The following is a 57,671-nucleotide window of genomic DNA, read 5'->3' on the forward strand; positions in this document are numbered from 1 at the left end:
TCGCTGGACTGCCTTCCCAAAGAATCTCTTCTCAGACCAATTTCAACTCCCAAAACGCCATATGCGATTCCCCTGCCCTCCGGGGGGAGATCGGCAGTTTCTATCCGAACTTGCCAGTCCTCGGGAAACCCTTCGGCACCATACGCCCTGCCGATGCCCTCGCGCCGATCCACTCGGCCAGTTCTTCGCGCGACCGCGTGAAGGTGCGGTCGGCCGAATCCTGCCAGGAAAGACCGGTCGCCAGCGTGAACGGCTTGAGGTCGAGAAGGCCGCCGTCCTTGTATTTCTGCAGCCGCACGCCTTTACCGCGATTCATCTCCGGAATTTCCGAGAGCGCGAACACCAGCATCTTGCGGTTCTCGCCGACGATGGCCAGATGATCGCCGGTGACCGGCTCGCAGCGCTTGGCTTCGTCCGGGGCCTTGACGTTCATCACCTGCTTACCCTTGCGGGTGTTGGCGACCACCTCTTCCTCCGCAACGATGAAGCCGTTGGCGTCGAAAGAGGCGAGCAGCAGCTTGCGCTTGGGATCGTGGACGAAGGCGGTGACGATGTCCTGGTCATTGTCCATGTCGACGATGATGCGGATCGGCTCGCCATGGCCGCGGCCGCCGGGCAGCCGGTCGGCGCCGATCGTGTAGAATTTGCCGCCGGTGGTGAAGACCAGCACCTTGTCTGTCGTCTGGGCATGGAAGGCGAGCTTGAGACTGTCGCCCTCCTTGAAGGTCAGCGTCGAAAGATCGGCCAGATGGCCCTTCATTGCCCGCAGCCAGCCTTTTTCCGAAACCACGACGGTGACCGGCTCGCGCTCGATCATGGCATGCGCGATGTCGGTCAGGTCGTGCTCGGGCGCATCGGCGAACTGGGTACGGCGCTTGCCGATCTCGGTCTCCGGGTCGAACTTGTCGCGAACCTGAGTGACTTCCCACTTGATCGTCGACCACTGCTTTGCATCGGACGCCAGCAGCGCCTCGATCTGCTTCTTCTCTGCGGTCAGGCCATCGAATTCCTTGCGTATCTCGAATTCCTCCAGCTTACGCAACGCGCGCAGCCGCATGTTGAGGATCGCTTCGGCTTGGGTGTCGGTGAGCGACCAGCGGGCCATCATGACCTGCTTTGGCTCATCCTCCTCGCGGATGATCTTGATCACCTCGTCAATGTTGAGATAGGCGATCAGGTAGCCGGCAAGGATTTCCAGCCGCCTCTCGATCTCACCGAGGCGATGTTTCGAGCGACGGATGAGGACGTCGCGGCGGTGATCCAGCCATTCCTGCAGCACGCCTTTCAACGACAGCACGTTGGGCACCTTGCCGCGCGACAGCACATTCATGTTGAGCGGAAAACGGCTCTCGAGCTCGGTGAGCTTGAACAGTGATTCCATCAGGATGCCGGGGTCGACGGAACGGCTCTTGGGCACCAGAACGACGCGGATGTCCTCGGCACTTTCGTCCCTGATATCCTCGAGCAGCGGCAGCTTGCGGGCCATCAACAGCTCGGCGATCTTCTCGATCAGCCGCGCCTTCTGCACGCCATAGGGGATTTCGGTGACGACGATGCTCCAGGTGCCCCTGCCCTGGTCCTCCTGGTTCCATTTCGATCGTACGCGAAAGCCGCCGCGGCCGGTCTCATAGGCTTCGAGGATGGAGGCGCGGCTGTCGACGATGATGCCGCCGGTCGGGAAATCCGGGCCCTGGACGAAATCCATCAGCTTCGCCACCGGCGCGTCGCGATACTCGATCAGGTGCAGTGCGGCGTCGCAAAGCTCGGCCGCGTTGTGCGGCGGGATCGATGTCGCCATGCCGACCGCGATGCCGGACGAGCCGTTGGCCAGCAGATTCGGGAAGGCGCCGGGGAGCACGACCGGCTCCTCGTCCTCTTCATTGTAGGTCGGCCGATAGTCGACGGCATCCTCGGTGATGCCGGCAAGCAATTCGGTCGCCACGTCGGTCATGCGCGCTTCGGTGTAGCGCATGGCGGCGGCGTTATCGCCGTCGATGTTGCCGAAATTGCCCTGGCCGTCGACCAGGGGGTAGCGCATCGAAAAATCCTGCGCCAGCCGTACCAGCGCATCATAGATCGACTGGTCGCCATGCGGGTGGAACTTGCCCATCACCTCGCCGACGATACGGGCGCATTTGGCAAAACCCTGGTCGGGATTGAGGCGCAGCAGGCGCATGGCGTGCATGATACGGCGATGGACCGGCTTCAGTCCGTCGCGAACGTCGGGCAGCGCCCGGTGCATGATGGTCGACAGCGCATAGGCGAGATAACGCTCTTCCAGCGCCTTCTTCAGATCGACCGGTTCAATATGATCGCCGCCGCCATTGTCAGGCGGTAAAAGCCTTTTTCCCATGGGCTGGGACTAGCCGAGCGGGTGATTCGCGGCAAGAGGCGCGCACCGGACCGGTCGATTTGCGCACGTTTCTGCAACAGGAGACCGCAAGGTCGAGCTTGCCGGCCAACATCAATCTGTTACATGCCGCATCTATTGCGAAGCACGCTGGCGGCCCGACCTTCATGCCAAATTCACTGCATTGTCCAATAGCGTTCGGATCGGGTTTGCCTTTCAACGCGATTTTCGACCATTGTGCCGGGACACGCCTTTTTCCCGTCCAGTTCGTCACGGAATGGTGATGGCGCAAAGAATTGAAAAATAATTTCAGGATACTCTCAGGGACCTTGCGATGACAATCAACCGCTCAACTCTCCGGAAATTCGCTCTTTCGACCTTTTTGCTCACACTGCCGCTGAATGCTGCCCTTGCCCAGGACGCCGCGGTCGCGGACCGGCTGAAGGCTGCGCTCTCCGCACAGGGCGTCGACATCTCTTGGACCGGCGTGACCGGCGACAACACCAGCATGGTGCTGCAGGGCGTGTCGGTGAAACCGGCCGCGGAAAAGGAAGCGCTGACGATCGGCGACGTCAAGCTCGAGAACATCACCGAAGCCAATGGCGGCTATGATATCGGCACCGTGTCGACCTCGGCCTTCGAACACAGCAAGGACGGCGTCACCCTCGATCTCAGCCCCTTCATCATCCACGACATGACGGTGCCGGCCGACGGCTCCACCAGCCCGCTTGGCTCGCTGATGATGTATAAATCCGCTGAACTGTCGAACATGACGGTCAAGGTCGCCGACAAAACCGCATTCTCGATGGACGGCCTTGCCATCGAGATCACGCCGCCCGCCGACGGCAAGGCGATGGAGTTCACCGCCAATACGGAGAAGTTCACGGCCGATCTCTCGCTCGTCGACGATCCCAAATCCAAGGAGGTCATCAGCGCGCTCGGCTACCAGAACATCTCGGGCAATCTCGAAATGGCCGGCACCTGGCAACCATCTGACGGCAAGATGGAACTCTCGAAATACGACATCTCCGTCGAGAATGCCGGCACGCTCGGCATGACCTTCGACCTCGGCGGCTACACGGTCGACTTCATCAAGTCGTTGCAGGAAATGCAGAAGAAGATGGCCGCACAGCCGGAAGGCGCCGACAATTCGGCGCAAGGCATGGCCATGCTCGGCCTGTTGCAGCAGCTTTCGTTCAACAGCGCCTCGATCCGCTTCGACGACGATTCGCTGACCGGCAAGGTGCTGGACTATGTCGGCAAGCAGCAGGGCATGTCGGCCAAGGACATCGCCAACCAGGCCAAGGCGATCGTACCGTTCGGCATGGCGCAGCTCAACAATCCGGAACTCACGGCTCAGGTGACCGCCGCGGTCAGCAAATATCTCGACGATCCGAAGAGCCTCGAAATCTCGGCCGAGCCGCCGGCATCGGTGCCGTTCGCTCTGATCATGGCGGGCGCCATGTCGAACCCGCTGGACCTGCCGAAGACGCTCGGCGTCAGCGTCAAGGCGAACGAGGACTGATCGAAGCGGCCTCAGGACACGAAAAAACCGGCAGCGATGCCGGTTTTTTTGTTGCCGAATCGGAAGAACCGGTTCGAGCAAGTTCCTGAAGTGAAGCCCGAAGCTTCTGGTCAGGCGTCCTTCTTGGTTGGCGCGACGCGCAGCGCCAAATCGCGAAGCTGCTGCGGGCTCGCTTCCGAGGGCGCGTTCATCAACAAATCATAGGCCTGCTGGTTCATCGGGAACATGGTGATTTCGCGCAGGTTCTTGGCGCCGACCAGAAGCATGACGACGCGGTCGACACCGGCGGCCATGCCGCCATGCGGCGGCGCGCCATACTGGAAGGCGCGATAGAGGCCGCCAAAGCGCTCCTCGACCGTGGCGCGGTCCAGCCCGACCGTCTCGAATGCCTTGACCATGGTTTCTGGCAAATGGTTGCGGATGCCGCCGCTGGCGATCTCGAAACCGTTGCAGACCATGTCGTACTGAAAGGCCTTGATGCCGAGCAGGTCCTCGCCGTTCAGCGCATCGATGCCGCCCTGCGGCATCGAGAACGGATTGTGGGCGAAGTCGATCTTCTTCTCCTCCTCGTTCCATTCGAAGAACGGGAAGTCGACGATCCAGCACAGTTCGAAGCGCTCGCGGTCGACAAGGTTCAACTCCTCGCCGGCGCGCGTGCGCGCGGCGCCCGCAAAGGAGACGAACTTCTTCGGGTCGCCGGCGACGAAGAACGCGGCATCACCATCTGCAAGGCCAAGCTGGAGGCGGATCGCCTCGGTGCGCTCCTCGCCGATGTTCTTGGCGAGCGGGCCGGCGCCTTCGAGCTTGTCGCCCTCCTTGCGCCAGAAGATGTAGCCTAGCCCCGGCTGGCCCTCGCCTTGCGCCCAGCTGTTCATGCGATCGCAAAAGGCGCGGCTGCCGCCGGTTTTTGCCGGAATGCCCCACACCTCGGCCTTCGGGTCGTTGGACAGGATGTTGGCGAACACCTTGAAGCCGGACTCGCGAAAATGGTCGGAGACGGCCTGCATCTCGATCGGATTGCGCAGGTCCGGCTTGTCGGAACCGTATTTGCGCATGGCGACATCGTAAGGGATGCGCTGGAATTTCTGCGTCACCGGCTTGCCGTTGGCAAAGGTCTCGAAGACGCCGCGCATCACCGGTTCCATGGTCGACAGCACATCGTCCTGCTCGACGAAACTCATTTCGACGTCGAGCTGGTAGAATTCGCCAGGCAGACGGTCGGCGCGCGGGTCTTCGTCGCGGAAGCACGGCGCGATCTGGAAATAACGGTCGAAGCCGGACACCATGATAAGCTGCTTGTACTGCTGCGGAGCCTGCGGCAGCGCGTAGAAGGTGCCAGGATGGATGCGCGACGGCACCAGGAAGTCGCGCGCGCCTTCCGGCGACGAGGCGGTAAGGATCGGCGTCGAGAATTCGGTGAAGCCGACCTCGCCCATGCGCTTGCGCATCTCGGCGATGATTTTCGTGCGCGCCACGATGTTCCGGTGCAGCGTCTCACGGCGCAGGTCGAGGAAGCGGTATTTCAGCCTGATGTCCTCGGGGTAGTCCGGTTCGCCGAATACCGGCAGCGGCAATTCCTTGGCCGCCGACAGCACCTCGATCTCGCGGGCGAAAATCTCGATCTCACCGGTCGGCAGGTTGGCGTTCGTGGTTTCCGGCAGGCGTGCCTTGACCTCGCCGTCAACGCGGATCACCCATTCGCCGCGCAAGGTCTCGGCGACCTTGAAGGCAGGCGAATCCGGATCGGCGACGATCTGGGTCAGGCCGTAATGGTCGCGCAGATCGATGAACAGCAGGCCGCCATGGTCGCGCACGCGATGCACCCAGCCCGACAGGCGAACGGAATTGCCGACGTCGCTCTTTCGCAACTGGGCACAGGTATGGCTGCGGTAACGGTGCATGGTCATGGATAAAAAGTCCGGGATTGTGGGTTGCGGGCCAAAGCATCGCAGCCCGGCCCAAAATTTGCGCGAAAAGCGCATGAGAGGCATGGTTTGTCAAGGCAAACGGATGGAGCGGCAGTCTCTCAGTCTGGAACTTCGGGTTTCAATCCATAGCCGGTCATGTGGCGGAACCGTAAACCGCCTCTCGCGTTGGCGCATGATGGAGTGAGAGGAGGCAAACATGTTTTCCTGGAAGGGCACTTGGCGCAATCAATACGGTTCGGTTGTAGTTATCGAAGACGATAGCGATGGTTTGATCCGCGGTGTCTTCAAGACAGCATTGCCCGACAGCAGCTTTTCCGGGATGGAAGTGCCTCTCCACGGGGCCGCTCATGGAGATGTGATTGGCTTTACTTCCGCGGCGTCAGGAAAAACGGGCCCGGCGGCGGTCGGCTACACCGGCATTTTTCGGGACGGCAAGATGGAGATGTTGTGGCACACAGTGGCTGGAATGGCACTTTCAGCCGATGCCGAGGGTGAGCCCGCAAAGCTGACCCAGGTTGGAACATGGCGCGCCTTCGGGACCAGCCTAGACACTTTTGAGCGCGTCGATTGAATCCTCTGACCGCCGGCGAGTTCGTGCTGATCAACGCGGCCCTGATGCTGTTCTATTCCTTCGGCGCCATTGGCGGCCCGTTCGCGGCCTCGACAGCGATGCAGTATTTCGGGCAAGCGCGCTGTTTGTCTTCAGCGCCGTGGTCTACGCGGTCTTCACCGCCGTCATCCTCTCCGGCGTGGGTCCGGCGTGCCGGCCGGCAAGCGCAGCCGCTTCACCGCGGTGTTGCGCACCTCGACCATTTTTGCGCGGCTGGCGAGGAGAAATAGTGATCCAGACAGTCCGGAAGGGCCGTGACGGTGGCACCACAGCTTGACGAAAGCCTTCCCGGCTGAAATCTAGGAAGACCCTACTCCTGCCAAAAGCGATTTGATGCACGTCATCACCACCCAGAAAGAACTCGAGACCGTTCTCGCCGCTTTCGAAAAGTCGGATTTTGTCACCGTCGACACCGAATTCATCCGCGAAACGACCTTCTGGCCCATCCTGTGCCTGATCCAGATGGCCGCGCCCGGCGTGACGGCGCTGATCGATCCGCTGTCACCTGATATCGACCTCGCTCCCTTCTTCAGGTTGATGGCCAACGAGGCGGTGGTCAAAGTCTTCCACGCCGCCCGGCAAGACATCGAAATCATCGTCCATCTCGGCGATCTCGTTCCGCACCCGGTGTTCGACACACAGGTGGCGGCGATGGTCTGCGGCTTCGGCGACAGCGTTTCCTACGATCAGCTCGTGCAGCGCATCACCGGCGCACGACTCGACAAGTCGTCGCGCTTCACCGACTGGCGCCACCGCCCGCTGTCCGACAAGCAGCTCGACTACGCGCTGGCCGACGTTACCCATTTGATCGAGGTCTATCAGCACCTCAACGCCGAGCTGGCGCGGGAAAACCGCGCCCACTGGCTGAATGAGGAGATGGATGTCCTGACCTCGCGCGAGACCTACGATCCGCATCCCGAGGACGCCTGGAAGCGGCTGAAGATGCGGCTTCGCAAACCGCAGGAGCTGGCGATCGTCCAGACCGTAGCGGCATGGCGCGAACGCGAGGCGCGCGAGCGCGACGTGCCGCGCGGCCGCGTGCTCAAGGACGATGCGATCTACGAGATCGCGCAGCAAGGGCCGCGCGATGCGGCAGCCCTTGCCAAGCTGCGCACCACGCCCAAGGGCTGGGAACGCTCCTCGACGGCGACGGCACTGCTCGGCGCGGTCAACACCGCGCTTGCCCTCCCCAAGGAGCAGATGCCGAAACTGCCGAAAAGCTTCCAGCCGCCCGAGGGCTCGAATGCGGCCGCGGAGCTCTTGAAAGTGCTGCTCAGGATCATCGCCGAAAAGCAGGGCGTCGCCTCGAAGGTGCTCGCCTCCAGCGACGATATCGATCGCATCGCCGCCGAAGGCGAGGATGCCGATGTGCCGGCCCTGCAAGGCTGGCGGCGCGCCGTGTTCGGCGAACAGGCGCTGAAACTTGTGCGCGGCGAGATCGGCATCAAGTTCGACAATCGAAAAATAGCAGTGTTCGACCTGTAGGTTCAGTCTCTCTTCTTCCGTCGCGGGAGAAGAGGGTTAACGCCAACTCTGCTCAAACCACCTCGAGCAGGTGAAGAGCGAGCCAGATCCAGCCCAACAGGACAATGACCGCTCCAAGGAAGAAAGAGCGGCTGCGCCAGCGCAGATCGTTGCTGGTCAGGTGAACCCAGGCGTGAAAGTAGCGGGTGACCACAAAGCCCCACATCAGCGCCAGTGTCAGATAGTTGACGCCCTTGGTGACGTGCAGCGCCAGGCACAGCACATAGAAAAGCACCGGCAGTTCGAACTGATTGCTGAGATTGCCGGCAACGGTCGCGCAGGAGGCCGGTTCTGTCGAGCGGGCCTTGTACTGGCTCGCCTTCGCCTCGCCCGAGTTGACCGCAACATATCGGCGCCGGCCCAGTACGCAATAGACGATATAGATCAGCAGCACGTGGGCGAGCACCGGCCAGAAGATCGCGGTCTGGTTCATGCAGTCGCCCCTGCCCTGTTCGGCTTCAATTCTGACGTCTTTGGCCCGCCAACCAGAAAGCGGCAATGACGATGACCGGGACGGCGAGAAGCACGAATTTGGTGACGATGAGCGCCGAGGCGAAAGACAGCGAGTCCGGGTTGGCGTAGAGGAAATCGGACAGAAGCCGCGCCACGGCGATATTCTGGGCGTAGTCGGCGAGCGTGTAGGGCAGCACCAGGATCAGCGCGAAGATCGCCTGCATCTGAGCAGGCAACACGCGGAAATTCTTCAGTCGCCGGCCAGTTGCCAGGATCAGGCTGACCAGCGTCAGCGACAGCAGCGCCGGAAACAAAAGATCGAAGGTCAGGTAATGCCAGACCAGGATGATCTCGCTGCCGCGCCGGCCAAGCGCCGTCAGCCAGGCCATGCCTTGGTCGGGCGTGAATCCGAAATAGCGCATGTCGAGCGAGGCCAAGCCCCCGCTCAATTGGCGGAAATAGAAGAACTCCATGCCCGTCATGGCGATGAAAACCGCCGCCGAGAGAAAGCAGAGCGCCCCGACATGGCGCGACAGGCGCAGCACCATGGCGGTCAAGTTGCGCCAAAGCCCGGAAGAATCAGGCTCCGCCGGGATAGTTGGGGCTTTCGCGGGTAATCGTGACGTCATGGGCGTGGCTTTCACGAAGTCCGGCGTTGGATATGCGCACAAAAGTGGCGCGGTCGCGGAAATCGGCAAGGTCGCGGCCACCAACATAACCCATAGCGGCTTTCAGCCCGCCTGCAAGCTGGTGCAGCACGCCAGACACAGGTCCTTTGTAGGGAACCTGCCCTTCAATGCCTTCCGGCACCAATTTCAGCGTGTCGCGCACCTCGGCCTGGAAGTAACGATCGGCGGAGCCCCGCGCCATGGCGCCGACCGAGCCCATGCCGCGATAGGCCTTGAAGGAGCGGCCCTGGTGCAGATAGACCTCGCCCGGGCTTTCGTCGGTCCCGGCAAGCAGCGAGCCGATCATGGCGGCACTGGCGCCGGCGGCGAGTGCCTTGGCGAGATCGCCGGAATATTTGATGCCGCCGTCGGCAATCACCGAGGCGCCCGATTTATGCGCTGCCTCGACCGCCGACATGATGGCTGAAAGCTGGGGAACACCGACCCCGGCCACGATGCGGGTGGTGCAGATTGAGCCCGGACCAATGCCGACCTTGACGGCATCGGCGCCGGCGTCGATCAGCGCCCGCGTGCCTTCGGCGGTGGCGACATTGCCGGCCAGGATGCGCACGGAATTGGAAAGCTTCTTCGCCCGCGTTACCGCGTCCAGCACCCGCTGTGAGTGGCCATGCGCGGTATCGATCACCAAAAGGTCCACGCCGGCCTCGATAAGGCGCTCCGCGCGTTCGAAGCCGTCATCGCCGACGCTGGTGGCGGCCGCGGCGCGCAGGCGCCCCTGCGCATCCTTGGTGGCATGCGGGTTGAGCTGCGATTTCTCGATGTCCTTGACGGTGATCAGCCCGACGCAATTACCCGTTTTGTCGACCACCACCAGCTTCTCGATGCGGTGCTGGTGCAGAAGCCGCTTGGCCTCGTCCTGGTCGACATTCTCCTTGACCGTGATCAGGTTCTCACGGGTCATCAATTCGTAGACCTTTTGCGCCGGATCGGAAGCGAAGCGCACGTCACGGTTGGTCAGGATGCCGACGAGCCGGCCGGTCTTGTGCCCGCCGGCGCCGCCATTCTCGACCACCGGAATGCCCGAAATCGAGTAGGTGCGCATCAGCGACAATGCGTCGGCGAGCGTGGCGTCGGGACCGATCGTGACCGGGTTGACCACCATGCCGGATTCGAATTTCTTGACCTGCCGCACCTGCTCGGCCTGTTCGGCGGGCGAGAAATTGCGATGGATGACGCCGATGCCGCCGGCCTGCGCCATGGCAATGGCGAGCCTTGCCTCGGTGACCGTGTCCATCGCCGCCGACAGGATCGGCACGTTGAGGTCAATGTCACCGGCGATGCGGGTGCGGATGTCGGTCTGGCCGGGCATCACCTCGGAATGACCGGGCTGCAAGAGCACGTCGTCAAAGGTCAGCGCCAGTGCGCCGGTGGAGGTTTCGATGATTTTTGCCATGGCCAGCCCTTTGAATGCAGAAAAAGCGCTGGACCGGAATGGACAGCGCCGACTCATTATTCCCTTTCAGGATTGGCGGTGGCTGGTAACACGTCCAGCGGCCGATGAAAAGCTGATCGTTGCTTGCACAACAGGATCACTCGAGCCCAGGCGACGCGACCCCTGGTTGCGATCGCACAAAAGTGACAGCATTTAACACGACATCGATGTCCGGCCATGATAACCGCCCTGCGTGCCGGCGAGGTCGGCAACATCTGGAATCAAACCCGGACGCGTTCGTTGAACCGCACCATCCCGCTTATCCTTGCGGTCGCTCTTTTCATGGAAAACATGGATTCGACCGTCATCGCGACATCGCTGCCGGCGATCGCCATCGACATTCATACCAGCCCTATCGCGCTGAAACTGGCGCTGACAGCCTATCTGGTGTCGCTGGCGATCTTCATTCCGATCAGCGGCTGGATGGCCGATCGCTTCGGCGCCAAGAACATCTTTCGTGCCGCGATCGCGGTGTTCATTGCCGGTTCGGTCGCCTGTGCCCTCTCCGGTTCCCTGCCGGCGTTCGTGGTGTCTCGCTTCCTGCAAGGCATCGGCGGCGCCATGATGACCCCGGTCGGACGCCTGGTTCTGGTTCGTGCCACGCCCAAAAGCGAACTGGTAGCGGCCATGTCCTGGCTGACCGTTCCCGCACTGGTCGGGCCGCTGGTGGGCCCGCCGATCGGCGGCTTCATCACCACCTACTTCACCTGGCACTGGATTTTCCTGATCAACGTGCCGATCGGCCTGATCGGCATCTGGCTGGCCACCCGCTTCCTGCCGGAAACTGAATCGATGGAGACGCCGCCGCTCGATTTCGTCGGCTTCGTGCTGAGCGGACTGGCCGCATCCGGCGTCGTCTTCGGCCTGTCGGTGGTCAGCCTGCCTTATCTGCCGCCGGCGACCGGCTTCATCACGATCGCCGTGGGGCTGCTGTCGGGCGCGCTCTACCTGATGCATGCGCGCCGCGCCAGGAATCCGCTGCTCGCACTTGAGTTGTTCCGCAACCAGGTGTTCCGCTCGTCGGTGCTCGGCGGCAGCCTGTTCCGCATCGGCATCGGCGCGGTGCCGTTCCTATTGCCGCTGATGTTCCAGATCGGCTTCGGGCTGACCCCGTTCCAGTCCGGCATGATCACCTTCGTCTCGGCGATCGGCGCCATCGGCATGAAATTCGTCACCGCGCTGATCTTCCGCGTTGTCGGCTTCCGCCGCGTGCTGATCCTGGGCTCGCTTGTCGCCGCCGCATCGATCGCCATCTATGGTCTCTTCACCCCAGAGACGCCCTATGCGTTGATGCTGGCCATATTGCTGGTCGGCGGCTTCATCCGCTCGATGTTCTTCACCGGTGTCAACGCACTCTCCTATGCCGAGGTGTCGGCCGAGGACACCAGCAAGGCGACACCGATCACGGCGGTGTTCCAGCAATTGTCAATCGCGCTCGGCGTGGCGCTCGCCGGCGGCGTTCTGGAAGTCTCGACCTCGATCCATGGCGGCCCGCTGACGCTGGGCGACTTCCATATCGCCTTCTTCCTCGTGGCGGCGGTATCGGCGGCGGCATCGCTGTCGTTCATGCGGCTGGCACCCGATGCCGGCAATGCCGTCTCCGGCCATGGCCCGCTGACAACGCCCAAGACGCTGGAACAGGTGAGATCGCCGGGAGAGTGAGGCTCTCTCCCTTCTCCCCTTGTGCAAGAGGAGAAGGGAGAGCGTTACTCCCTGCTCGGCTCTCGCCCCTTGAAGTCCTTGGCCAACAGATAAAGCTCCACCGACTCATCGCGCGATGCCGGTGGCTTGACGTGGTGGACGGAGCGGAAATTCTTCTTGAGCATGGAGAGCAGCTCGTTCTCGGCGCCACCCTGAAAAGTCTTGGCCAGGAAATGGCCGCCGGGCTTCAAGACCGACAGCGCGAAATCGGCCGCCACCTCGCACAGATGCATGGTGCGGATATGGTCGGTCCGCTTGTGGCCGGTGGTCGGTGCGGCCATGTCGGACAGCACGACATCCGGATCCCCGCCCAGCGCTTCGGAGAGCTTTTGCGGAGCCTGCGGATCGAGAAAATCCAGCAGCAGCACCGGCGCGCCAGGCACGGCGTCCATTTCGAGATAATCGATGCCGACGACATACGGATGCTCGGCCGTCGATTTCGTGCGCGCGGCCGCGACCTGACACCAGCCGCCGGGGGCGGCACCGAGGTCGATCACCTTCATGCCGGGTTTCAAGAGGTTGTGCTTGTCGTCAATCTCGATCAGCTTGTAGGCCGCGCGCGAGCGATAGCCGTCGGCTTTGGAGCGCTGGACATAGGGATCGTTGATGTGGCGCTGCAGCCAGCGGCGCGACGATTCCTTCAGGCCGCTTTTCTTCTTGATCCGCGTTTTCAACACGCGAATGCTGGCGGACCCTGGTTTTTCCGGTTTCTTGGTCATTGCCTGATTTCTTGTTTGAGCATGATCATGCCCTAGCACGTCCATCGTTGCGCCAGACGCCGTCATCGGCCATCAGCTCGCTCAATATGCCCTCGCGCAGGCCCCGGTCGGCGACGCGAAGCCGCTCCGAGGGCCAGACGGCGCGGATTGCCTCGAGGATAGCACAGCCGGCGAGCACGAGATCGGCGCGGTCAGCACCGATGCAGGGGTTGGCGCAGCGCTGCTGGAAATCCCAGCCGACCAGCCTCTCCACCATGCGGTCGACGCTGTCGCGGTCCATCCACAGGCCGTCGACCCGGCGGCGGTCGTAGCGTTCGAGGTCGAGATGGACGCCGGCCAGCGTCGTCACCGTCCCCGAAGTGCCCAACAGATGGAAATTCGGGCTGGCCTTGAGATGGCTCAACCGATCGCGGCCGTCGAAAGCGGCCAGCCTGCCGGCGACGTCGTCGACCATGGCGGTGAAGATCTCGCGCGTTACGGTGCGGCCGCCAAAGCGTTCCGCCAATGACACGACGCCGACCGGCAGCGATGTCCACGAAACGATATGGTTGGCGAGGCGTGGCGAACGGCGGCCGGTGAGATCGATCAGCGCTATCTCGGAGGAGCCGCCGCCGATGTCGAACAGGACGACGCCTTGCGTGTCGCGCTCGACCAGCGAACCGCAGCCGGAAACCGCAAGGCGGGCTTCGGTCTGGCGGTCGATGATCTCGAGCTTCAGGCCGGCTTCGCGTTCGACACGATCGAGGAACTCGACGCCGTTTTCGGCGGTGCGGCAGGCTTCGGTGGCGATCAGCCTTGCCTTCCTGATCTTGCGGCCGCGCAGTTTGTCACCGCAGACCTTCAGCGCCTCAACCGCGCGGTCCATCGCCGGCTGGCCGAGCCGGCCATTGGCGGTGAGCCCCTCGCCCAGCCTGACGATGCGTGAGAAGGCATCGATGACGCGGAACTGGCCGTGACGCGTGGGGACGGCGACCAGCAGCCGACAATTGTTGGTGCCGAGGTCCAGCGCCGCAAAGACCGGAAGCTCGTGCACCGGTGGCCTGCGGTGTCCTTGCTCGGGGCGTGGGATTGGAACGACGGGCGAGATCGCCGCAGCGGCAACAGGCTTCAGCTCCACTGCCGCGACAGCGGCCTTGCCTTGTGCCGGCGATCGATTGTCCCCGGGGCGCGCATCGTCGCGCGCAAAAACCTTGCGCCCACGCCTTCGCTTGCGCCGTTTCTTGGGCTTGCCCTTCTGGCTGTGGGTCGCGTCGCCTGCCTGCCCGTTCACGGAGCGAGGCTCCGTCGGGCGGCGTTGCTGCCAACCGGCTGTGCCCGGACCTGACGATCCCGGGGAAGCGCTGGACGCGCCCACCTCCGGCGCGCCTGCGCCGGTGTCGCGGTCTTCCACTGTCGTTCCTTCCGGCGCCGCGCGAACCGGTGACGGACGCAGCAGGCGCTTTGGCATGTTTCAAGTTGCGGCCAGATTAACAGTGCTGTGGGCGATCACCAAGGGCCGCATGCTGAATTTTGCCGGCAGGGGCGCGAACCGCCTTTTTCGCTGCACCGCCGTAATGTACCCGCAAGGCTGGATTGATAACGCGGCGCCAGCGAAGACCGCGCCCGTCGAAGCCGATGCCCTCGCCGCTTGTCAGCGTTTTGCGCCCTGTCCAGTGCAGGCAGGTCTTGCCGGCATCAGGCGCGACAAGTGTTCGCGGTTGAATAGCCGGCTTCAATGAGGCATTTCTGAAATGAATGGGGAATGCGGGGCGGTTGGCCTCTCGACAGAAAGGAAGCGGATACACAACGCATGGCAGTCGGGCAATGAACTGGAAACGCTATTTCTGGCCGGTCGTCGGCATCGGCGCGGTGATCTTCTCGCTGCTGCTGCTCTGGCATGAATTGCGCGGCATCTCTCTGGATGACGTCTGGGACGGGCTGGCGGCCATTCCGACTCGCGACTGGATACTGGCAGGCTTGAGTTCGGTCGTTGCCTATGCCGCGCTCGCCGGCTACGATCACATCGCGCTGCTGCATATCGGGAGACGAGTGTCGTGGCTGTTCGTCACGCTCTGCTCCTTCACCACCTATGCGCTGTCGCACAATATCGGCGGTTCGGTGTTTTCCGGCGCCGTCATCCGCTACCGCGCATACGGCACCAGGGGCCTGACCGGCCAGGAAGTCGGCGTGCTGGTGGCGGTCTGCTGGATAACCTTCGTGCTGTCGACGATACTCGCCTCGGGCCTTGTGCTGGTGTTCGAGCCGCAGATTATCGACCGATTCTCCGGCATCGCCCATCACGGCCTGTCGGAGGCCGCAGGCATCGCGATGCTGATCCTCATCGCAGCCTATATATTCGGTAGTTGGCTGCATCTGCGCCCGTTGACGATCGGCAGCTTCCAATTGCACTATCCGGCGCTGCCAATCGTCGCACGGCAATTGCTGATCGGCCCGATCGAACTGATCGCCGCCGCGGCGATCATTTTCTTCGCCCTGCCCGGCGTGCACAATCCCGGCTATTTCGTCGTGCTGGGCGTCTTCCTCGTCTCCTTCTCGGTCGCCCAGATCTCGCATGCGCCGGGTGGCCTCGGCGTGTTCGAGGTGGTGTTCCTGGCCGGGCTTTCCGACATGGAACCGGTCGGCGTGCTGGCGGCGCTGCTGGTGTTCCGGCTGTTTTATCTGATCATCCCGCTGTTTCTGGGCCTGGGCATCGTGCTGTTCTTCGAACGCTCGCAATTCAGCCGCAAGGAGAGCTGAGGCATCGGATCGGACTTTGCACCCGCGTTGTGCGCGCCATATGAACTCGGCGCCTGATACCAGCGGCCGAAACGTTGCGATTGAACCGCAGAGCAGGCTTGACTATTTTCCGCTGGCGGCTACAAGGCAGCGCTCAAGCGGCTCAGCCGTTCGGCCCGCGCGGTCCATGACCGCGCCTGCTGGGGAATAGGTTAACGGTAGACCCACGGACTCTGACTCCGTTAGTCCTGGTTCGAATCCAGGTTCCCCAGCCACTTCTCTTTTTCACAACAAAATCAAGCAGTTTAGGCGCGTTAGGAAACGCTAGGAGTTACATGCTGGTTGACTAATTTTGCTATGCTGATGCGGCCGCCGTTTCCGCAGGTCAATCAAACGGTTGCCTGAAGGCGGCACAGACTTCGCCTCGGTTCCATTCGCAGCACCAGATGTAGGAGCTTCTCGTTAGGAAGCTGCCCGACGAACGGTCGGCTGGCTTCGCGACCCAGTCCAGGAGCCAAACGCCGTCGTCCATGGATGATTCTTCACGTTGCCCATAAACGTCGGCCGCACTGATCGTGACAGACGCACATGCGCCGGCCCTTGCAATCAGCGGTGCCATCACCAGTTCGGGCCGATGGCGGCGACACCACTATCGGTGCGATCGCAGAAGTGATCAAACGACGAACACGTCGTGATAGGTCAGGGCCGCCCCGGGCTCCAGATGGGCGATTTCCACCTGCGGGGCCGATTTCGAGCCGTCGGGATCATAGGACAGAACGCCGGTGGTCCGGTCGTAGAGCAGGTAATCGTTGCTGTGGGCGGCGTGTTCTCGCAACTCGAAATACGACGAGTTCACCTGTGTCGGGCTGGACAAGGAACCGGGGCCGAGCTTGGTGAAGACAGCACTGTCGAGATAAAGCGCGTCATGTTCTGCGTCGAAGTCGGTGATTGTGTCGACATTGCCGGGGCCATAGGCCGTGTCAAACACGAAGGTGTCCTCGCCCTTGCCACCAGTCAGCACGTCGTTGCCACCGAGGCCCCGCAGTGTATCGTTGCCAGCCTGGGCATCAAAGGTATTGGCCGCGCCGGTGCCGACAAATGTATCGTTCCCGGTCGTTCCGTGCGTCGGGTCGGTCGGAGGCGGCGGTGTCGGGTCGGTCGGCGGGGTCGGAGGTGACGGTGTCGGGTCGGTCCCGTCATGGGCTGCATGCCAGGCCGCCTTGGCGTGGTCCCAATAGTCGCGGGCCGCCTGACCTTGAAGGATCGTCCAGCCGGCGGGCGGCTTTGGATAATCCGCCGGCAGCGGCGTGTCGGAGAGGTTGAGATAGTAATTGCCGTGCGACTCGACCGTCTTGTCCCAGGCCCGCTGCAGCCGCTCCAAGCCGTTGTGGTGAACGTCGGAGATCGCCACAACGCAGTCGATAAAGTGCAAGCTGGGTACAATATCGTTGGCGCCTGTGCCCTTGTCGAGTTTGAATGGCGAACCGTGGGTCATCACGCCTTTGCGAAGGTACTCTCCCATGCCCAGAAGCATGCCATCCATGGTGACCGAGTTGCCAGACCCATTCACCTCACCGTCGCCAAGGCTCACTCCGGAAAACACGTGGTCGAACAAGGAATCGCGGATGGTGCCGCCGATGACGTCGTCGTCCTCGACCGCGTCGTCTCGTGAGTTGCCGACATAGCTATCCTCGATAAGGAAGGTGCCAGTGCCGCCGACACGGATGCCATCCCAGGGCTGGGTGATCGTAAAGTCGTCGATGACAAAGCTGTGGGCTGAATTCACACGGACTGCGGCGGAGTTGACGTAGATGTTCTCCCAGTCGCCGGTTTGGGAGACCGTGCCGTTGATCGTGCCGCCGAAAGCCGTGAGGTTGTCGCCGGGGTTGACGACCGCGAAGGGATAGAGGTTGGTGGGGCTTCCCTGATTGGCAACGATCCACGAGGCGTTGGTGGCATCGATTGTGGTGTCGGCGGGCAGGTTTGATGCCTTGTACTGGCGGTAGCCATAGTCGTCGCTCAAGACAATGGTGTTCGTATTGGCCATGTTCGGCCACCTTTCACACCCCGCCCTTTTTTCTGCCCAAACGCCTGAAGCCAGAAAGGCCTGCACCTACCAGAGCCCTGTTAACCATATCGTGCAAATCACAAAATGTAAAAATAATGGACGTCCCTCGCAAAAAAAGCTGTCGCGCAGCGATTTCAGCGGGGCCCGACGTCCTATATGCCTATATGCTTGGCGCATTAGCACGGGAGAAAGGTGTGTCCCGAGAGCGTGACGCGCATATGTGGCGCGAAGCCGGGAAGCTTGCGGCGTCTGGCGACTATGAAGGATGGCTTGCCATTGAATGGGAGCTTCGTAGCAGAGGATTCTCACGCGCCAAGCTGCTGTTTGATAACGACCGGGTCCGCGAAAAATTGGATGACATCTGTAAGAAGGCACAGGAGCAACGCGCCCACGCCAACCGGACCTAAAGGCCAGAAGCGCGGCGATCTTGCCCTTCACCGATCGCATGTGGGCTGCCATTCCCGTATAAGGCCGCCTGATGGTCACTGACACGGAGTTCATCCGCGAAAGCATCAGCCAAGGCTGCGTGATGCTGGCCGATAGCGAGTTCTTCATCGACAGGTTGGTGAAGTATGTCGGCAACGGGAGGGTCCGGTGGCAGGTCGAATTTCGTGGACATCGAATCGAACTGACGACCGGCCAGCTCAAGAAGCAGCCTACGTTCCGAAGGAAGATGCTCGAACAGGCCGGCGTGCTGCCGTCTCAGCGTACCGGGGCCAATTACAGGCGATGGGCTATCGATCTGAGGAAGAACGCTATCGAGCTTCCTTGGCGCGATAGACCGGTCGATGCCGGATTCGCCGTCGACAGGCTTGTCAGCCATGGGAGCGTCCGGTGGATAGTTGAATACCAAGGCAAGGCAATCAAATTCACGACCACCAAACTGCGCAGGCAAACCAGTTTCCGCAAGAGGATGCTGCTCAAGGCCAAGGTGCTGCCGCCCCAACTTGACCCGGTTGCCTATCGGAAGTGGGTGGACTGGCTGATTCAAAACGCCACGGAGGCGGCACCGCAGACCAGCGATGCCTTGATGACCGAGAAAAGTTGGCTTGACGACCTGCCGGAGCTAGCCGGCTGGCAAAAAGAAGCGCCACCCGAAAGCGACTAAGCCGACCTTCCCAGGCGGTTAATTTCCGATCATGGAATGCTGAAGGGCACCGATTCCGCAACCGTTCCATCAATGGCCAAATCAACACGATAGGTGCCCTCCGGCCATCCCGCCGTAGGTTTGGTGAGTTGTGAATCAGCCTCGTTGTTCGCTCCGACGTCGAGGTCGACCTTGTCGATAGTATAGTTTTCCGGTGCGGCGCCGTGGGAATCGACCGAGACCCAGGAGAATGTGATTTTCGATGTGGGCGCGATATCCACCAAATCGGCCGACACATAAATCACCGGTGTGTCGACAGGGAAGCTGCTCTGAGGCGTTCCCCCGTCCTTCGTCGCGGAAAGGACAATGTTATCAAAGCCGGCCGCATGGGCCGGCAAGCTGAGGGCCGCCAAGGCGGCAACGGCAACTAGAACTGATTTCAAGACTTACTCCTCGGACTTGGTTACCGGCCCGCAAATCTGGGGGCGAATTGGCGCTAAGGGCGGATGCATTCAGCCCAGCCATTTGTCATAGTCGGCCACCAGCAAGTGCAGTGGCTGCGTGTCTTCCTCGATATCGGCGAAACGGCCGATCGGCTCGCGGAAGACATTGTCGGTGCGATCGTCATTGACGGTCGATACCTCGCCGATCAGGACGTCCTTGCCTTCGGCCCAGAAGGCGTGCCAGACGCCGGGCAAAAGCGTGACGCTCTGGCCCGGATCGAGCTTCAACAGCCCGCCCGCCGGCAACCTGTGGATGGTTCCGTCGACCGGCACCGACACCTCGGCCTTGGGGTCGATACCGCCATCGCGGTCATGCATGAACAGTTCAAGCACCAGCTTGCCGCCGCCGCGGTTGATGATGTCCTCGGCCTTGATGTTGTGGCGGTGCATCGGCGACATCTGCTCCTTGCGCGAGATCATGATCTTCTCGGCATAGAGCATGCCCATGCCCTTCTTCATGTCCTCGTAGCGACCGTTGCGAACGGTGAACAGGAACAGGCCGAGATCGTCGAACTTGCCCTGGCCGTAGTCGGTGATGTCCCAGCCGAGCCGTGAGGTGAAGATAGCCGAGGAATCGACCTGACGCGCCTTCATCTCTTCCGGCGACCAATAGGCGAAGGGCGGCATGATGTAGCCGAACGAGCGGATGAAAGCGTCGGCTTCGCGGATGATATCGTTGATTGCGGAGCGTTTCATGATCATGACCCCTGGTCTCGGTTTTTCCGATAGATCGCATAGCCGAACGCCGGTGCGGTGTCGATCCATTCTGCTTATTCGAGCCTTGCGCGTTCCCGACCATGGCCCACCGATCGGGTTCGCCTGCGGCGTGACATCGCTTGCTTTCAGGCCCATAAACCCTGCGAATTTTCACAGAGATAGCCGATGCCGACCATCCATGACCTCGATACGCCGTCGATCCTCATCGACGCCGCACGCGCCGAAGCCAACATCGCCAGAGCGCAAGCCCATGCCGACAAGAACGGACTGAAGCTCAGGCCGCACATCAAGACGCACAAGCTGCCTTATTGGGCGAAGAAACAGGTGGCGGCTGGCGCCGTAGGCATTACTTGCCAGAAGATCGGCGAGGCCGAGGTGATGGCCGATGCCGGGCTGACGGATATCTTTCTCCCCTACAACATCCTTGGGCGCGCCAAGCTCGAACGGCTGAAGGCGCTGCATGGTCGCGTGAAGCTGTCGGTGACGGCCGACAGCGCGCAGACGCTGGAAGGGCTCGCCGCCACCTTCATCGATGCCGGGCACCCGCTATCGGTAATGGTCGAATGCGACACCGGCATGGGACGCTGCGGCGTGCAGACTGCCAATGAAGCGGTTGCGCTGGCGAGGTTGATGGACAAGGCCGGCGGCCTTGCCTTCGGCGGACTGATGACCTATCCGGCCGCCGGCCGGGCAGTGGAGGCCGAAGCCTGGCTTGCCGACGCCAAACAGGCGCTGGCCGCCTCGGGTCTCGCTTGCGAGCGCATCTCCAGCGGCGGCACGCCTGACATGTGGCGTTCCGCCGATGCCTCCGTCGTTACCGAATACCGGCCCGGCACCTATATCTATCTCGACCGTTACCAGGTCGCCAAAGGCGTCGGCGGCCTAGACGATTGCGCGCTGACGGTGCTGGCAACCGTGGTCAGCCATCCGACAGCGTCACGCGCCATTCTCGATGCCGGCAGCAAGGCCTTGTCCAGCGACACGCTGGGGCTAAAGGATTTCGGAGAGTTGATGGGCGTGCCGGGAGCGCTGGTGACGGGCCTGAGCGAGGAGCACGGTACGGTCACGCTGTCGGGCGATGGCAAGCTGCGCATTGGCGAACGCGTGCGTGTGGTGCCGGACCATTGCTGCGTCGTCACCAACCTGTTCAACGAGGTCAATCTGATCGACGGTGAGAAGGTGCTGGGAACGCTGCCGGTGGCGGCACGCGGACTTATGGGGTGAATTTCTAGGCCGGACGCTCCGCCTGCCGCGCCGCCACCCGCCGCATGGCAATGACGCGGCGGCGCCGGATTTCGGTGCGCATGGCCATCAGATGCAGCGTGAAGAAGAGCGCGGTGAAGCCGACGGCCATCACCAGCAGCGGCCAGAGCAGGCTGGGATCGATGGTCGGGCCGCCGAGCCTGAACACGGAAGCCGGCTGGTGCAGCGTGTTCCACCAGTCGACCGAGAATTTGATGATCGGGATGTTGATGAAGCCGACCAGCGTGATGATGGCGGCGACCCAGGCGGCGCGGCTGGCATCATCCAGCGCACGGGTCAGCGCGATGATGCCAAGATACATCAGGAACAGCACGAACACCGAGGTCAGCCTTGCGTCCCAGACCCACCAGGTGCCCCACATCGGCTTGCCCCAGATCGAACCCGTGATCAGCGCCAGCGCGGTGAAGACCGCACCGATGGGGGCCGCTGATTTGAGCGCGACATCGGCTAGCGGATGGCGCCAGACCAGCGTGCCGAGGGCAGACAGCGCCATCAGCGTGTAGCACATCATGGCGAGCCAGGCGAAAGGCACATGGATGTACATGATGCGAACGGTGATGCCTTGCTGGAAATCCTCGGGCGCGGTGAAGCTCATATAGAGGCCGACGGCGAGGACGAGCGCGGCGAGCGCCGCCAACCACGGTACAAGCTTGTCGGCCATCCCGACGAACCGCGTCGGATTGGCAAGATCGGCCCAGCCGCTCAGGCGTGAGGTGGTGTCACTCATGCGACTTTACATAGACCGCCGATGCGTTTGGGGCAATCGAGCGGTGGTGTCGCAGGCGCAGAAGCGTTTTCCTTCCCTCTTGTGGGGGAAGGAAGAACCGGCTCAGGCGGCCTCACCCTGTACGGAGCGGCTGAGGCGGCGGACTTCCTCGTCATTGAGCAGGCCGCCGGCGCGCAGCAGGCTGGCGAAGCGGCCGTTGCGCAGCGACAGTTCGGCGAAGCCACCCATCTCCACCACCTTGCCCTTGTCCATGAACACGACCAGATCGGCGTCGCGGACGGTGGTCAGGCGGTGGGCGATGATGAAGGTGGTGCGGTCGCGGCGCAATTCGTCGATCGCTTCCTTGACGCGATCCTCGGTCTCGACGTCGAGTGCGCTGGTCGCCTCGTCGAGCACCAGGATCGGAGCATCCTTCAGCACGGCACGGGCAATGGCGATCCGCTGGCGCTCGCCGCCAGACAACTGGCCGCCACGTTCGCCGACCACCGTGTCGTAGCCGTTGCTCTTGGCCAGGATGAAATCCTGCGCCGCGGCCGCGGAGGCGGCGGCATGGATTTCTTCGTTGGTCGCGTCGGCACGGCCGACCCGGATATTGTCCTCGATCGAGCGGTTGAGAAGCCCGGCATCCTGGAACACGGTGGCGATCGAATGGCGCAGCGACTTGCGGGTCACCGTGCGGGTATCGATGCCGTCGATCAGGATACGGCCGCTGGACGGCGAGAAGACGCGCTGCAGCAAGTTGATGAGCGTGGTCTTTCCCGCACCTGTCGGCCCGACAATGGCGACGGTCTGGCCCGCCTGGACCTCGAAGGACACATCGCTGACGCCCTGCCCCGAATTGGCGAACTCGAAGCTGACATCCTCGAAACGGACATGGCCGGTGACGTTGGCAAGGTCGCGCAGGCCATCCGGCTCGGCGGTATCGGCGGCCGAGTCCTCGAGCTTATAGAAATCCTCAAGCTTGGCGCGGGCTTCCGAAATCTGAGTGGTGAAGGCCGACATCTGGTCGAGACGGGCGATCAGCATTCCGGCAAAGCCGGTGAAGGCCACGACGTCGCCGACGCGGAGCTGGCCACGGGTGACGAGATACGCGCCGATCGACAGCACGATCATCATCGAAATGGTCGAGGACAGGCGGTTCAGCGCATTGGCAATCGCCCACCAGTCGAGCACAGGATTCTGCGCGTCGAGCAGGCCCTTGACGTAACGCTTCAACGCCGCGGTCTCGTGGCCGATGCGGTTGTAGCTCTGCAGCACGGCGACATTGCTGACGCTGTCGGTCACATGGGCAAACACGGTATGATAGTGACGCTCGACGGCGGTCTGCCCTGCCTTGGTGCGGCGCATGACGATACGGCCGATGCCCACGTAAAGGACGCCAAGGCCAAGCAGCACAATGGACATGCGGACGTCCATCGCAAGCGCGGTCGGCACCAGCAGCACCAGCGCAATGGCCGTCGAAAGATGCACGCGCATGAATTCGAGCCACAAGCTGAAAAGGGTTTCAACGGCGCGCAGCAGCGTGTGCAGCGAATTGGAAGTGCCGCGCTGGTGATGCCAGGCGAGCGGCATGGTGATTACGCGCTCGAAGGACTGGCACAACACTTCCGAACGACGGGCATGGGCGAAGCGATCGGCGCCACGCGCCACCAGCACGAAGGCCATGACATTGAAGAGACCGAGAGCTGCCCAAACCGCGAGCGTCGAAAACACCGGACCTTTTTCGGAAATAGCGCCGATCACCCGGCCTAAAAGGATCGGCTCAAGGATCGCGATGGCTGCAAGCGCGACGTTGGCCGCACAGATCAGCGCGACGCGCTTCTTGTCGGCAGCCAGATATCCCAGCGCTCTCCAATAGATCTGCAGAAGTGACACTTTAGCTACTCCGCCAACTTTCTATTGTGCCCAACACCAATATTGTGCACTGCACCATTTCGTAACACCTAACGGTTGATGCGTCGCAAAACAATGCCCGTCTATCGCTTCCGTTCCCGTTTAGCGAACAAAAGATGACGACGATACGAAATCTGACGTGATCACCTAACGGTTTGAGATAAAAGGTGAAATGTCAGCCTTGCGGCAAAATCGTGGCAGCAGCGGAGCACTGCCCCATTTTTAATCAACGCGAGCTTGCACGGTCGGTTTCGCGCGTCTTTGGCGGACGCCCCACAGATCGCGCGCAAGTAAACAGGGCGCGGCGGCGCGCGTCCGGAGGACGCGCGCGCTTCTGACATAAACTGCTGATTTTACGCTGGTATCTTGACCAGGACCTCGGTCTGGCCGCCGGCCTTGGGTTCAAAGGACGCCGCTTTTGTCTTCGATCCGTTGACTTCAAGCGAGATCGTCTTGGCCTTTTTGTCGCGAACGACCTGGACCTTGATGTCGGCGCCCAGCATCTTGAGCGAAGCCTGGTAGCCATCCCAGTGGCTGGGCAGCTTCGGCCGGAATGTGATCTGCTTGCCGCGCCGTTCGATGCCCAGGATGCCTTCGACCGCCGCCCGGTAGAGCCAGCCCGCCGAGCCGGTGTACCAAGTCCAGCCGCCGCGCCCACCCTTGTCGTCCCCGGCATAGATATCGGCCGCCACTACATAGGGTTCGACGCGGTAGTGCTCGGTCGACGCCTCGTCGAACGCGTGGTTGACCGGGTTCAGCATCGAGAAGCAGCGATAGGCTTCATCGGTCTGCCCCATCTCGGCGAGCGCAATGACGAACCAGGTGGCGGCATGGGTGTACTGGCCGCCATTCTCGCGCACGCCAGGCGGATAGCTCTTGATGTAGCCGGGATCCTTCTGCGTCTTCGAGAAGGGTGGAGTGAACAGTTTGACGATCTTGAGATGATCGTCGACGAGCAGCTTCGTCGCCTGCTGCATCGCGGTGGTCGACCGCGCCGGGTCGCCCTCGCCCGAAAGCACGCTCCAGGACTGGGCGATGGAGTCGATCTTGCACTCTTGCGATGTACGCGACCCCAAAGGCGTGCCGTCATCGAAACTGCCGCGCCGGTACCATTCGCCATCCCATGCCGTGCTTTCGAGCGCTCGCTTCAGCGCGTCGGCATGTTTTGTCCAGGCCTGTGCGCGCTTGGTGTCGCCCTCGGTCCTGGCGACCGCGGCGAAGTCGCCCAGCGTCTTCAGCAGGAACCAGCCCAACCACACGCTCTCGCCCTTGCCGTGCTCGCCGACACGGTTCATGCCGTCGTTCCAGTCGCCGCCGAGAATCAACGGCAGGCCGGCTGGACTGCTGCGCTTGATGGCGAGGTCGAGCGCACGCGCGCAGTGGTCGTACAGGGACACCGTCTTCTTCGAGATTTCCGGGGTGAAAAAGGCGTCGTGCTCGCCTTCGCCCAGCACCTGTCCGTCGAGGAAAGGCAGTTGCTCCTTCAGGATAGTGGCGTCGCCGGTCACCAAGAGATAGCGGGCCGTGGCGTGGGCGAGCCACACCACGTCGTCGGAGATCAGGGTACGCACGCCGGCGCCGGTGCGCGGCAACCACCAATGCTGCACGTCGCCTTCCGGGAACTGCCGCCGCGCGGCATTGAGGATCTGGTCGCGCGCCAGCGTGGGATCATGCGCCAGCAAGGCGAGTGTGTCCTGCAACTGGTCGCGGAAGCCGAAGGCGCCGCTTGCCTGATAGAAAGCCGAGCGGGCGCGGATGCGGCAGGCAAGGCTCTGATAAGGCAGCCAGTGATTGACCATGGCATCGAGCGCCTTGTCGGGCGTCTCGACCTGGATGGTGTCGAGGAAGGCGCGCCATTCGCGCTCATTGTCGGCCAGGCGCTGGTCGAAATCCTTGCCCCGGTGCTTCTGCACCAGCGCGCTCGCCTGCGCCGAAGACTCGGCATCGCCAAGCAGCCAGATGAGCGTGACGTCGCCGCCAGCCTGAATCTCGATGTCGCGGGCGATCGCCGCGCAAGGATCATCTCCGGCCTCGACGCGGCCTGACAGGGCCGCGCCGCTCAGCACCGCCTGCGGCAACTCGCTGGACCCGTGCCGGCCGAGGAACTCGGCTCGGTCTGATGTCACCGAGTGGACGCCGGTGTCGGCGGCGAGGAAGGCCACCCGCTCGCTGAAATCGAGCCCGTAGGGATTTTGCGCCAGCAGCGCGCCGGTAGCACCGTCGCGCGACGGCACTATAGTTGCCGCAGTGCGCGACCGATGCCCGCCAAGCACCCATTCGGCATAGGCGTAAACGCGCAGCCGGGCCGGTACCGGGCCGGAATTCTGGATGCGCAGCCGCGTGATCTTCACCGGATCGATGGGATCGACGACATGGGTCAGGTCCATCGACAACGATCCGCGCTTCGAGCGGAAGGTCGAGAAGCCCTGGCCATGCCACGCTTCGTAGGTCATCGAGGGATCGCGCACCACCGCAGCGATCGGCGAGAACGCCTTGCCGCTGGTCTGGTCGTAAATATAGACGCCCTCGCCCGGCCGGTTGGACACCGGGTCGTTCGACCATGGCGTCAACTGGTAATCGCGACTGTTGCGGCTCCAGGTGAAGGCAGCACCTTCGGCCGAGGTGTGGAAGCCGAACGAGGCGTTGGAGACGACGTTGATCCAGGGTTGCGGCGTGGTGCGCCCGCCAGTCAGGCGCACCACATAGTGCCGCCCGTCGCCGTCGAAGCCGCCAAAACCGTTCCACTGGCTGAGGCCGGAGCCATCGGCACTGACATCGGCCCCCGCCTGCGAGGCAAATGCATGCATCTGCGGTGCGGGCGCCGGAATTTCGCGCGGGCCTGGCAACCCTGCCGGCTGCTGGCCATCGCGTGCCTGCAGTGCGGCCGCTTCGGCCCGTTCGATCTGGTCGAAGATGGTGCCGTTGCGCGTATGCAGCACAACCCGGGCGACGGCGAGCAGCGTCTTATAGGTGGTTTCCTCCATCAGGTCGCGGCGCACCGCGAAAATGTGCTGGCGGGGTCCGAGTTCCTTGCCGCGCAAGCGGCTGTTTTCGCAAAGCGTTTCGACTGCCCGCTGCAGATCCTGGACATAGGAGGAAGCCTGCTCGTTGACGACGACGAAGTCGATCATCATGCCGCGGGTGCGCATATATTCCTGGAAGCGCAACGCCTGGGCAACGATCTCCAGATCGGCAACGTCGCCGATCCTGACCAGGAAGATCGGGTAATCGCCCGAAATGCTTGTCGGCCACAGGCTCGACTGCTTGCCCAATCCGGAAGCAACGGACTCGGCCGGCAGCCGCAGGAACGGGTCGGGATAGATCAGATAGCGCGCCAGTTTCTGCACATTGGCCGCATCGGTCAGGCTGAGGCCCATATGGCGGGTCTGCACCTGGCTGCGCGTCCAGGCAAGCATGGCCTGGCGAGCAAAGCTCTCCTGATGGTCGAGCCGGCTTATGGCCTCATCCAGCTCGGCGCGGTTGGCCCCGACGACTGTCCAGAAGGTCAGCGATACCTTCTTGTTGGCGGGCACGCGCACCTGACGGCGCAGCGAGGCGATGGGATCGAGCGTGAAGCCGGAATGGCCACCCAGCCTGGCGCCTGGATCGAAAGCGGCGGCATCGACGATGGTGCGGCCACGGCCGATGAAGGCGCGCCTGTCGGTCTCGGCCTCGGCATCACGCGCCGGTCCCGACGGATCGGTGACGAAATGCACCAGGGTGACATCGGGCTCGCTGGTTTCGCGCTTGCGGCGCGTGGCGAAGATCGCGCCATTGTTGGCGGCGATCTCGGTTTCCACGAACATCTTCGAGAAAGCCGGATGCGCGTTGTCGGAAGCCTCCGAGCCCAGCACCAGCTCGGCAAAGGACGTCACTTCGATGTGACGGTCTGACGTGCTCTCATTGTAGAGCGTGATCCGGCGGCCCTCGCCATTGCCCTCGGAAACAACGATGCATTCCACCTCGGAGCGCAGCGTGCCGGCGGTTTTGACAAAGCTCGCCTTGTCGTCGGAAAACAAGGTTTGGGTCTTTTCCTCGGCGGCGCGTCTGGGCTCCGATGTCGCCGACCACCAGTCGCCGGTGGCAGCGTCGCGCAGGAAGATGTAGGAGCCAAGCCGGTCCTCGACGGGGTCGGGCTGCCAGCGGGTGACGGAAAGATCGCCCCAGCGGCTGTAGCCGGAGCCGGTCGCGGTCACCATCACCGAATAGCGGCCGTTGGACATCACATTGGTCGAACGCAGCGCCCGCACGGGATCGAGCACGATGCGGGTATCGGGGCTCTCGGTTTCGGTCTCGTCCTTGGAGCGCTCGTCGGCCTCGGTGCGGACGGTGGCGGTCGGAATATCGCGCGGCGCCCTCTCCTGCAGCAGCAGTTCGGCCGATTCAATGACCGGATCGCTGTGGAAGCGATCGCGCAGGCGACCTTCGAAGATGGCGTCGGCGACGGCGGCGATCGACATGCCCGAATGGTGGGCATAGTAGTTCAGCACGACCGCTTGGTTGGTGCCTTCCGGCACGCGCTGCGGCGTGAAGTCGACCGCGTCATAATAGCCATGACGGCCAAGCGCGCCGATCTCGCGCAGCCGGGCCAGATTCTGCACCGCTTCGCGCGGGTTGAACTGCGCCGCCATGATAGTCGCGTAAGGCGCAATTACCGTGTTCTGGCCAAGGCCGCGCTTGAGCCCAAGCCCCGGCACGCCGAAATTGGTGTACTGATAGGTCAGTTCGCGGTCGCGGGCGTTGTAGGCCGCTTCCGAGATGCCCCACGGCACGTTCTTCTGGCGGCCGTACTGCATCTGGCGCTTGATGATCAGCTTGCTGGTCTGGTTGAGGATGGAGCCTTGCGGCTCCTTCATCACCAGCGGCGGCATCAGGTACTCGAACATCGAGCCGGACCACGACATCAGCGCGCCCTGGAAGCCGATCTCGACGATGGGGCGGCCGAGCCTGAACCAGTGTTCGGTTGGCAGATCGCCCTTGGCGATGGCAAACAGGCTGGTCAGCCGCGCCTCGGAAGCCAGAAGATCGTAGCAGCTTTCGTCGAGCTGATGTTCCTCGACCCGGTAGCCGATCGACAAAAGCTTGCGCTCCGGCCGCATCAGGAAGGCGAATTCCATCTCGAAGGCGAAACGACGGGTGCGCTCGCGCAAGGTGAGCAGCTTGGCACGCAGAGCCTCGACAGCGTTTTCGTCGCTGTGGGCGTCGTGGACGTGCGCCTCGCAGGTGGCTTCGAGCCTTGCCGCCCAGTCGACGATGACGTCACTCTGCGGTGATGCGGCCTCGGTGTGAATGGCGGTGGCGAGCTTGCGGATTTCGCCGGCCAGCACCGCCAGGTTGATGGTGCGGATCGACGCCATTTCCGGCTGGGCCTTGATCGTGTCGACGGCGCGCCGCATGCCGTCGAGGCGATCGACAAGCCGTTGGCGCAACGGGCGCAACTGACGGCGGTCGTCGGGCAGTTCATCGAGGCTTTCGCTCAGGATGGTCACCGTGTCGAGAATGCCTTCGAAATCACCCTGCAGGTGGACGGAAGGCGCTTCCGCCCATTCGGCGCAGGCCGCCGCCACCGCCACCAGGTGACCGGCGAGATTGCCGCTGTCGACAGCCGAGATATAGAGCGGATAGAGCGGCTTGAGCGTCGTGGTGTCGTACCAGTTGAAGAGATGGCCGCGGCTGCGCGGCATGCTCTCGATGGTCGTCATGGTTGCATCGATGCGGGTGATGGCATCGGAAAGGCTGATCCAGCCGAAATCGCGCGCCGAAACGACCGAGAGCAGGTAGACGCCGATATTGGTCGGCGAGGTGCGCGGCGCCACGACGGGCGCCGGGCTCTCCTGGAAATTATCCGGCGGCAGATTGTGATGTTCTGCCGTGACGAAGGTTTCGAAATAGTGCCAGGTGCGCCGCGCCACGGTGCGCAGCGTGTGGATGTCGGCTTGCGATATGCGCAGCCGGTCCTCGGTTTCGGCGGAGCGGCTGATCCAGCTGGCGATCGCCGGCGAGCCGATCCAGAACAAGGCAAAGAAGAAGGCGACGAAGGCACCGGTGGAATCGGCCAGCACCGGAATGGCGAGGCCGACAAAGCCGATGATCACGGCGCCATACATCATGCCGTAATAGGAGCCGACATCATTGTCGCCCGCCTTGTGCGCCTGCGAGGCGGTGCGCCACTCCAGGAGGTTCTGCCGGCTGACGAACAGCCGGTAGAGCGTGCGCACAATGGCATCGCCCATCATCCAGGCGTTATGTGCCATCAGCACGATCTTCAGCGCCACCATGGCGGTGCCGAAGGCGACGTCGCGCGCCAGCGCGGAGAAATGGCCGCGCGGCGTCTGGTCGCCGCTTTTGGGCAGGATGGCGTTGACCACGTCGAAGGTCGGCGCCATGAACAGGCTGAGGATCAGCAAGGCCTGCCACTGCGCGGCCTGCGTGAACGGCAGCAAGGTCCAGCCGGCGATCGCCGCCATCACCCAAAAGATCGGCGTCAGCGAGCGGCGCAGATTGTCGACCATCTTCCAGCGCGACAAGGCCGGAACGCCGGAACGAGGATTAAAGATGTAGCCCAAAAGCTGCCAGTCGCCGCGCGCCCAGCGATGGTGGCGCGAGGCATCGACCGAGTAGCGGGTCGGGTAATCCTCGACCAGTTCGACGTCGGTGACCAGTGCGGCGCGCGCCAGGGCGCCTTCGAGCAGATCGTGGCTGAGGATGGTGTTTTCCTCGATGCGGCCCTGCAAGGCGGCCTCGAAGGCATCGACATGATAGAGGCCCTTGCCGGTGAAGGATCCGTCACTGAAGACGTCCTGATAGAGGTCCGAAACAGCGAAGACATAGGGATCAAGGCCGCGATTGGCCGAGAAGACGCGCTGGAAGAACGAGGCTTCGTCGCCGCTGGTGAGTGAAGCGGTGATGCGCGGCTGCAGGATGGTGTAACCGGCGGTCACGACGCGCCTCGTGGCGTCGAAATGCGGACGGTTGAGCGGATGGCAAAGCTTGCCGACCAGGCTCGATACCGCATCGCGGGTGGTGCGGGTATCGGCGTCGAGCGTCATCACATGGACGACCTTTTCCGGCAGCGGGACTTCGAGCGGCAGGAAGGTGGTATCGCTGTCGCCGCGCAGCAAGAGGTCGAGTTCGTGCAGCTTGCCGCGCTTGCGTTCCCAGCCCATCCAGCACCCTTGACCGGCATTGTAGAGCCGGCGGCGGTGCAGGATATAGAAGCGCGGCGCGCCGTCGGAGGGATAGCGCGCGTTGAGACGGGCGATTTCGGCGCGGGCGAAGTCGAGGATCTCGGTATCCGCCGCATCGATCTCGATCTTGCTGTCGGGCCAATCCGAAAGCAGCGCGAAATGGATCTCGTCCGCCAGATTGGCGAGGTAATGCACTTCGATGTTGCGGATGTTTTCCTCGACATCGTCACGCGAGCCGATCAGCGACGGCACGACCACCAGGGTGCGCGCCTCGGGCGGCACACCGTGCCTGTAGTCGTAACCGATAAGGCGTGTCGGCTTAAGGAACAGCGAGACCACGGTGTTGAAGAACGCGAGCGCGCCTTCGCTGGCCGGCACGGCAAACAGAGCCAGCATCAGCACGATCGACGGCACCGACAGGCCGAGATTGGAAAGGGCGTTGCCGGACAGGACAAGCAGCAGGACGGTCAGCGCGAAGACGGGCAGGACGATGCCCAGCCAGCCGGTCTTAGCGAAGGTCCGCTTGATCGTCTGGCTGATCGTGGGCCGGTAACCGATCGCCTTTTCCAGTTCCAGCCGGCGCGGGCCAACGACGTAAAAACCGACATCGGTATGAGCGGATGCGACCTGGGCGTCCACTCCTTCACCGCTCTCCGGGACGGTTTCACCGACGGCGTGGCCGGCCAGTTCAATGGCTTTTTCGGCGACACGGTACTCCGAAAGGTTCGAGCGGCGAGCCAGTTCCTCGATCGCGGTGCGGTATTGATCGCGCGAGAAGAAGTCGAGCGCGGCAAAATCGGTGCGCTCGCGCAGCACGGTATCGATGCGGCTGACGCCTTCGAACCACACCGTCCAGTCGACGTCGTTGATGAGGCGCAGGCCGCGGACGATATTGCCGGTGGTCACATTGCCGCTGGACAGCGTCTGGTGCTCGGAAATGATGATTTCCTCGGCATCCGAGCCGGTCTTCTCGAGTTCGCCTTCCAGCCACTCCAGCGCCTTGCCGGCGTTCTGCGACCCGTCACGCAAGCGATAGAGAAGCTGAGTGGCAAAGGTGGTGTCCTGCGCATGCGCGCTGAAATTGACTAGGATCGTCTGCCGATCCGGATTGTCGTCGGTCGCCAGCACCTTGTCGGCCACGTCATTGGCGATCTGGCGCATCTGGCGGGTGCGGTTGACCCTGACCGCCAGGCGACGGAGGTTCTCGATCAGCACGAAACGCAGAAGGGACGGCAGTGCCCAGAGTTCACCAATCTTCAACGGTTCGACCGACTGAAAGCCCTGGACGATAGACTTGAACATGGTCGCCGAGACGGAACTGTCGGAATGCGCGACATAAGTCCAGGCCAGCGCCAATGCGCGCGGCACGGTGCCGCCATCGGGCAGTTTCAGGGTCGGCAATTGCCGGTAAAAGCGGCGCGGCAGGTCGCGTTTGACCTGGAAAATGGTTTCCTCGATCAGATAGTTGTTGTCGAGCAGCCACTGCGCGGCCGGCGTGATGGTTTCGCCCCTCGCCTGCGCGGCATTGGTAGACCGGTAGACTTCGAGGATCTTCTTGGCGCTGTCACGGATACGGGCTTGAAAGTCGAACGGTATCAGGCCGAACAGATCCGTCAGATCGCCCTTGGCCAGGCTTTCTCCGAGCAGCCGGAGCCGTTCCTCCGGCAGGAATGTGGATCTTATCGGCTCTTCCGTGATGACTGGGAAGCTCGCGCTTGTCTTCTCGATCTGGGCTAGGTTCGTCTGAATATTCATTGAAAATTCCGTAAACGGGCACTCAGTGGCGTCACCGCCACGGCAATGGCCCTAAAACCGGTTCGAATGCAATCGGTTGCATCAACCCTAAGCCGAAAGTTTATTTCCGCACCACGACGGAGCGTCATCTTTCGACCAATCCAAAGACAAGGGCCTCTCGCTCCCGTCGGGATCGATCGACGGAGAGGATTCGGGCTTTTTCGTGATGCCAGTGCCAGCTTACGCTATATTTCGCCAGCGTCGCGATCATGTTTGGAAACAGGCGGTAACCGTTGGGCGAAGCGCGTCAGGCGGCAGCGATTATCCGGATCACGAAAAGGGTCGCATCCGGCGCGGGCTGAACCCGCAAGACAGAGGCGTCCGGCCCGAGCAGCAGGGTGTCGAGCGGTCCGAGACGAACGGGCGCGGCGCCGGGGAAAATGGCATGGCCTCCGTGACAAAGGATGAGGGTGGGACCGGCCTCGGCCGGGATTTCCGCAGGCGTCGAAATCGCCAGACGCTCGACCGAATGCAACATGCGGCCGCGACGGGTCATAACGTTGAGATCGGTGATCGGGCCGGCGATCAGCGCGGCACTCGTCGGCTGGTCGGCTGGAAAGGAAAATGGCTGGGAAGCCGCTGTCACCCGCTGCGGCGGACGGCCCGCGACATCAAGCACGATCCCCTCGCCTTCCAGCACCGACAGCGTGCGGTCGATGCCGGCAAAATTGGAGAACGGCCCGCTGCGTTCGACCCGGGCCATCGAGACGCGCCAGTCGAAATCGTCGAGCCCGGCACCATCGGGCGAGACGGCGATCTCGGTCGTCGTACCGCCGCCGTTCTTCCACGGCATGACGCGGTAATCGGTGGCACGAAGGACACGCATCACGTCAGCCGCTATCCGAGAATGCCTGGCAGATTGAGCTGGTGCTCCTTGGCGCATTCGATCGCGATGTCATAGCCGGCGTCGGCATGGCGCATGACGCCCGTCGCCGGATCGTTCCATAACACCCGTTCCAGGCGCCTTGCGGCATCCGGCGTGCCGTCGGCGACGATGACCATGCCGGCATGCTGCGAGAAACCCATGCCGACGCCGCCGCCATGATGCAGCGATACCCAGGTCGCGCCCGAAGCTGTGTTGAGCAGCGCGTTGAGCAGCGGCCAGTCGGACACTGCGTCGGAACCGTCCTTCATCGATTCCGTCTCGCGGTTCGGCGAAGCGACCGAACCCGAATCGAGGTGATCGCGACCGATGACGACCGGCGCCTTGAGTTCGCCCTTGGCCACCATTTCGTTGAAGGCGAGGCCCAATCGGTGGCGATCGCCAAGGCCGACCCAGCAGATGCGCGCCGGCAACCCTTGAAAGGAAATCCGCTCGCGGGCCATGTCCAGCCAATTGTGCAGATGGGTGTTGCCGGGGGTGAGTTCACGCACCTTGGCGTCGGTCTTGTAGATATCCTCTGGATCGCCGGAGAGTGCTGCCCAGCGGAAAGGGCCAATGCCGCGGCAGAAGAGCGGACGGATGTAGGCCGGCACGAAGCCGGGGAACGCAAAGGCGTTTTCAAACCCTTCGTCCTTGGCGACCTGGCGGATGTTGTTGCCATAGTCGAGTGTCGGCACGCCGGCGTTCCAGAACGCGACCATCGCCTCGACATGCTCGCGCATGGAGGCGCGCGCCGCCTTCTCGACCGCCCGGGGGTCGCTGACGCGCTTTTCGCGCCACTCGGCCATAGTCCAGCCCTTCGGCAGATAACCATTGATGGGGTCGTGCGCCGAGGTCTGGTCGGTGACCATATCGGGGCGAATGCCGCGCTTGAACATCTCGGGCACGATCTCGGCGGCGTTGCCGAGCAGGGCGACGGATTTCGCCTCGCCGGCCTTGGTCCAGCGCTCGATCATTTCCATGGCCTCGTCGAGCGTCTCGGCCCTCTCGTCGACATAGCGGGTGCGCAAGCGGAAGTCGATCGAATCCGGATTGCATTCGATCGCCAGGCAGCAGGCGCCAGCCATGACGGCGGCCAATGGCTGGGCGCCGCCCATGCCGCCCAGGCCGCCGGTCAGGATCCATTTTCCCTTGAGATTGCCGCCATAATGCTGGCGGCCGGCTTCGACGAAGGTCTCGTAGGTGCCCTGCACGATGCCTTGCGTGCCGATGTAGATCCAGGAGCCGGCCGTCATCTGGCCGTACATCATCAGGCCCTTCTTATCGAGCTCGTTGAATTTCTCCCAGGTCGCCCAGTGCGGCACCAGGTTGGAGTTGGCGATCAGCACGCGCGGCGCATCGGGGTGAGTGCGGAACACGCCGACCGGCTTGCCGGACTGCACCAGCAGCGTCTCGTCCTCGCCAAGCGTCTTCAGCGACGCAACGATCTGATCGAAATCGTTCCAGGTACGCGCCGCCCGGCCGATGCCGCCATAGACGACCAGTTCATTGGGGTTCTCGGCGACATCAGGGTCAAGATTGTTCATCAGCATGCGCAACGGCGCTTCAGTCGTCCAATACCGGGCGTTGAGCTTGTCGCCGCGGGGGCTGCGCACTTCGCGGATGTTGTGACGGGGGTCGGTCATCATTGTCCCTTTCGGATCAGGCGGCGCGTCAGCGCCCGGCCCAGTCAATGGCAGTTTGGAGAATCTGCGTCAGCGTGGCGCGGATGGGCGCGGCGAACGCGGCATCGTAGGGCGCGGGCCAATTGTCCGGTGTGCCCTTCCCGTCCGGCTCGCGCATGTAGCCGCGGTTGGAGAGCTCCATCTGCAGCGCATGCACGCCCTGGTGCGGCTGGCCGAAATGGCGCGTGATCCAGCCGCCCTTGAAGCGTCCGTTGACGACAAAGGTCTCACCGGTTTCTGCCATGATCTGGTTGACCATCGCCTGCAACGCCGGATCAGCGCTCCTGCCGTCGTTCGTGCCGAGGTTGAACACCGGCAGCGTGCCTTCGAAGAGGCGTGGCAGCACCGAGCGGATCGAATGGCAGTCGTAGAGGACAATCTTGCCATGCAAGGTCCGCAACCTGTCGATCTCGGCCTGCAAGGCGGCGTGATAGGGTGCAAAGAATTTCTCGCGGCGCTCGTCGATCTCCGACGGTCCCGGCTCTTCGCCCTCGCGATAGAGCGGATCGCCGTCGAAGGTTTCGGTTGGGCATAGGCCGGTGGTTGCCTGGCCGGGATAGAGCGAGGCGCCGGATGGATCGCGGTTGACGTCGATGACTGTGCGCGAGATCGCGGTTTGCACGACCGTAGCGCCGAGACCGCCGGCGAAATCATAGAGATTGTCGATCCACCAGTCGCAATCGCGGCGACCAAGCCATGGCGAGATAAGCCGGTTTTCGAGGCCGGCGAGGTCGACACCGGTGTGCGGGATCGACACCAGAAGCGGTGCCGTGCCTCGTTTTATTGTCAGCCAAGAAGGTGTCATAGCGCAATCCCCGGCAGCGCCACCGCGCTCGCGGCCTTCGCGACTGCACCGCTACGTACCATGGCGATCGCCTTTTCCATGTCGGGGTGGAAGTGCCGGTCATTGTCGAGATGCGGCACCTCGGCGCGAACCAGCTTGCGCACGGCTTCAAGCGCCGCACTCGAGGCGAGTGGTGCATGGAAATCGCACCCTTGCGCGGCGGCTAGCAATTCAATGCCGATAACAGCCGTCGCATTCTCGATCATGCCGATCAGCCGGCGCGCGCCATGCGCGGCCATCGAGACATGGTCTTCCTGGTTGGCCGAGGTCGGGATGGAATCGACGCTGGCCGGATAGGCTTTCTGCTTGTTTTCCGAGACAAGTGCGGCCGCCGTCACCTGTGGGATCATGAAGCCGGAGTTCAGGCCGGGCTTGGGCGTCAGGAAGGCGGGCATGCCTGACAGCGCGGGATCGACCAGCATGGCGATGCGGCGTTCTGACAGCGAGCCGATCTCACAGACGGCAAGTGCGATCATGTCGGCGGCGAAGGCGACCGGCTCGGCGTGGAAATTGCCGCCGGAGAGCGCCGTGTCGTCCTCGGCGAAGACCAGCGGATTGTCGGTAACGCCATTGGCCTCGGTTTCGAGCGTATCGGCGGCCTTGCGCAGGACATCGAGCGCGGCGCCCATGACTTGCGGCTGGCAACGCAGGCAATAGGGATCCTGCACACGCTCGTCGCCGAGCCGGTGCGACTCGCGGATGGCGCTGCCGGCCATCAGATTGCGCAACGCATCCGCGGTCTCGATCTGGCCGCGATGCTTTCTCAACATATGGATGCGCGGGTCGAAGGGGGCATCGGAACCCTTTGCCGCGTCGGTCGAGAGCGCGCCGGCGACAAGCGCCGACTGGTAGAGCACTTCGGCCTCGAACAGGGCGGCCAGCGCATAGGCCGTCGAAAACTGCGTGCCGTTGAGCAGCGCCAGACCTTCCTTGGCGCCCAATGTGACGGGCTCCAGCCCATGCGAGACGAACGCGACCTTGGCGGGGAAGCGGCCATGCGGGGTAAAGCATTCGCCGACACCGATCATCACCGCCGTCATGTGCGACAATGGGGCAAGGTCGCCGGAGGCGCCAACTGAACCTTGCGCCGGCACCACCGGGATGACGTCATTGGCCAGCATCGCTTCGAGCAACTCGATGGTTTGCGGGCGCACACCGGAGGCACCCTGCGCAAGGCTCGCAAGTTTCAGCGCCATCATCAGCCGGGCAATGGCAACAGGCATCGGCTCGCCCACGCCCGCGGCATGCGAAAGCACGATGTTGCGCTGCAGGGTCTCGAGATCCTCGGCGGGAATGCGCATGCTGGCCAGCTTGCCGAAACCGGTATTGATCCCATAGACCGGCTCACCCTTGGCGACGATGCGCGCGACAGCTTCGGCGCTTGCCTTGATTTTCGGGCGACAGGCACCGTCCAGTTTCGGCATGGCGCCACGGTACATGGCGCGCCAGTCGGCCAGCGTCGCATCGCCGGGCTTCAGCGTCAGTTCTGTCATTGTCCTCTCCAGATGCGGGCATGCAGCGGGTTGAAGCCCATACGGTAGACGAGTTCGGCGGGGCGCTCGATGTCCCAGATCGCCAGGTCGGCGGATTTGCCCAGTTCCAGCGTGCCGGTCTCTTCGAGCAGGCCCAGCGCACGCGCGGCTTCGCGGGTGACGCCGGCAAGACATTCGTCGACCGTCATGCCGAACAGGGTCGCCGCCATGTTCATGGTCAGAAGCAGCGAGGTCAGCGGCGAAGTGCCGGGATTGTTGTCGGTGGCAACCGACATTTTGACGCCAAGCTGGCGAAACAGGCCGATCGGCGGCTTCTTGGTCTCGCGGATGAAGTAATAGGCGCCGGGCAGGATCGTCGCCACTGTCCCCGCCTTGGCCATCGCCATGGCGCCCGCCTCGTCGGTGTATTCGAGATGATCGGCTGACAATGCACCATAGCGGGCGGCGAATTCAGCGCCATGCAGGTTGGACAGCTGGTCGGCGTGGAGTTTTACGGGCAAGCCGAGCGCCTTGGCCTTGTCGAACACGCGAGACATCTGCTCGGGCGAAAAGGCGATGCCTTCACAGAACCCGTCGACGGCATCGGCCAAGCCTTCCGCGGCGACGCCGGGAAGGATCGTTTTGGCGACGAGATCGATGAAAGCGTCCTTGTCGCCCTTGGCTTCGGGCGGCAGCGCGTGGGCTGCGAGACATGTGGTGCGAACCATCACCGGGCGTACACTGCCCAGTTGCCGCGCGGCGCGCAGCGATTTCTTCTCGTTTTCAAGATCGAGACCATAGCCCGACTTTATTTCAACGATGGTGACGCCTTCGGCCATCAGCGCATCGAGGCGCGGCAGCGTCTGGGCAACCAGGTCGTCCTCGCTGGCGGCACGCAAGGATTTGACCGAGGAAACGATGCCACCGCCGGCCCTGGCGACCTCTTCATACGTGGCCCCGGCCAGCCGCATCTCGAACTCGTTGGCGCGGTTCCCGGCGTGGACGAGATGGGTGTGGCAGTCGATCAGGCCGGGCGTGATCCAGCGGCCCTCGCAATCGATGATCTCGCCCTGGGCAAACGCCGACGGCATCTCGGATTGCGAACCCGCATAGACAATGCGGCCATCGCGCGCGGCGAGCGCGCCTTGCTCGACGATACCCAGTCCGGCAGAATTTTCAGCCATGGTTGCCAGACGCGCGTTGCGCCACAGGCGAAGCCCCCCTGCCGGGTTTTTGCTCTCTACGGCCATCATCTTTTCCGTTTCAATCGGTGGCGATTATGTATATACATATTCAGACGCACTGCAAGTGTCATCATCGCACACGAGACCGGGAAGCGGAGAGAAAAGTGACCGATATCTTTGCGGAACAGGCGCTTCTTCCCAACGGCTGGCACGACAATGTGCGGATCACTTTCGCCAATGGGCGCATTGCGGCCGTAGAGCCTGGGAGCACCGCGTCTCCTGGTGACGAACGCCATGCCATTCTCCTTCCCGGCATGGCCAATCTGCACAGCCACGCCTTCCAACGCGGCATGGCAGGGCTCGCCGAGTTGCGCGGCCACTCCGCCGACAGTTTCTGGAGCTGGCGCGAGGTGATGTACCGCTTCGCGCTGTGGATGACTCCCGACCAGGTCGAGGCGGTGGCGGCGCAGCTCTACGTCGAAATGCTAGAGGCCGGTTTTTCGCGCGTCGGCGAATTTCATTATCTGCACCATGACCGTGATGGACAACCTTATGCCAACCCAGCCGAGATGGCCGAGCGCATCGCTGCCGCGGCCGGCGAAACGGGTATCGGCCTGACGCTGTTGCCTGTGTTTTACGCACATTCCTCCTTCGGTGGTGCCGCGCCAAACGAGGGCCAGCGCCGATTCATCAACGATGTGAATCGGTTCGCCCGGCTTGTTGAGAAAAGCCGGGAATCTGTTCGCTCTTTGAATCAAGCGATTGTCGGCGTTGCCCCGCACAGTCTACGGGCCGCGACGCCTGAAGAACTCACGGCGATTGCGGCCGTGGCGCCAAACGGACCAATCCACATCCATGTCGCCGAGCAGGTGAAAGAAGTCGAAGACTGCCTTGCCTGGTCCGGCGCGCGTCCGGTCGAATTTCTGCTTGGGGCTGCCGATATCGACCAGCGCTGGTGCCTGATCCATGCCACCCACATGACCGATGCTGAAACCATCGGCATGGCCAGGAGCGGCGCCATTGCCGGCCTTTGCCCGATCACGGAGGCCAATCTCGGCGACGGCATCTTTGCCGCGCCTTTGTTCAGGGAGCATGGCGGCCGCTTCGGTGTCGGCTCCGATTCCAACGTGCTGATCGGCCTGCCCGACGAATTGCGCCAGCTCGAATATTCGCAGCGCCTCGCGCACCGCGCCCGCAATGTGCTGGCCGTGGCTGGCGGCTCGACCGGCCGCGCGCTGTACGACGCAGCGCTTGACGGCGGCAGCGTCGCGCTTGGCGCCGGCGCATCGCAAATCGCGCCTGGTGCGTCCGCCGATCTCGTCTCGCTCGACGCCGGCAACCCCTCGCTGGCCGGCAAAACCGGCGATGCAATCCTCGACGCCTGGATTTTCGCCAATGGCAGCAAGGTCGATTGTGTCTGGGTGCATGGCAAGAAACAGGTCAGTGATGGCAGACATGCCAAGCGCGAGGCCATCGCCGAACGGTTTCGCAGCGTGATGACAGCGCTTTCCGAGGGTTCACCCAGATGAGCATGGCTGAACCGACCGAGATAGACGACAGCGAGACCGTCTCGCTGCATCAGCGCATCCTTTCCGATATCCGGGAAAGAATTCTTTCCGGCACCTGGGTGCCCGGCCACCGTATCCCGTTCGAACATGAGCTGACCGCCGAATACAAATGCTCACGCATGACGGTGAACAAGGCTCTGTCCCAGTTGGCCAAGGCAGGTTTGATCGAACGCCGCCGCCGGTCAGGCAGCTTTGTCCGCCAGCCGCAATCGCAGGCAGCCGTGCTGGAACTTCACGACATCAGGATCGAAGTCGAGGCGCTCGGCCTGCCCTATCGCTACAAGCGGCTGGAACGCCTGAAGCGGCGCAGCAATGGGGAGGACAGGACGTTGCTCGAACTGTCCGCCGCAGGTCCAGTGCTATGGCTCGAAGGTCTTCATTTTGCCGGCGAACGGCCATTCGCGCTCGAGCAACGTCTGATCAATCTTTCGGCGGTTTCGGAAGCCGGGGACGAAGAGTTTCTGGAAATCGCTGCCGGGCCTTGGCTGATCGACCGCGTGCCGTGGAGCGAGGCCGAGCATCGGATACGCGCCATGAGCGCTGACGACGCCATCGCCGATGCGCTCGACATCGATCCCGGGGCACCTTGCCTGGTGGTCGAACGCCGCACCTGGAGTGCCGAGCACCCGGTCACCCACGTGCGCTTCATCTATCCGGCGGAAAGCCATACGCTGGTGGCAAGGTTCACGCCGTCGCAGGGGTGAGTGATCTCCCCTCGTCGTGGGGGGAGATCGGCAGTTCTGACGTCGCGCCTTTACAGCGCCGCGGTGATAATAATCTCGACCAGATATTCCGGGCCAGCGAGCTTTGCTTCGCCGGTGGCGCGGGCGGGCGTGTGGCCCTGCGGCACCCACTTGTCCCATTCGGTATTCATCTCGGCGAAGGTGCCCATGTCGGCCAGCCAGATGATCGCCTGGACGATCTTGGTCTTCTCGGTGCCGGCCTTGGCCAGCAATTCATCGATGGTCGCCAGAATATCGCGGGTCTGCGCGGCGACATTGCCGCCGGGTTCGCCGACCTGGCCGGCCAGGTAGACGGTGTTGCCGTGGATAACGATCTGGCTCATGCGCGGGCCAACATCGATGCGACGAATGCTCATTGCGAGTTCCTTCCGTTGTGGTCGCGCCTCTTTAGAGTCGCCGTCCGCTTCGGGCAAGGCCGGCTGAACCGAAACCGCTTGAGCCAATTGCTCCCTCCAGGGCCAGGCGCCTACACGGCGAGTTGACCACCGCGACGCAATTCCGCCGGATTGGCTTGTTGACTAATGTAATAACATCACATACCCAAACGGCCGCACCTTAGCCGGATTTGGTTTCCCACGGAACGATATGACCCAGACCTGCCTGACATTCCGTGACCTGACGTTGGGCTACAACAGCCATCCCGCGATCCATCACCTCGATGGCGCGATCCGCAAGGGCTCGCTGACGGCCGTGGTTGGGGCCAACGGCTCTGGCAAGTCGACGCTGATGAAGGGTATTGTCGGGGTGCTGAAGCCGATGGCAGGCGAGGTCATTCGCGCGCCGGGCGTGCGGGCGGCCTACCTGCCGCAGCAATCGGAACTCGATCGCTCCTTTCCCGCCCGCGTCGTCGATCTGGTCTCGCTCGGCCTGTGGCCGAAGCGCGGAATGCTTGGCCGCTATACCGGGGAAGATCGTGAGGCCGTCAGCCAGGCTTTGATGGCCGTCGGCCTCGGCGGCTTCGAGAAGCGGCCGATCGACACGCTGTCGGGTGGCCAGTTGCAGCGCACGCTGTTTGCCCGCGTGCTGTTGCAGGATGCCGACCTGATCCTGCTCGACGAACCGTTCAACGCCGTCGACGCCAAGACGGTCGGTGACCTCATTGCCTTGATCAAGCGTTGGCACGGCGAAGAGCGCACCATCATGGTGGTGGTCCATGATCTCGATCTGGTGCGCCAGAATTTTCCCGAAACACTGCTGCTTGCCCGTCAGCCGGTTGCCTGGGGCGAGACCCGGGAGACGCTGAAACCGGAGAACCTGCTGCGCGCGCGCCGCTTCCACGAAGCCTGGGAAGAGAACGCGCCCTGGTGCGAGCCTGACGAGCACGCTCATGACCATGACCATGACCATGGTCATCATGGCCACGACCACGATCATCACCACGGCGCCGGACCGAGGGCTGCCTGATGGACGCGCTCTACAGTCTTTTCATCGCCCCTTTCGCCGATTTCGGCTTCATGCAGCGGGCGCTGTTCGGCTCGCTGATGCTGTCGCTCGGCGCCTGCCCGATCGGCGTTTTTCTGATGCTGCGGCGCATGAGCCTGTCGGGCGACGCGATGGCGCATGCCATCCTGCCGGGCGCGGCCGCGGGTTTCCTGTTCTACGGGCTGGAAATCCTGCCGATGACCATTGGCGGCCTGATCGCCGGCATCATCGTGGCGCTCGGCGCCGGTGCCGTGTCGCGCTTCACCGTCCAGCGCGAGGACGCCTCGATGGCGGCCTTCTACCTGATTTCGCTCGCCATCGGCGTGCTGATGGTGTCGATCCGCGGCTCCAGCGTCGACCTCATGCATGTGCTGTTCGGCACGGTGCTGGCGCTCAACAACGAGGCTTTGACGCTGATTGGCGGCATCGTCGCGGTGACGCTGGTCAGCCTTGCCATCTTCTGGCGGGCGCTGGTCGCCGAATGCCTCGACCCGCTGTTCCTGCGTTCGGTCAGCCGCATGGGCAGCCCGGTGCATTTCATCTTCCTCGGCCTCGTCGTGCTCAACCTCGTCGGCGGCTTCCAGGCGCTCGGCACTTTGCTATCCGTCGGATTGATGATGCTGCCGGCGGCAGCCGCGCGATTCTGGACCGCACGCGTCGAGCCGATGTGCGTGCTGGCCGTGCTGATCGGCTTTGCCTCCTGCATCGCCGGATTGCTCTTCTCCTATCATGCGTCGCTGCCCTCCGGCCCGGCCATCATCCTGTCGGCCGGTGTCGTCTATTTCGCCTCGATCCTGTTTGGCACGCGCGGCATCCTGCGCGCCCGCATCATCCATCACCGTCACAGAACGGCCTGATCCCCCGCCCTAAAAGGAGACCCGCTTATGCTCAAATCGATCCGTGCCGCCCTGACGATGAGCGTTATAACATTTGCCGCCTTCAGCGCGTCATCGGCTTTCGCCGCACCGCTGAAAGTGGTCGCCAGCTTCACAGTCATTGCGGATTTCGCCAAGAATGTCGGCGGCGGCCGTGTCGCGATCACCACGATCGTCGGGCCGGATGGCGACGCCCATGTCTACGAGCCGAGCCCTGCCGACGCGGTGGCCATGGCCAAGGCCGATATCGTGCTGGTCAACGGCCTGCACTTCGAAGGTTTCCTGCAGCGCCTGGTCGATGCCAGCGCCACCAAGGCCTCCATTGTCACCTTGACCAAGGGCGTGACGCCGATCGACTTCAAACCTGAATTCGCCGACGCCGATGCGGCCGAGGGTGCCGGCACCGGCGGCGGCAAGACCTTCGCCGATCCGCACGCCTTCCAGTCGATCGCCAATGCCAAGATTTATGTGAAGAACATCGCCGAGGCCTTCTGCGCGGCCGACAGCGACGGCTGTGTCAGCTACCAGACCAATGCCGCCGCCTACACCAGGAAGCTCGATGCTCTGGAAGGCGAAGTGAAGGCGGCGATCCAGTCGATCCCCGAGGCAAAGCGCGTCGTCATCACCTCGCATGACGCCTTCGGCTATTTCGAACACGAATACGGCCTGACCTTCCTCGCTCCGCAAGGCATCTCGACTGATTCCGAACCGTCGGCCGCCGATGTCGCCAAGCTGGTCGAGCAGGTGAAGCAGGACAAGGCCGCGGCCATCTTCGTCGAGAACATCACCAACCCGCGCCTGATCGAGCAGATCGCCAGCGAGACCGGTATCAAGGTCGGCGGTACGCTCTACTCGGACGCGCTGTCGCAGCCCGAAGGCCCGGGCTCGACCTATATCGACATGATGCGCAACAACATCCGTCAGATCAAAGGCGCCATTCTAGGCAGCTGAATTTGATCCGCACCCAACCGGGCCGTATCGGCCTGGTTGGATTTTCTGGCGCGCGATGTCTATTTGGCAGAGAATTCCGTCGATGCGGATTGCCGTGCCCACCGGGCAATGGCAAGACTGCCGCCAAACCAGATTGCGAGGATATGAGCCATGGAATATCGCCAGATCAGCGAGGACTATTCGGTCTCGGGTCAGATCCAGCCCGAAGATGTCGCCACCATCAAGGAAGCCGGCTTCAAGAGCGTGATCTGCAACCGGCCGGACGATGAGCAGCCCGGCCAACCTTCGGCGGACACGCTCAAGGCAACGGTCGAAGCCGCTGGCCTCGCCTTCCGCTACATCCCGGTGATCAGCGGCCAGATGACCGCCGAGAATGTCGAGGACCAGGCAGAGGCGCTCGACGAGCTCCAAGGCCCGGTGTTTGCTTATTGCCGGTCCGGCGCGCGCTGCACCAATCTGTTCCTGGCGATACAGCAGTCGAAGGGTTAGATCGGCAGCGCCCCGGTTTCCTTCAGCGTCTCCAGCACGATCGCGGTCTTCACATGCTGCACGGATTCATGCGGCAGGAGTACGCCGTTGACGAACTCCGACAACGATTTGAGATCGGGCGTCACCACCTTCAGGATGTAATCCATCTCGCCGGTCAGCGCGTGCGCCTCCTGCACTTCCGGCAGGCGCGCCACCAATTCGCCGAAGCGCCGCGCATTGTCGCGGTTGTGGGTGGCCAGCGTCACTGAAATGACATTGACCAGCGAGAAGCCGAGCCTGTCGCGGTCGAGCACGGCGCGATAGCCCTTGATATAGCCATCCTCCTCCAGCCGCTGCCGGCGGCGCGAGCATTGCGACGCCGACAGGTTCACCCTTTCGGAAAGGTCGTTGTTGGTGAGCCGCGCGTCGCCCTGCAAGAGCGCCATTATCTTGCGGTCAAACTGATCAATGCGCCCATTGTCCATGGTTTCCTCCCATATTATGCATGCTTCACGCATGTCATCACCATTTCAAGCGTTTGAATGCAAGCACCATGCACAGACCCCGCGCTATGATGGCGTTAGGAGGCCTTTTTAGGCCAAGCAGCTTCCGGAGGAATTATCATGGGTCCCTTCCCACACGACGCCCCGCCCGCCACGATCAGCAAGGACAACCCTGCCGGCACCGATGGCTTCGAGTTCGTCGAATTCGCGCATCCGGAGCCCAAGAAGCTAGCCGAACTGTTCACCCGCATGGGTTATATGGCGGTAGCCAGGCATCGCACGAAGGACATCACCGTCTGGCGCCAGGGCGACATCAACTATGTCGTCAATGCCGAGCCCGGCTCGCACGCGATGAAGTTCGCCGACAAGCACGGCCCTTGCGCGGCCTCGATGGCCTGGCGGGTGGTTGATGCCAAACATGCTTTCGAGCATGCGGTGTCGAAGGGCGCCACGCCTTATGAAGGCGACGACAAGGCACTCGACGTGCCGGCCATATCAGGCATCGGCGGTTCGCTGCTCTATTTCATCGAGGCCTATGGCAAAAAGGGCTCGGCCTATGACGCCGAGTTCGAATGGCTGGGCGAACGCGACCCGCGACCGCAGGGCGTCGGCTTCTATTACCTCGACCACCTGACCCACAATGTCTATCGCGGCCAGATGGACAAATGGTGGGACTTCTATCGCAATCTGTTCGGCTTCAAGCAGATCCATTTCTTCGACATCGACGGCAGGATTACCGGCCTGGTCAGCCGCGCCATCACCTCGCCCTGCGGCAAGATCCGCATTCCATTGAATGAGTCCAAGGACGAGACCAGCCAGATCGCCGAATACCTGAAGAAGTATAATGGCGAAGGCATCCAGCACGTCGCTGTCGGCACGGACGACATCTACGACGCCACCGACAAGCTCGCCGAGAACGGGCTGAAATTCATGCCCGGCCCGCCTGAGACCTATTACGACATGTCTTATGACCGCGTGAACGGCCATGACGAGCCGATCGAGCGGATGAAGAAACACGGCATCCTGATCGACGGCGAAGGCGTGGTCGATGGCGGCACGACCAAGATCCTTCTGCAAATCTTCTCGAAGACCGTTATCGGGCCGATCTTTTTCGAGTTCATCCAGCGCAAGGGCGACGAAGGCTTTGGCGAAGGCAATTTCCGCGCGCTATTCGAATCGATCGAGCAGGACCAGATCAAGCGCGGCGTCATCAAGGTTGACGGCAAGGCGGCGTAAAAGTGAAAGCTCGTTAGCGGTTCGATCAGCGTTGACCTAAGTTCCGGCCATAAGAGGCCGATCTGTGAACGTCTGCACAACTGCAGCCAGAGCCAAACTGTCGGAACTAGTGAGACGCGCGAAAGCTGGCGAGGAGATCGTGCTCACGCGGCGCGGGAAGGCCGTGGCGCGTCTCTTGCCACCGCCGGTGAAGGAAGACCTTTTGCCACGCATCGGCGCTTTGAAGGGCAAATTCGTATCGCCGACGATTTTGACGCCCTCGGCCCGGAATGGGCCGAGTATTCGAGATGACGGCTAGAGCCCCAGCCGCCCGACCTCTTTCTCCCTCAGCTTCATATCATAATCGAGCAGAAACTCGTCCAACTGGGGCGGCGCGACCGAGCTACCCGAGAGCATGGCGTGGACCTGGCCGCGATGATGGATGTCGTGCAGGAAGACGTGCGCCAGGATATCGCCAATGCGTTCTGGGATCATGCCGTCCTCGCGCCGGTCGGTGATGACGCGGCGATCGAGATCGGTCTCCGACAGGCCATCGCAGAAGGCGATCAGCCGCCGGTCGGCCGCCAGCTGAGCCACGCAAAGCTCCGGCGCAGCAGCGAAAGGCGCGAAGTCATCGTAGGCAGCGGCACCGACGCCGCCTTCTTCGAGAAAATCGAGATAGAGCTGATCGACCGCGAGGACATGGTTGAGCGTCGCCTTGATCGACGGGAAAAAGCTGGTGCGCTCGGCCTCGAACTCACCGGACTTCAGCGCAAGCACGGCGCGATAGAGCCGGTCGTTCGACCACAAATTGTTGCGCGCCATGCGGCGAAGATGCTCGAGCAGGGTCATTCTTCCTCCTTGCGTTCACCGCTCGTATTTCTCCACCGTCTGCTCGATGGCGCCGAAAATCGAGGCTCCAGTCTTTGACTTCATCTCGATGCGCACCGTGTCGCCGAAGCGCAGGAACGGCGTCTTTGGTTCGCCTGACGCAATCGTCTCGATCATGCGCAGTTCGGCGATGCAGGAATAGCCGGCGCCGCCCGCCGAGACTGGCTTGCCCGGGCCGCCGTCGAGTTTGTTGGATACCGTACCCGAACCAATGATGGTGCCTGATACCAGTGGCCTTGTGCGGGCGGCATGAGCGATCAGGGCCGGGAAATCGAAGGTCATGTCGGTACCGGCATTGGCGCGGCCGAACGGCTTGCCGTTGATGTCGGCGAGCAGCGGCAGGCTGACCTTGCCGCCATCCCAGGCGTCGCCCAGCTCATCCGGCGTCACCGCGACCGGAGAGAAGGCGGAGGACGGTTTCGATTGGAAGAAGCCGAACCCCTTGGCGAGTTCCGACCCGGTGAGCGCGCGTAGCGTGACATCGTTGACCAGCATGACCAGCCGGATCGCGGCGCGTGCCTGATCGAGGCTGGCGCCCATCGGCACGTCGTCGATGATGACGGCAATTTCGGCCTCCATGTCGATGCCGAAGGCTTCATCCGCCATGCGGATCGGATCACGTGGCGCAACAAAGGAGTCCGAGCCGCCCTGGTAGATCAGCGGGTCGGTCCAGAAACTCGCCGGCATTTCGACGCCACGCGCTTTCCGCACCAGTTCGACATGATTCACATAGGCGGAGCCGTCGGCCCATTGATAGGCGCGCGGCAGCGGCGAATGCGCATCGTGTTCGTGGAAGCGAGCTGCCGGCATCGCATTGTTCTCCAGCGATTCCGCGATTGTCGCGAGATGCGGCGAGATCCTGCTCCAGTCGTCGAGTGCCGCCTGCAGCGTGCGTGCCAGGAACGAGGCGTCGGTGTATTGCGTCAGGTCGCGCGAAACGACGACGAGTTTCCCGTCGCGCGTTCCGTCCTTCAGCGTGGCAAGCTTCATGTGGTTCCCTCTCCTTGCGCAGCTTTCTCGCTGCTTAGCTCCACAACAAGGCCGTCACGGGCAATCGTCAAGTCGCCGGCCCATGTTTTCCTGACGGCGGCAACCCAGTCCTCCTCGCCGATCCCGACATCATCGGCCGGAATGAGGTGGTTGAGCACCAGCCTTTTGACGCCGGCATCGCTGGCGATACGGCCTGCCTCCTCGGCAAAGCTGTGGCTGGCGAGCAGATGTTCCCTGAGCCGAGCGCCATTGCCGGTCCTGGCAACCAGCCGCTCGATGCCCTCCTCCAGCATGGCTTCATGGACGAGGATATCGGCACTTTCCGCGAAATCGGCGAGCGGTGGGAAGAAGGCCGTGTCGGCCGAGAAGACCACGCTTTTTGCGCCATGCTCGAAGCGGAGGGCAAAGCAGTCGGTCACTGGTGGGTGGTCGACGCGCAGCGCCGTCACCTTCAGGCCGCGTTGCTCGACCACAGGGCCCTCGCCGAATTCGTCGATCGAAACCAACTCGCGAATATCGGGCCGGCCCTCATCGACGATGCGGATCTCGATGTCGAATTCCATCGCCTGACAAAAGCGCCGCCAATAGTACCCGACCCCAGGCGGGCCGAACACGGTGACCGGCGTCGCCAAGCCAGCCGTCCAGGCGGTGTGGATCAGCGGCCCCAGCTCCAACACATGGTCGGAATGCAGGTGCGTGATGAAGATCAGGTCGAGCGCCTTCAGGCTGATGCCGGCATCGACCAGGCCGCGCGTCACGCCAAGCCCGCAGTCGACGACGATCGCTCGCCCGCCGATCTCGAGCAGCGAGGAACTCGGCCACGGTCCGCCCGGCCGCAGCGCCGGACCGCCTTTCGAGCCCAACAACACCAACCGATCCGGCATTGACTTGCCGCTCAAGACCAGTCGCCCTCGGGCGTGCCATTGAAGCGTTTCTTCAGGTCAGCCCAGCAGTCGATGTAGTTGTCCTGCCGGGTTTCGAGTTCGGCGCCGTAGCGGGTCAGCATCTGCGGAAAGCGGGTCTCGAACATGAAAGCCATGGTGTTGTCGAGCTTGAGCGGTTTCAGGTCGGCGCGCGAGGCTTTTTCGAAGCCAGGCGCATCCGGGCCATGGGCCAGCATCAGATTGTGCAGGCTGATGCCGCCGGGCACGAAGCCTTCTTCCTTGGCATCGTACTGGCCGTGGATCAGCCCCATGAACTCGCTCATGATGTTCCGGTGATACCAGGGCGGCCGAAACGTATTCTCGGCCACCAGCCAGCGCGGCGGGAAGATGACGAAATCGATATTGGCGGTCCCTTCCTCGCCGCTCGGCGCGGTGAGCACGGTGAAGATCGACGGGTCGGGATGGTCGAACAGCAGCGCGCCGACCGGCGAAAAGGTCGCCAGATCATATTTGTAGGGGGCGTAGTTGCCGTGCCATGCCACCACGTCGAGCGGCGAATGGCCGATCTCGGTGACGTGGAAATTGCCGCACCATTTCACGATCAGCCGGCACGGCGTTTCCTTCTCCTCGAACCAAGCGCATGGCGTCTTGAAATCGCGCGGATTGGCCAGGCAATTGGCGCCGATCGGGCCGCGGTCAGGCAGCGTCAGCTTGGCGCCGTAGTTCTCGCAGACATAGCCGCGCACTTCGGTGTCGACCAATTCGACCTTGAAGACGAGGCCGCGCGGCAGCACGCAGATTTCGCCCGGCCGAAGCTCGATGACACCCATCTCGGTGACCAAGCGCAAGCTGCCCACCTGCGGCACGACAAGCAGTTCACCGTCGGCGTTGAAGAGATGGTCGTCGACCATCGAGCGATTGGCGACATAGACATGGGCTGCCATGCCGGTCTGCCCGAGCACGTCACCGGCTGTGGTGATGGTGCGCATGCCCTGGATGAAATCGGTCGGCTCGTTCGGCATCGGCACCGGATTCCAGCGGTACTGGCCAAGCGCCAGCTCGTGATCGCCGACATTGGGGGCAGTCTTCCACAGCGGATAGCTGGCGGCCTTGAACCGGCCCGTGTGCCTGACGCTCGGACGGATGCGATAGAGCCAGGAGCGCTCATTGGTGCCGCGCGGCGCGGTGAAGGGCGAACCGGAAAGCTGTTCGGCATAGAGGCCGTAGGCCGGCCGCTGCGGCGAGTTGCGTCCCTGCGGCAGCGAGCCGGGCAGTGTCTCGGTCTCAAAATCGTTTCCGAAGCCCGGCATGTAGGAAAAGGCCATCGCTTCCTCCCGGATTGACCAAACTTGTTTCGTTTGTAACCATTGAAAATGTAACTATCAATCTTCCGTTTTTCCGGATGCGGACAATGGACATTCTCGAACTCGAAAGCTTCCTGCCCTACCGGCTGTATCGCCTCGCCGATGCCGTCAGCCGCGAATTCTCGAAGGTCTATAAGGACCGCCATGGCCTGACCCGGCCCGAATGGCGCACGTTATCGGGGTTGGGACAGCGCGGCACGATGACCGCGACGGAACTTGGCGAACAATCGGCCATGCACAAGACCAAGGTTTCGCGGGCGGTAGCCGAGTTGGAACGCCGGCGCTGGCTGGTGCGGACGCCTGACGAGAACGACCGCCGCGTCGAGCACCTGACACTGACGAAGGCCGGGCTCGCTGCCTATCGCGAGATGGTGCCGCTGGCGAAGGCGTTTGAGAGAGAGTTGCTGGCGAAGTTTGGCGTGGACGCACGTGCGGCGATTATGAGCGGGATGGCGGCACTGGAGATGGCGTTGGAAGGAAAATAGAGTTGATAGGCTGGCAGGACAGAGGGGCGCGAAGGAACTCCACGTCTCTGTGGACGCGTCTCACCAGTCCATCACCACCTTGCCCGAACTGCCGCTCCTCATCGCATCGAACCCAACCTGGAAATCATCGACGCCGATGCGATGCGTGATTAGGCCGGTCACATCGAGCGGGCCCTGCACCAAGGCGATCATCTTGTACCAGGTCTCGAACATTTCGCGGCCATAGATGCCCTTCAAGTGCAGCATCTTGAAGATGACCTTGTTCCAGTCGATCTCGAAGCCGGTCGGCGCTATGCCGAGGATGGCGATCTTGCCGCCATTGTTCATGGTGTCGATCATGTCGCGGAAGGCGGGCGCGGCGCCCGACATTTCGAGACCGACGTCGAATCCCTCGGTCATGCCGAGCACCGGCATGACATCGCGCAGCTTTTCCTTCGAGGCATCGACGACATGCTGGACGCCGAGCTTCTTCGCCAGCGCCAGCCGCACCGGGTTGATGTCGGTGATGACGACCTTGCGCGCGCCGACGCACTGCGCGACCAGTGCGCCCATGATGCCGATCGGTCCGGCGCCGGTGACCAACACATCCTCGCCGACCAGATCGAAGGACAGCGCCGTGTGGACGGCATTGCCCAAGGGGTCAAAGATCGCGGCAATCTCGTCCGGAACATCGTCGGGAATCGGCACGACATTGTGCTGCGGGATCGCCAGATATTCGCCGAAGGCGCCAGGACGGTTGACGCCGACGCCGAGCGTGTTGCGGCACAGATGTCCCCTGCCCGCACGACAGTTGCGGCAGTGGCCGCAGACAATGTGGCCCTCGCCCGACACGCGCTGGCCGACCTTGTATTCGGTAACCGCAGCACCAAAGTCGGCGACCGTGCCGACGAATTCATGGCCGGTGACCATCGGCACCGGCACGGTCTTCTGCGCCCACTGGTCCCAATTGTAGATATGCACGTCGGTGCCGCAGATCGCCGTCTTCTTGACCTTGATCAACACGTCGTTGGGGCCGATCTCCGGCACCGGCACCTCTTCCATCCAGATGCCCGGCTCGGCCTTGGCCTTCACCAGCGCCTTCATCATGTTCGACATTCTTTTGTCCCTTGAATCTCTTGATCCGGAATCGCTTTTCGGCGCCGGCCGTTCAGGAAATCACACCCAATTCCCTACCGACCGCACCGAATGCCTCCACCGCGCGGTCGATATCAGCGCTGGAATGCGCCGCTGACATTTGGGTGCGGATGCGCGCCTGGCCTTTCGGCACGACCGGGAACGAAAAGCCGATGACATAGATGCCACGCTTCAGCATGCGCGCGGCCATTTCCTGCGCCAGCGTCGCATCACCGAGCATCACCGGTATGATCGGATGATCGGCGCCTGCCAGCGTGAAGCCAAGCTTACCCATCTGGGACCGGAACCGCGCCGCATTGGCATATAGGCGCTCGCGCAAGGCATCGCCATTGCGGATCAGGTCGAACACCTTGATCGAGGCACCGGCGATCGCCGGCATCAGCGTGTTGGAAAAGAGATAGGGCCGCGAGCGCTGGCGCAGCCAGTCGACGACCTGGCTTTTGCCAGAGGTATATCCGCCGGAAGCGCCGCCGAGCGCCTTGCCGAGCGTGCCGGTGATAATGTCCACCCTACCCTCGACGCCGCAATGTTCGGCCGAGCCGCGGCCGTTTGCACCGACGAAACCAACTGCATGGCTGTCGTCGACCATCACCATCGCGTCGTATTTCTCGGCGAGATCGCAGACACCTCGGAGATTGGCGATGATGCCGTCCATGGAAAACACGCCGTCGGTGGCGATCAGCCGGAAGCGGCAATCCTTCGCTTCCTGCAATCGCGCCTCGAGATCGGCCATGTCGTTATTGGCGTAGCGGAAGCGTTTGGCCTTCGACAGCCTGACACCATCGATGATCGAGGCGTGGTTCAACGCATCCGAGATAACAGCATCCTCTTCGCCAAGCAGCGTCTCGAACAGGCCGCCATTGGCGTCGAAGCAGGAGCCGTAGAGGATGGTGTCCTCCAGGCTGAGGAAGGATGAAATTGTCGCCTCGAGTTGTTTATGTTCCTCTTGGGTGCCGCAGATGAATCGCACCGAGGCCATGCCGTAGCCGTAGCGATCGAGCGCCTGCGTGGCCGCCGCGCGCAGGTCCGCGCTGTCGGCAAGGCCGAGATAATTGTTGGCGCAGAAATTCAATACTTTCTCGCCGCCGACCTCGATTTCGGCCGACTGCATCGAGGAAATCACCCGCTCGGACTTGTAAAGGCCGGCGGATTTCAGCCCTGCAAGCTCGCTGTCGATATGGCAGAGAAATGCTGCGGTCATGATTAGGCCTCGTTTGACGTGGGCAGACTGTCGTCCCGCCGGCGCAAAAAATCCATCGCAAAAGCGACCGGATCAGGTGGCCGGGCAGCATCAGCCGGGATGCAATGGACATTGCCCAAGTGACAGCCCGGGAACGCATGGACTGACGAATGCTCAAATGCGGGCTTGCGGCGAAAGAGCCCGATAACCATTTCGCGATTTCTCCCCGCCTCCCCCTTGCCGGCCGGCCGTCGACTTCCGGTCCTGTTAACGTTTGCAGTTCAATGGTGCTCATACAGAAATCCGTTGGCGAGAGGACCGCCCCCGAACATGTCTCAGCAGCCGGTGCAAACCGTTTCAGGCAAGCTCATACTGCTGATCAAAGCTGGCTACTGGCTGGCGCTGCTGATCATTGCCGCCATGGTGGCAGCCTCCTTCGTCCTGCTGCAGCAGACGATGGCCACGCAGCAGCACAACAACACGCTGCTCGACATCGTCGGCACGCAAAAAACGTTATCGCAGCGCATCGTTTTCCTTGCCAGCGCAACGGGCGCCGCCTCGCGCGACAAGCAGCCAGCGCTGGTTAGCGCGCTGAAGCAGGCCACGGCTGAGTTCGAGACAAGTTATGATCTGCTGCTCAAGCAGACAGGCGCGGATCCGCAATCGCCTGCCAAGCTCGATCCGAAGTCGATCGAGAGCGTGCTTTTCGCCAAACCCTTCCATCTCGACTATTTCTCGGTTGGCCTGATCGCCAATGGCGATCGGCTGGTCTCGGCCTTTGAATCGCAACTCAACCAGCTCGACAATGGGGGCTACAAGGGCGGCGCCGAACGAGTCAACCTCGATGCCTCGGTCGCCAATGCCACGCTGTCGGGCTATGCCGCGCTCGGCCAGCGTATCAGTGCGGATGCCGACGAGCGCTCCGAGAAGCTGCTCACCCTCCATCGCACGCTGTTCTACGCCACCCTCGGTGTCATCCTGCTGGTGGCGCTGTTCATCTTCAGGCCGATGTCCAACGCGATCCTGCGCAAGACACGTGAACTGGTCGATGCGCGCAATTCGATGGCCTTCATCGCGGTGCATGACGGCCTCACTGGCCTGCACAACCGCACCTTCCTGACCGACCATTTCGAGACGCTGATCAAGGGCGCGCATCGCCGGCGCGAACGCCTGGCCGTGGTCCAGCTCGACCTCGACCGCTTCAAGCAGATCAACGATACGCTGGGCCACGCCGCCGGCGACTATGTCCTGGTGGTGACCGCACAGCGCATGCGCGATTCCTGCCGGGCGTCGGATCTGTGCGCGCGGCTTGGTGGCGACGAATTCGTGATGATCCTCAACGGAGCCGGCAACACCGAGGACATCAACATGCTGGCACGGCGCATCCTGGTGCACATCAATGAGCCCATCGTGTTCCAGGGCACCACCATCCTGCCGGGCGCCAGCGGCGGCATCGCCGTCTATCCGATCGATGCCGACAATGCGCAAGACCTGCTCGTCCATGCCGATCTGGCGCTTTACTCCGCCAAAAAAATGGGTGGCGGCAACTTCTCGTTCTTCTCAGAGGAACTGCGTCGCGAGCTCGACTACCGCAAGCAGCTCGAACACGACATCAAGGTCGCCATTTCCGAAAAGGCGTTCCAGGTCTATTTCCAGCCGCAGGTCTCGCTGACCGACGGCACCATCAGCGGCATCGAAGCGCTCGTGCGATGGAACCATGCCGAGCGCGGCATGATCTCGCCGGGCGAGTTCATTCCGGTCGCTGAGAAATGCGGCTTCATGCCGGATATCGGCCGCATCGTGATCAGCAAGGCGATCAACGAGGCCGCTGAATGGAACCGTGCCGGGATTGCCTTCGGGCGGCTTGCCGTCAATGTCTCGGGCACCGAGTTGCGCGAGCACGATTTCGATGCGTTTCTGTTCGAGACGTTGGAGAAGGCCGGACTACCGCCACAGAAACTGTCGCTGGAAATCGTCGAATCCGTCATTCTCGACGACGAGAAGACAGGCATCGCGGCGAAGCTGCGCCACATCAGGGCGGCCGGCGTCCATCTGGAGCTCGACGATTTCGGCACCGGCTATGCTTCGCTCAGCCACGTCAATCCCAACGAGATCGACCGGCTCAAGATCGACCGCCGCTTCGTCCAGAACATCCATGAGAATGGAGACAACTCCAAGATCGTGCGCGCCATCACGGAGCTTGCCCGGGGGTTGGGCATCTCCATCGTTGCCGAGGGCGCCGAAACCGAGGCGGAACTCGATTCGCTGATGGCAATCGGCTGCGACCAGGTGCAAGGCTATTCGATCGCTTTTCCGATGCCGCATGACAAGGCGCTTGAATGGCTGACCGCCCGCATGCCGAAGAAAGCCAGGCTGACGGTATTGCAGGGAAGCCTGGCGTAGGCGGAGCCCGGCCAGCCTTGACAAGTAGCCGCGAAAATGGCGGCCGGCCCTGATCGCAACGAGATAGCGGCCGCATGACATTCCTTTGGCTTGCCCTGGCAGCCATGTTGATGCCGGCGTTGCCGGCCTATTGCGCGAATCGCACCATCTATCTCACCTTCGACGACGGTCCGCTGAACGGCACGAGCAACATCCTCGACGTCTTGGAGGCGGCGCAGGTTCCGGCAACGCTGTTCATGGTCGGCATGCATGCCGAAGCCAGTGCGTCCAACAAGGCGTTGGTACGGCGCGCCAAGGCGATGCCGCTGGTGACGATCGGCAACCACAGCTACAGTCACGCCTACAATCACTACCGGCACTTCTATGGCGATACGGAAGGCGTGGTTGCCGACATGCTCATGGCCAATGCCGTATTGGGCCTGAAGCCGGCGGTGCACGCCCGCCTGCCGGGACGCGATGTGTTCCGGCTGCCTTCGATTCGAAGAACGACAATTCGCTTGGACAGGCGCAAGCCGGGCGTGAGGGTCCCGACTATGAGTTTGTCGCGGCGTCCGGCTTTTATCTCTATGGCTGGGATCGCGAGTGGTGCACAAGGACAGCGGCGAGCCGGTGCAGAGCGTCGACCATCTGGTCAGCGAGATCGATCATTTGTTCGGCTATGGCCATTTCGCCAAAACCGGGCAAGTTGATCCTGCTCATGCACGACGAGATGTTTCAGGACGGCTTTGACGGCAAGACGCAATTGACCAAGCTGATCACCGCATTGAAACTGCGCCACTATGCGTTTGGAATAATCCAGAGCTATGACGACTGAGCCATCAGGTCGGCACTGCTAGCTCCCCACATTCTCCCGCAACGCCGCGAGCACCTGTGCAAACTCAGCCAGACGCTCATCGGACAGTCCGGTGCGAAGCCGCTTGTCGAAGACGAGCGCGGCTTGCCGCAACGTCTCGAACAGCGCTTCTCCCGCCTCCGTCAATTCGACCATGTGAACCCGTCGGTTGACGGGGTCGCGCCGCCGCGTCAGCAGGCCCTGCACCTCCATCGCATTGAGATGATGGGTCAGCGTCGCACCCTGGATGCCGATCATGCCGGCAAGTTCGCGTTGATTGGCAAGCTCGCTCGACTTGACCGACAGCAGCGTGAGCCAGACCGGCAAGGTCCCCCCCGCTTCAACCAAGGCAGCGTCGAAGGCCTGGGCAACAAGCTTGGCGGTGCGGCCGAGATTCATGCCGACCGGCGGGCGTTCAAACGGTGTCATGATCTGACAGTAGAGCAAGCAATGGAAACGTGAAACTCGGCTTCATGATTGACATCTAACCGTTAGATATCTAACTTTGTCTTATTGATGGCATCGCGACATGGTTGCGGCGCGCAGGCGGCGGGCGAATGAGAGGAATGCGGTCATGCAATATGTTTATATCGTCGTCATCGGCCTGCACGTCATGGCCGGCGTCTTCTGGGCCGGCACGACCATCGCGGTTGCCCGCGATCCGGACATCCGGGCAGAGCGGTTCTTCCGGCCGCAAATGGGCGCGGCCGGTTTGGCTTTCCTGACCGGTTTGCTGCTCTGGTATTTCTTTCATGAGGGTGCTTTCGGCTCGATGGAGAAGGTACTGGCGCTCGGCATTTTGACGGCGCTGATCGCCGCTGGCGTGCAAGG

General features: G+C 62.5%; 46 protein-coding genes, 1 tRNA gene and 2 pseudogenes (1 of these 49 running past the window's edge). 22 read left to right on the plus strand and 27 right to left on the minus strand.

The genetic code is table 11. The annotated features are described in order from the left end of the window. Positions 1-100: 100 nt before the first annotated feature. Complete coding sequence (gene parC / locus FJ941_RS16650; RefSeq protein WP_140507227.1) at positions 101-2,353, minus strand: DNA topoisomerase IV subunit A; 2,253 nt, start codon at positions 2,351-2,353, stop codon at positions 101-103. Between the two features lie 331 nt (positions 2,354-2,684). Between parC and FJ941_RS16655 the strand changes: the two genes are divergently transcribed. Beyond that, entirely contained in the window at positions 2,685-3,875 is a 1,191-nt protein-coding gene (locus tag FJ941_RS16655; RefSeq protein ID WP_140507228.1) for a hypothetical protein, read from the plus strand. 110 nt (positions 3,876-3,985) lie between these two features. Here FJ941_RS16655 and aspS read toward each other — a convergent pair whose 3' ends face one another. Next, positions 3,986-5,776: an aspartate--tRNA ligase gene (gene aspS, locus FJ941_RS16660; protein WP_181166600.1), complete on the minus strand. Its 1,791-nt coding sequence runs from the start codon at positions 5,774-5,776 to the stop codon at positions 3,986-3,988. 223 nt (positions 5,777-5,999) lie between these two features. Here aspS and FJ941_RS16665 point away from each other — a divergent pair, with 223 nt between their 5' ends. The 3 genes and pseudogenes from FJ941_RS16665 (at position 6,000) to rnd (ending at position 7,898) form a co-directional block, all read left to right on the plus strand. Further along, a complete protein-coding gene (locus FJ941_RS16665) occupies positions 6,000-6,374 on the plus strand; it encodes an avidin/streptavidin family protein (protein ID WP_140507232.1) in 375 nt (124 codons plus the stop codon). 14 nt (positions 6,375-6,388) lie between these two features. Next, positions 6,389-6,671 (plus strand): annotated as a pseudogene (locus FJ941_RS29455) (MFS transporter); the annotation flags it as partial. A 75-nt stretch (positions 6,672-6,746) separates the two neighbouring features. Then, the gene (gene rnd / locus FJ941_RS16675) at positions 6,747-7,898 is read left to right on the plus strand and encodes a ribonuclease D (RefSeq protein WP_027143088.1); all 1,152 of its coding nucleotides are present in this window, start codon (positions 6,747-6,749) and stop codon (positions 7,896-7,898) included. A gap of 52 nt (positions 7,899-7,950) precedes the next feature. Here the strand turns inward: rnd and FJ941_RS16680 are convergent, their stop codons facing one another. Genes FJ941_RS16680 through guaB form a run of 3 tightly spaced genes read right to left on the minus strand, consistent with a single transcriptional unit; the run spans position 7,951 to position 10,472 of the window. After that, positions 7,951-8,370 (minus strand): MAPEG family protein, encoded by a 420-nt coding sequence (locus FJ941_RS16680; RefSeq protein ID WP_140507234.1) that lies wholly within the window; start codon positions 8,368-8,370, stop codon positions 7,951-7,953. Positions 8,371-8,395: 25 nt separating this feature from the next. After that, positions 8,396-8,938 (minus strand): hypothetical protein, encoded by a 543-nt coding sequence (locus tag FJ941_RS16685; protein WP_181169850.1) that lies wholly within the window; start codon positions 8,936-8,938, stop codon positions 8,396-8,398. A 31-nt stretch (positions 8,939-8,969) separates the two neighbouring features. Beyond that, entirely contained in the window at positions 8,970-10,472 is a 1,503-nt protein-coding gene (guaB, locus tag FJ941_RS16690; protein ID WP_140507237.1) for an IMP dehydrogenase, read from the minus strand. Between the two features lie 279 nt (positions 10,473-10,751). Between guaB and FJ941_RS16695 the strand changes: the two genes are divergently transcribed. Beyond that, complete coding sequence (locus FJ941_RS16695) at positions 10,752-12,173, plus strand: MFS transporter (RefSeq protein ID WP_140507490.1); 1,422 nt, start codon at positions 10,752-10,754, stop codon at positions 12,171-12,173. A gap of 44 nt (positions 12,174-12,217) precedes the next feature. Here FJ941_RS16695 and FJ941_RS16700 read toward each other — a convergent pair whose 3' ends face one another. Beyond that, a complete protein-coding gene (locus FJ941_RS16700) occupies positions 12,218-12,931 on the minus strand; it encodes an RlmE family RNA methyltransferase (protein ID WP_140507239.1) in 714 nt (237 codons plus the stop codon). Positions 12,932-12,956: 25 nt separating this feature from the next. Then, complete coding sequence (locus tag FJ941_RS16705) at positions 12,957-14,321, minus strand: Ppx/GppA phosphatase family protein (RefSeq protein ID WP_140507492.1); 1,365 nt, start codon at positions 14,319-14,321, stop codon at positions 12,957-12,959. A 55-nt stretch (positions 14,322-14,376) separates the two neighbouring features. On the opposite strand from FJ941_RS16705, the gene FJ941_RS16710 reads away from it, so the two are divergent. The 3 genes from FJ941_RS16710 (at position 14,377) to FJ941_RS16720 (ending at position 15,921) form a co-directional block, all read left to right on the plus strand. Beyond that, entirely contained in the window at positions 14,377-14,649 is a 273-nt protein-coding gene (locus tag FJ941_RS16710) for a hypothetical protein (RefSeq protein WP_140507241.1), read from the plus strand. Between the two features lie 85 nt (positions 14,650-14,734). Further along, positions 14,735-15,667, plus strand: coding sequence for a lysylphosphatidylglycerol synthase domain-containing protein (locus FJ941_RS16715; protein WP_140507242.1), 933 nt, complete (start codon positions 14,735-14,737; stop codon positions 15,665-15,667). A 180-nt stretch (positions 15,668-15,847) separates the two neighbouring features. Then, positions 15,848-15,921: transfer RNA gene (locus FJ941_RS16720), tRNA-Gln, on the plus strand. A gap of 398 nt (positions 15,922-16,319) precedes the next feature. Here the strand turns inward: FJ941_RS16720 and FJ941_RS16725 are convergent. Then, positions 16,320-17,669: a calcium-binding protein gene (locus FJ941_RS16725; protein ID WP_140507244.1), complete on the minus strand. Its 1,350-nt coding sequence runs from the start codon at positions 17,667-17,669 to the stop codon at positions 16,320-16,322. A 523-nt stretch (positions 17,670-18,192) separates the two neighbouring features. Between FJ941_RS16725 and FJ941_RS16730 the strand changes: the two genes are divergently transcribed. Continuing rightward, positions 18,193-18,822 (plus strand): hypothetical protein, encoded by a 630-nt coding sequence (locus FJ941_RS16730; RefSeq protein WP_140507246.1) that lies wholly within the window; start codon positions 18,193-18,195, stop codon positions 18,820-18,822. Between the two features lie 29 nt (positions 18,823-18,851). Here the strand turns inward: FJ941_RS16730 and FJ941_RS16735 are convergent, their stop codons facing one another. Both FJ941_RS16735 and FJ941_RS16740 read right to left on the minus strand, forming a co-directional pair. Next, positions 18,852-19,244, minus strand: a complete 393-nt coding sequence (locus FJ941_RS16735; protein ID WP_027143100.1) for a hypothetical protein — start codon at positions 19,242-19,244, stop codon at positions 18,852-18,854. 69 nt (positions 19,245-19,313) lie between these two features. Then, positions 19,314-20,000 carry a D-lyxose/D-mannose family sugar isomerase gene (locus tag FJ941_RS16740; RefSeq protein WP_140507247.1) on the minus strand — a complete coding sequence of 229 codons (687 nt, stop codon included), beginning with the start codon at positions 19,998-20,000 and terminating at the stop codon, positions 19,314-19,316. 186 nt (positions 20,001-20,186) lie between these two features. Between FJ941_RS16740 and FJ941_RS16745 the strand changes: the two genes are divergently transcribed. Then, entirely contained in the window at positions 20,187-21,245 is a 1,059-nt protein-coding gene (locus FJ941_RS16745; protein WP_140507249.1) for a D-TA family PLP-dependent enzyme, read from the plus strand. 4 nt (positions 21,246-21,249) lie between these two features. Here FJ941_RS16745 and FJ941_RS16750 read toward each other — a convergent pair whose 3' ends face one another. The 8 genes and pseudogenes from FJ941_RS16750 to hutI form a co-directional block, all read right to left on the minus strand. Beyond that, a complete protein-coding gene (locus tag FJ941_RS16750) occupies positions 21,250-22,011 on the minus strand; it encodes a heme ABC transporter permease (protein ID WP_140507251.1) in 762 nt (253 codons plus the stop codon). A 105-nt stretch (positions 22,012-22,116) separates the two neighbouring features. Then, a pseudogene (locus tag FJ941_RS16755) lies at positions 22,117-23,886 on the minus strand (glucan ABC transporter ATP-binding protein/ permease); the annotation flags it as partial. Between the two features lie 371 nt (positions 23,887-24,257). Beyond that, complete coding sequence (locus tag FJ941_RS16760; protein ID WP_140507253.1) at positions 24,258-32,846, minus strand: glucoamylase family protein; 8,589 nt, start codon at positions 32,844-32,846, stop codon at positions 24,258-24,260. 286 nt (positions 32,847-33,132) lie between these two features. Beyond that, positions 33,133-33,711: a HutD family protein gene (locus FJ941_RS16765; protein WP_140507255.1), complete on the minus strand. Its 579-nt coding sequence runs from the start codon at positions 33,709-33,711 to the stop codon at positions 33,133-33,135. Positions 33,712-33,722: 11 nt separating this feature from the next. Then, complete coding sequence (gene hutU, locus FJ941_RS16770; protein ID WP_181169838.1) at positions 33,723-35,396, minus strand: urocanate hydratase; 1,674 nt, start codon at positions 35,394-35,396, stop codon at positions 33,723-33,725. 25 nt (positions 35,397-35,421) lie between these two features. After that, on the minus strand, positions 35,422-36,237 hold the full coding sequence (gene hutG / locus FJ941_RS16775) for an N-formylglutamate deformylase (protein ID WP_140507258.1): 816 nt from the start codon (positions 36,235-36,237) through the stop codon (positions 35,422-35,424). Next, a complete protein-coding gene (hutH, locus tag FJ941_RS16780; RefSeq protein ID WP_140507260.1) occupies positions 36,234-37,769 on the minus strand; it encodes a histidine ammonia-lyase in 1,536 nt (511 codons plus the stop codon). The genes hutG and hutH overlap by 4 nt, the downstream gene beginning before the upstream one ends. Next, a complete protein-coding gene (gene hutI / locus FJ941_RS16785; RefSeq protein ID WP_140507262.1) occupies positions 37,766-38,998 on the minus strand; it encodes an imidazolonepropionase in 1,233 nt (410 codons plus the stop codon). The genes hutH and hutI overlap by 4 nt, the downstream gene beginning before the upstream one ends. Before the next feature lie 98 nt (positions 38,999-39,096). Between hutI and FJ941_RS16790 the strand changes: the two genes are divergently transcribed. Together FJ941_RS16790 and hutC are read left to right on the plus strand one after the other, a co-directional pair. Beyond that, the gene (locus FJ941_RS16790) at positions 39,097-40,461 is read left to right on the plus strand and encodes a formimidoylglutamate deiminase (RefSeq protein WP_140507263.1); all 1,365 of its coding nucleotides are present in this window, start codon (positions 39,097-39,099) and stop codon (positions 40,459-40,461) included. 2 nt (positions 40,462-40,463) lie between these two features. Beyond that, positions 40,464-41,204, plus strand: coding sequence for a histidine utilization repressor (gene hutC / locus FJ941_RS16795; RefSeq protein WP_140507494.1), 741 nt, complete (start codon positions 40,464-40,466; stop codon positions 41,202-41,204). Between the two features lie 50 nt (positions 41,205-41,254). Here hutC and FJ941_RS16800 read toward each other — a convergent pair whose 3' ends face one another. Next, positions 41,255-41,599, minus strand: coding sequence for a RidA family protein (locus tag FJ941_RS16800; RefSeq protein WP_140507265.1), 345 nt, complete (start codon positions 41,597-41,599; stop codon positions 41,255-41,257). Positions 41,600-41,828: 229 nt separating this feature from the next. On the opposite strand from FJ941_RS16800, the gene aztA reads away from it, so the two are divergent. From aztA to FJ941_RS16820, 4 genes are all read left to right on the plus strand, one after another. After that, positions 41,829-42,647 (plus strand): zinc ABC transporter ATP-binding protein AztA, encoded by an 819-nt coding sequence (gene aztA / locus FJ941_RS16805; protein ID WP_140507267.1) that lies wholly within the window; start codon positions 41,829-41,831, stop codon positions 42,645-42,647. Further along, on the plus strand, positions 42,647-43,522 hold the full coding sequence (gene aztB / locus FJ941_RS16810) for a zinc ABC transporter permease AztB (protein WP_140507268.1): 876 nt from the start codon (positions 42,647-42,649) through the stop codon (positions 43,520-43,522). Before aztA ends, aztB begins: the two co-directional genes overlap by 1 nt. A 27-nt stretch (positions 43,523-43,549) precedes the next feature. Then, complete coding sequence (gene aztC / locus FJ941_RS16815) at positions 43,550-44,491, plus strand: zinc ABC transporter substrate-binding protein AztC (protein WP_140507270.1); 942 nt, start codon at positions 43,550-43,552, stop codon at positions 44,489-44,491. Between the two features lie 150 nt (positions 44,492-44,641). Further along, a complete protein-coding gene (locus FJ941_RS16820) occupies positions 44,642-44,980 on the plus strand; it encodes a TIGR01244 family sulfur transferase (protein ID WP_027143117.1) in 339 nt (112 codons plus the stop codon). Here FJ941_RS16820 and FJ941_RS16825 read toward each other — a convergent pair. After that, the gene (locus FJ941_RS16825; RefSeq protein ID WP_140507272.1) at positions 44,977-45,444 is read right to left on the minus strand and encodes an Lrp/AsnC family transcriptional regulator; all 468 of its coding nucleotides are present in this window, start codon (positions 45,442-45,444) and stop codon (positions 44,977-44,979) included. The genes FJ941_RS16820 and FJ941_RS16825 overlap by 4 nt on opposite strands. A gap of 138 nt (positions 45,445-45,582) precedes the next feature. Between FJ941_RS16825 and hppD the strand changes: the two genes are divergently transcribed. After that, the gene (gene hppD / locus FJ941_RS16830) at positions 45,583-46,698 is read left to right on the plus strand and encodes a 4-hydroxyphenylpyruvate dioxygenase (RefSeq protein ID WP_140507274.1); all 1,116 of its coding nucleotides are present in this window, start codon (positions 45,583-45,585) and stop codon (positions 46,696-46,698) included. Positions 46,699-46,807: 109 nt separating this feature from the next. Then, positions 46,808-46,996, plus strand: coding sequence for a hypothetical protein (locus FJ941_RS16835; RefSeq protein WP_246673863.1), 189 nt, complete (start codon positions 46,808-46,810; stop codon positions 46,994-46,996). Here the strand turns inward: FJ941_RS16835 and FJ941_RS16840 are convergent. Genes FJ941_RS16840 through hmgA form a run of 4 tightly spaced genes read right to left on the minus strand, consistent with a single transcriptional unit; the run spans position 46,993 to position 50,767 of the window. Continuing rightward, a complete protein-coding gene (locus FJ941_RS16840) occupies positions 46,993-47,529 on the minus strand; it encodes a DinB family protein (RefSeq protein ID WP_140507276.1) in 537 nt (178 codons plus the stop codon). The two genes, FJ941_RS16835 and FJ941_RS16840, sit on opposite strands and share 4 nt — an antisense overlap. Before the next feature lie 15 nt (positions 47,530-47,544). After that, on the minus strand, positions 47,545-48,558 hold the full coding sequence (locus FJ941_RS16845; protein ID WP_140507278.1) for a fumarylacetoacetate hydrolase family protein: 1,014 nt from the start codon (positions 48,556-48,558) through the stop codon (positions 47,545-47,547). Further along, a complete protein-coding gene (locus FJ941_RS16850; protein WP_181169852.1) occupies positions 48,555-49,442 on the minus strand; it encodes an MBL fold metallo-hydrolase in 888 nt (295 codons plus the stop codon). The genes FJ941_RS16845 and FJ941_RS16850 overlap by 4 nt, the downstream gene beginning before the upstream one ends. An 11-nt stretch (positions 49,443-49,453) precedes the next feature. After that, on the minus strand, positions 49,454-50,767 hold the full coding sequence (hmgA, locus tag FJ941_RS16855) for a homogentisate 1,2-dioxygenase (protein ID WP_140507280.1): 1,314 nt from the start codon (positions 50,765-50,767) through the stop codon (positions 49,454-49,456). A gap of 86 nt (positions 50,768-50,853) precedes the next feature. Here hmgA and FJ941_RS16860 point away from each other — a divergent pair, with 86 nt between their 5' ends. After that, positions 50,854-51,291, plus strand: a complete 438-nt coding sequence (locus FJ941_RS16860; protein ID WP_181166590.1) for a MarR family transcriptional regulator — start codon at positions 50,854-50,856, stop codon at positions 51,289-51,291. Between the two features lie 60 nt (positions 51,292-51,351). Here the strand turns inward: FJ941_RS16860 and tdh are convergent, their stop codons facing one another. Together tdh and FJ941_RS16870 are read right to left on the minus strand one after the other, a co-directional pair. Next, entirely contained in the window at positions 51,352-52,386 is a 1,035-nt protein-coding gene (tdh, locus tag FJ941_RS16865; RefSeq protein ID WP_140507281.1) for an L-threonine 3-dehydrogenase, read from the minus strand. Between the two features lie 52 nt (positions 52,387-52,438). Then, on the minus strand, positions 52,439-53,626 hold the full coding sequence (locus FJ941_RS16870) for a glycine C-acetyltransferase (RefSeq protein ID WP_140507282.1): 1,188 nt from the start codon (positions 53,624-53,626) through the stop codon (positions 52,439-52,441). 309 nt (positions 53,627-53,935) lie between these two features. Here FJ941_RS16870 and FJ941_RS16875 point away from each other — a divergent pair, with 309 nt between their 5' ends. Both FJ941_RS16875 and FJ941_RS16880 read left to right on the plus strand, forming a co-directional pair. Beyond that, positions 53,936-56,008, plus strand: a complete 2,073-nt coding sequence (locus tag FJ941_RS16875; protein ID WP_140507283.1) for an EAL domain-containing protein — start codon at positions 53,936-53,938, stop codon at positions 56,006-56,008. Between the two features lie 74 nt (positions 56,009-56,082). Beyond that, positions 56,083-56,697, plus strand: a complete 615-nt coding sequence (locus tag FJ941_RS16880) for a polysaccharide deacetylase family protein (protein ID WP_246673852.1) — start codon at positions 56,083-56,085, stop codon at positions 56,695-56,697. A gap of 143 nt (positions 56,698-56,840) precedes the next feature. Here the strand turns inward: FJ941_RS16880 and FJ941_RS16885 are convergent, their stop codons facing one another. Then, positions 56,841-57,239 (minus strand): MarR family transcriptional regulator, encoded by a 399-nt coding sequence (locus FJ941_RS16885; RefSeq protein ID WP_246673853.1) that lies wholly within the window; start codon positions 57,237-57,239, stop codon positions 56,841-56,843. A gap of 175 nt (positions 57,240-57,414) precedes the next feature. On the opposite strand from FJ941_RS16885, the gene FJ941_RS16890 reads away from it, so the two are divergent. After that, positions 57,415-57,671 carry the 5' portion of a hypothetical protein gene (locus tag FJ941_RS16890; RefSeq protein ID WP_140507285.1) on the plus strand. It continues 151 nt past the right edge of the window, so the window shows 257 of its 408 coding nt (coding positions 1-257); the start codon lies at positions 57,415-57,417; the stop codon falls past the right edge of the window.

It is taken from the genome of Mesorhizobium sp. B2-3-13 (assembly GCF_006442195.1).
Lineage (GTDB): Bacteria > Pseudomonadota > Alphaproteobacteria > Rhizobiales > Rhizobiaceae > Mesorhizobium > Mesorhizobium salmacidum.

What these genes read in the sequence shown, in the direction of transcription:
- parC (WP_140507227.1), bottom strand. Translation starts at nt 2,353, where the DNA reads ATGGGAAAAAGGCTTTTACCGCCTGACAATGGCGGCGGCGATCATATT.
- FJ941_RS16655 (WP_140507228.1), top strand. Translation starts at nt 2,685, where the DNA reads ATGACAATCAACCGCTCAACTCTCCGGAAATTCGCTCTTTCGACCTTT.
- aspS (WP_181166600.1), bottom strand. Translation starts at nt 5,776, where the DNA reads ATGCACCGTTACCGCAGCCATACCTGTGCCCAGTTGCGAAAGAGCGAC.
- FJ941_RS16665 (WP_140507232.1), top strand. Translation starts at nt 6,000, where the DNA reads ATGTTTTCCTGGAAGGGCACTTGGCGCAATCAATACGGTTCGGTTGTA.
- rnd (WP_027143088.1), top strand. Translation starts at nt 6,747, where the DNA reads ATGCACGTCATCACCACCCAGAAAGAACTCGAGACCGTTCTCGCCGCT.
- FJ941_RS16680 (WP_140507234.1), bottom strand. Translation starts at nt 8,370, where the DNA reads ATGAACCAGACCGCGATCTTCTGGCCGGTGCTCGCCCACGTGCTGCTG.
- FJ941_RS16685 (WP_181169850.1), bottom strand. Translation starts at nt 8,938, where the DNA reads ATGGTGCTGCGCCTGTCGCGCCATGTCGGGGCGCTCTGCTTTCTCTCG.
- guaB (WP_140507237.1), bottom strand. Translation starts at nt 10,472, where the DNA reads ATGGCAAAAATCATCGAAACCTCCACCGGCGCACTGGCGCTGACCTTT.
- FJ941_RS16700 (WP_140507239.1), bottom strand. Translation starts at nt 12,931, where the DNA reads ATGACCAAGAAACCGGAAAAACCAGGGTCCGCCAGCATTCGCGTGTTG.
- FJ941_RS16710 (WP_140507241.1), top strand. Translation starts at nt 14,377, where the DNA reads ATGTTTCAAGTTGCGGCCAGATTAACAGTGCTGTGGGCGATCACCAAG.
- FJ941_RS16715 (WP_140507242.1), top strand. Translation starts at nt 14,735, where the DNA reads ATGAACTGGAAACGCTATTTCTGGCCGGTCGTCGGCATCGGCGCGGTG.
- FJ941_RS16730 (WP_140507246.1), top strand. Translation starts at nt 18,193, where the DNA reads ATGGTCACTGACACGGAGTTCATCCGCGAAAGCATCAGCCAAGGCTGC.
- FJ941_RS16740 (WP_140507247.1), bottom strand. Translation starts at nt 20,000, where the DNA reads ATGAAACGCTCCGCAATCAACGATATCATCCGCGAAGCCGACGCTTTC.
- FJ941_RS16745 (WP_140507249.1), top strand. Translation starts at nt 20,187, where the DNA reads ATGCCGACCATCCATGACCTCGATACGCCGTCGATCCTCATCGACGCC.
- FJ941_RS16750 (WP_140507251.1), bottom strand. Translation starts at nt 22,011, where the DNA reads ATGAGTGACACCACCTCACGCCTGAGCGGCTGGGCCGATCTTGCCAAT.
- FJ941_RS16760 (WP_140507253.1), bottom strand. Translation starts at nt 32,846, where the DNA reads ATGAATATTCAGACGAACCTAGCCCAGATCGAGAAGACAAGCGCGAGC.
- FJ941_RS16765 (WP_140507255.1), bottom strand. Translation starts at nt 33,711, where the DNA reads ATGCGTGTCCTTCGTGCCACCGATTACCGCGTCATGCCGTGGAAGAAC.
- hutU (WP_181169838.1), bottom strand. Translation starts at nt 35,396, where the DNA reads ATGATGACCGACCCCCGTCACAACATCCGCGAAGTGCGCAGCCCCCGC.
- hutG (WP_140507258.1), bottom strand. Translation starts at nt 36,237, where the DNA reads ATGACACCTTCTTGGCTGACAATAAAACGAGGCACGGCACCGCTTCTG.
- hutH (WP_140507260.1), bottom strand. Translation starts at nt 37,769, where the DNA reads ATGACAGAACTGACGCTGAAGCCCGGCGATGCGACGCTGGCCGACTGG.
- hutI (WP_140507262.1), bottom strand. Translation starts at nt 38,998, where the DNA reads ATGGCCGTAGAGAGCAAAAACCCGGCAGGGGGGCTTCGCCTGTGGCGC.
- hutC (WP_140507494.1), top strand. Translation starts at nt 40,464, where the DNA reads ATGGCTGAACCGACCGAGATAGACGACAGCGAGACCGTCTCGCTGCAT.
- FJ941_RS16800 (WP_140507265.1), bottom strand. Translation starts at nt 41,599, where the DNA reads ATGAGCATTCGTCGCATCGATGTTGGCCCGCGCATGAGCCAGATCGTT.
- aztA (WP_140507267.1), top strand. Translation starts at nt 41,829, where the DNA reads ATGACCCAGACCTGCCTGACATTCCGTGACCTGACGTTGGGCTACAAC.
- aztB (WP_140507268.1), top strand. Translation starts at nt 42,647, where the DNA reads ATGGACGCGCTCTACAGTCTTTTCATCGCCCCTTTCGCCGATTTCGGC.
- aztC (WP_140507270.1), top strand. Translation starts at nt 43,550, where the DNA reads ATGCTCAAATCGATCCGTGCCGCCCTGACGATGAGCGTTATAACATTT.
- FJ941_RS16820 (WP_027143117.1), top strand. Translation starts at nt 44,642, where the DNA reads ATGGAATATCGCCAGATCAGCGAGGACTATTCGGTCTCGGGTCAGATC.
- FJ941_RS16825 (WP_140507272.1), bottom strand. Translation starts at nt 45,444, where the DNA reads ATGGACAATGGGCGCATTGATCAGTTTGACCGCAAGATAATGGCGCTC.
- hppD (WP_140507274.1), top strand. Translation starts at nt 45,583, where the DNA reads ATGGGTCCCTTCCCACACGACGCCCCGCCCGCCACGATCAGCAAGGAC.
- FJ941_RS16840 (WP_140507276.1), bottom strand. Translation starts at nt 47,529, where the DNA reads ATGACCCTGCTCGAGCATCTTCGCCGCATGGCGCGCAACAATTTGTGG.
- FJ941_RS16845 (WP_140507278.1), bottom strand. Translation starts at nt 48,558, where the DNA reads ATGAAGCTTGCCACGCTGAAGGACGGAACGCGCGACGGGAAACTCGTC.
- FJ941_RS16850 (WP_181169852.1), bottom strand. Translation starts at nt 49,442, where the DNA reads ATGCCGGATCGGTTGGTGTTGTTGGGCTCGAAAGGCGGTCCGGCGCTG.
- hmgA (WP_140507280.1), bottom strand. Translation starts at nt 50,767, where the DNA reads ATGGCCTTTTCCTACATGCCGGGCTTCGGAAACGATTTTGAGACCGAG.
- FJ941_RS16860 (WP_181166590.1), top strand. Translation starts at nt 50,854, where the DNA reads ATGGACATTCTCGAACTCGAAAGCTTCCTGCCCTACCGGCTGTATCGC.
- tdh (WP_140507281.1), bottom strand. Translation starts at nt 52,386, where the DNA reads ATGTCGAACATGATGAAGGCGCTGGTGAAGGCCAAGGCCGAGCCGGGC.
- FJ941_RS16870 (WP_140507282.1), bottom strand. Translation starts at nt 53,626, where the DNA reads ATGACCGCAGCATTTCTCTGCCATATCGACAGCGAGCTTGCAGGGCTG.
- FJ941_RS16875 (WP_140507283.1), top strand. Translation starts at nt 53,936, where the DNA reads ATGTCTCAGCAGCCGGTGCAAACCGTTTCAGGCAAGCTCATACTGCTG.
- FJ941_RS16880 (WP_246673852.1), top strand. Translation starts at nt 56,083, where the DNA reads ATGACATTCCTTTGGCTTGCCCTGGCAGCCATGTTGATGCCGGCGTTG.
- FJ941_RS16885 (WP_246673853.1), bottom strand. Translation starts at nt 57,239, where the DNA reads ATGAATCTCGGCCGCACCGCCAAGCTTGTTGCCCAGGCCTTCGACGCT.